This window comes from Campylobacter sp. RM5063 (genome assembly GCF_024723655.1).
Classification (GTDB): Bacteria; Campylobacterota; Campylobacteria; order Campylobacterales; family Campylobacteraceae; genus Campylobacter_D; species Campylobacter_D lari_D.
In genome coordinates this window covers 1-43,460 of the sequence record NZ_JANQDA010000015.1, presented here as the reverse complement: position 1 = coordinate 43,460, position 43,460 = coordinate 1, and the positions used below count along the sequence as shown (strand labels likewise).

The 43,460-nt window shown below is 29.2% G+C and carries 39 protein-coding genes; 29 read left to right on the top strand and 10 right to left on the bottom strand.

The genetic code is table 11. The annotated features are described in order from the left end of the window. The 4 genes from CAMP5063_RS06175 to pckA form a co-directional block, all read left to right on the top strand. The coding region (locus CAMP5063_RS06175) for a sodium-dependent transporter (protein WP_337195001.1) at nt 1-759 on the top strand (759 nt) is incomplete at its 5' end. Nucleotides 760-768: 9 nt separating this feature from the next. Beyond that, nucleotides 769-2,103 (top strand): sodium-dependent transporter, encoded by a 1,335-nt coding sequence (locus CAMP5063_RS06170; RefSeq protein WP_133319885.1) that lies wholly within the window; start codon nt 769-771, stop codon nt 2,101-2,103. A 58-nt stretch (nt 2,104-2,161) separates the two neighbouring features. Continuing rightward, nucleotides 2,162-3,940, top strand: a complete 1,779-nt coding sequence (locus CAMP5063_RS06165; RefSeq protein ID WP_337195000.1) for a biotin/lipoyl-containing protein — start codon at nt 2,162-2,164, stop codon at nt 3,938-3,940. Between the two features lie 10 nt (nt 3,941-3,950). After that, on the top strand, nt 3,951-5,525 hold the full coding sequence (gene pckA / locus CAMP5063_RS06160) for a phosphoenolpyruvate carboxykinase (ATP) (protein ID WP_263737362.1): 1,575 nt from the start codon (nt 3,951-3,953) through the stop codon (nt 5,523-5,525). 17 nt (nt 5,526-5,542) lie between these two features. On the opposite strand, the gene CAMP5063_RS06155 is transcribed toward pckA, so the two are convergent. After that, entirely contained in the window at nt 5,543-5,908 is a 366-nt protein-coding gene (locus CAMP5063_RS06155; protein WP_337194999.1) for a histidine triad nucleotide-binding protein, read from the bottom strand. Between the two features lie 86 nt (nt 5,909-5,994). On the opposite strand from CAMP5063_RS06155, the gene pheS reads away from it, so the two are divergent. From pheS to efp, 8 genes are read left to right on the top strand one after another with little or no spacing between them, the layout of a single operon-like run. After that, the gene (gene pheS, locus CAMP5063_RS06150) at nt 5,995-6,987 is read left to right on the top strand and encodes a phenylalanine--tRNA ligase subunit alpha (RefSeq protein WP_087699975.1); all 993 of its coding nucleotides are present in this window, start codon (nt 5,995-5,997) and stop codon (nt 6,985-6,987) included. Beyond that, nucleotides 6,984-9,314: a phenylalanine--tRNA ligase subunit beta gene (pheT, locus tag CAMP5063_RS06145; RefSeq protein WP_337194998.1), complete on the top strand. Its 2,331-nt coding sequence runs from the start codon at nt 6,984-6,986 to the stop codon at nt 9,312-9,314. Before pheS ends, pheT begins: the two co-directional genes overlap by 4 nt. After that, entirely contained in the window at nt 9,311-10,597 is a 1,287-nt protein-coding gene (aroA, locus tag CAMP5063_RS06140; RefSeq protein WP_337194997.1) for a 3-phosphoshikimate 1-carboxyvinyltransferase, read from the top strand. The genes pheT and aroA overlap by 4 nt, the downstream gene beginning before the upstream one ends. Then, the gene (locus tag CAMP5063_RS06135; protein WP_133319891.1) at nt 10,587-11,423 is read left to right on the top strand and encodes a 4-hydroxy-3-methylbut-2-enyl diphosphate reductase; all 837 of its coding nucleotides are present in this window, start codon (nt 10,587-10,589) and stop codon (nt 11,421-11,423) included. The genes aroA and CAMP5063_RS06135 overlap by 11 nt, the downstream gene beginning before the upstream one ends. 55 nt (nt 11,424-11,478) lie before the next feature. Then, entirely contained in the window at nt 11,479-13,146 is a 1,668-nt protein-coding gene (locus CAMP5063_RS06130) for a 30S ribosomal protein S1 (RefSeq protein WP_263665445.1), read from the top strand. 6 nt (nt 13,147-13,152) lie between these two features. Then, nucleotides 13,153-13,632, top strand: a complete 480-nt coding sequence (locus CAMP5063_RS06125; RefSeq protein WP_133319893.1) for a hypothetical protein — start codon at nt 13,153-13,155, stop codon at nt 13,630-13,632. Further along, nucleotides 13,629-15,209, top strand: a complete 1,581-nt coding sequence (gene serA, locus CAMP5063_RS06120; protein ID WP_263659747.1) for a phosphoglycerate dehydrogenase — start codon at nt 13,629-13,631, stop codon at nt 15,207-15,209. The genes CAMP5063_RS06125 and serA overlap by 4 nt, the downstream gene beginning before the upstream one ends. Nucleotides 15,210-15,269: 60 nt before the next feature. Further along, the gene (efp, locus tag CAMP5063_RS06115) at nt 15,270-15,839 is read left to right on the top strand and encodes an elongation factor P (protein ID WP_039618934.1); all 570 of its coding nucleotides are present in this window, start codon (nt 15,270-15,272) and stop codon (nt 15,837-15,839) included. Nucleotides 15,840-15,856: 17 nt separating this feature from the next. On the opposite strand, the gene uvrB is transcribed toward efp, so the two are convergent. Further along, on the bottom strand, nt 15,857-17,830 hold the full coding sequence (gene uvrB / locus CAMP5063_RS06110; protein WP_133319895.1) for an excinuclease ABC subunit UvrB: 1,974 nt from the start codon (nt 17,828-17,830) through the stop codon (nt 15,857-15,859). Between the two features lie 154 nt (nt 17,831-17,984). Here uvrB and CAMP5063_RS06105 point away from each other — a divergent pair, with 154 nt between their 5' ends. The 4 genes from CAMP5063_RS06105 to CAMP5063_RS06090 are packed head-to-tail and all read left to right on the top strand — an operon-like array spanning nt 17,985 to nt 20,756. After that, the gene (locus tag CAMP5063_RS06105; RefSeq protein WP_012661890.1) at nt 17,985-18,218 is read left to right on the top strand and encodes a hypothetical protein; all 234 of its coding nucleotides are present in this window, start codon (nt 17,985-17,987) and stop codon (nt 18,216-18,218) included. After that, nucleotides 18,205-18,444 carry a hypothetical protein gene (locus CAMP5063_RS06100; protein ID WP_133319896.1) on the top strand — a complete coding sequence of 80 codons (240 nt, stop codon included), beginning with the start codon at nt 18,205-18,207 and terminating at the stop codon, nt 18,442-18,444. Before CAMP5063_RS06105 ends, CAMP5063_RS06100 begins: the two co-directional genes overlap by 14 nt. After that, nucleotides 18,445-18,915 (top strand): type II secretion system protein, encoded by a 471-nt coding sequence (locus tag CAMP5063_RS06095; RefSeq protein WP_263669941.1) that lies wholly within the window; start codon nt 18,445-18,447, stop codon nt 18,913-18,915. Further along, the gene (locus tag CAMP5063_RS06090; protein ID WP_264283924.1) at nt 18,912-20,756 is read left to right on the top strand and encodes a primosomal protein N'; all 1,845 of its coding nucleotides are present in this window, start codon (nt 18,912-18,914) and stop codon (nt 20,754-20,756) included. Before CAMP5063_RS06095 ends, CAMP5063_RS06090 begins: the two co-directional genes overlap by 4 nt. Here CAMP5063_RS06090 and CAMP5063_RS06085 read toward each other — a convergent pair. Beyond that, nucleotides 20,749-22,041, bottom strand: coding sequence for a DUF2972 domain-containing protein (locus tag CAMP5063_RS06085; protein ID WP_337194996.1), 1,293 nt, complete (start codon nt 22,039-22,041; stop codon nt 20,749-20,751). The two genes, CAMP5063_RS06090 and CAMP5063_RS06085, sit on opposite strands and share 8 nt — an antisense overlap. A gap of 67 nt (nt 22,042-22,108) precedes the next feature. On the opposite strand from CAMP5063_RS06085, the gene ispG reads away from it, so the two are divergent. Continuing rightward, nucleotides 22,109-23,173 (top strand): flavodoxin-dependent (E)-4-hydroxy-3-methylbut-2-enyl-diphosphate synthase, encoded by a 1,065-nt coding sequence (ispG, locus tag CAMP5063_RS06080; protein ID WP_442863212.1) that lies wholly within the window; start codon nt 22,109-22,111, stop codon nt 23,171-23,173. Here the strand turns inward: ispG and CAMP5063_RS06075 are convergent. The 5 genes from CAMP5063_RS06075 to CAMP5063_RS06055 form a co-directional block, all read right to left on the bottom strand. Next, entirely contained in the window at nt 23,170-24,534 is a 1,365-nt protein-coding gene (locus CAMP5063_RS06075; protein WP_337194995.1) for a nicotinate phosphoribosyltransferase, read from the bottom strand. The two genes, ispG and CAMP5063_RS06075, sit on opposite strands and share 4 nt — an antisense overlap. Nucleotides 24,535-24,555: 21 nt before the next feature. Beyond that, entirely contained in the window at nt 24,556-25,662 is a 1,107-nt protein-coding gene (gene ftsZ / locus CAMP5063_RS06070) for a cell division protein FtsZ (RefSeq protein WP_039626779.1), read from the bottom strand. Between the two features lie 11 nt (nt 25,663-25,673). Next, the gene (gene ftsA / locus CAMP5063_RS06065) at nt 25,674-27,053 is read right to left on the bottom strand and encodes a cell division protein FtsA (protein WP_220566695.1); all 1,380 of its coding nucleotides are present in this window, start codon (nt 27,051-27,053) and stop codon (nt 25,674-25,676) included. Then, on the bottom strand, nt 27,050-28,528 hold the full coding sequence (locus CAMP5063_RS06060; protein WP_263669947.1) for a peptidylprolyl isomerase: 1,479 nt from the start codon (nt 28,526-28,528) through the stop codon (nt 27,050-27,052). The genes ftsA and CAMP5063_RS06060 overlap by 4 nt, the downstream gene beginning before the upstream one ends. Nucleotides 28,529-28,609: 81 nt before the next feature. Next, entirely contained in the window at nt 28,610-29,188 is a 579-nt protein-coding gene (locus CAMP5063_RS06055; RefSeq protein WP_263659740.1) for a class II aldolase and adducin N-terminal domain-containing protein, read from the bottom strand. Nucleotides 29,189-29,248: 60 nt separating this feature from the next. On the opposite strand from CAMP5063_RS06055, the gene rsmH reads away from it, so the two are divergent. Beyond that, nucleotides 29,249-30,166, top strand: coding sequence for a 16S rRNA (cytosine(1402)-N(4))-methyltransferase RsmH (gene rsmH, locus CAMP5063_RS06050; protein ID WP_133319904.1), 918 nt, complete (start codon nt 29,249-29,251; stop codon nt 30,164-30,166). Between the two features lie 3 nt (nt 30,167-30,169). Further along, a complete protein-coding gene (locus CAMP5063_RS06045) occupies nt 30,170-31,093 on the top strand; it encodes a hypothetical protein (protein ID WP_337194994.1) in 924 nt (307 codons plus the stop codon). Here CAMP5063_RS06045 and CAMP5063_RS06040 read toward each other — a convergent pair. Continuing rightward, entirely contained in the window at nt 31,090-31,581 is a 492-nt protein-coding gene (locus tag CAMP5063_RS06040) for a hypothetical protein (protein ID WP_133319905.1), read from the bottom strand. The two genes, CAMP5063_RS06045 and CAMP5063_RS06040, sit on opposite strands and share 4 nt — an antisense overlap. A gap of 131 nt (nt 31,582-31,712) precedes the next feature. On the opposite strand from CAMP5063_RS06040, the gene CAMP5063_RS06035 reads away from it, so the two are divergent. Together CAMP5063_RS06035 and CAMP5063_RS06030 are read left to right on the top strand one after the other, a co-directional pair. Continuing rightward, a complete protein-coding gene (locus CAMP5063_RS06035) occupies nt 31,713-32,690 on the top strand; it encodes a glycosyl transferase family 90 (protein ID WP_337194993.1) in 978 nt (325 codons plus the stop codon). Between the two features lie 11 nt (nt 32,691-32,701). Further along, nucleotides 32,702-33,559, top strand: coding sequence for a D-amino acid aminotransferase (locus tag CAMP5063_RS06030; protein WP_263671185.1), 858 nt, complete (start codon nt 32,702-32,704; stop codon nt 33,557-33,559). Here CAMP5063_RS06030 and CAMP5063_RS06025 read toward each other — a convergent pair. Then, nucleotides 33,556-34,932: a cation:dicarboxylate symporter family transporter gene (locus tag CAMP5063_RS06025; RefSeq protein WP_337194992.1), complete on the bottom strand. Its 1,377-nt coding sequence runs from the start codon at nt 34,930-34,932 to the stop codon at nt 33,556-33,558. The genes CAMP5063_RS06030 and CAMP5063_RS06025 overlap by 4 nt on opposite strands. 285 nt (nt 34,933-35,217) lie before the next feature. Here CAMP5063_RS06025 and CAMP5063_RS06020 point away from each other — a divergent pair, with 285 nt between their 5' ends. The 8 genes from CAMP5063_RS06020 (at nt 35,218) to CAMP5063_RS05985 (ending at nt 43,268) form a co-directional block, all read left to right on the top strand. Further along, complete coding sequence (locus CAMP5063_RS06020) at nt 35,218-37,269, top strand: FTR1 family iron permease (RefSeq protein ID WP_263672900.1); 2,052 nt, start codon at nt 35,218-35,220, stop codon at nt 37,267-37,269. After that, the gene (locus CAMP5063_RS06015; protein WP_012661874.1) at nt 37,266-37,787 is read left to right on the top strand and encodes a ferrirhodotorulic acid transporter, periplasmic binding protein; all 522 of its coding nucleotides are present in this window, start codon (nt 37,266-37,268) and stop codon (nt 37,785-37,787) included. Before CAMP5063_RS06020 ends, CAMP5063_RS06015 begins: the two co-directional genes overlap by 4 nt. Before the next feature lie 77 nt (nt 37,788-37,864). Further along, entirely contained in the window at nt 37,865-39,286 is a 1,422-nt protein-coding gene (locus CAMP5063_RS06010; protein ID WP_133319909.1) for a Fe-S-containing protein, read from the top strand. Next, nucleotides 39,276-40,568 (top strand): ABC transporter permease, encoded by a 1,293-nt coding sequence (locus tag CAMP5063_RS06005; RefSeq protein ID WP_133319910.1) that lies wholly within the window; start codon nt 39,276-39,278, stop codon nt 40,566-40,568. The genes CAMP5063_RS06010 and CAMP5063_RS06005 overlap by 11 nt, the downstream gene beginning before the upstream one ends. Next, entirely contained in the window at nt 40,558-41,673 is a 1,116-nt protein-coding gene (locus CAMP5063_RS06000; RefSeq protein ID WP_263665458.1) for an ABC transporter permease, read from the top strand. Before CAMP5063_RS06005 ends, CAMP5063_RS06000 begins: the two co-directional genes overlap by 11 nt. Beyond that, nucleotides 41,673-42,329 (top strand): ABC transporter ATP-binding protein, encoded by a 657-nt coding sequence (locus tag CAMP5063_RS05995; RefSeq protein WP_012661870.1) that lies wholly within the window; start codon nt 41,673-41,675, stop codon nt 42,327-42,329. Before CAMP5063_RS06000 ends, CAMP5063_RS05995 begins: the two co-directional genes overlap by 1 nt. Next, nucleotides 42,319-42,810 (top strand): TlpA family protein disulfide reductase, encoded by a 492-nt coding sequence (locus CAMP5063_RS05990; protein WP_263669958.1) that lies wholly within the window; start codon nt 42,319-42,321, stop codon nt 42,808-42,810. The genes CAMP5063_RS05995 and CAMP5063_RS05990 overlap by 11 nt, the downstream gene beginning before the upstream one ends. After that, nucleotides 42,771-43,268: a TlpA family protein disulfide reductase gene (locus CAMP5063_RS05985; protein ID WP_337194991.1), complete on the top strand. Its 498-nt coding sequence runs from the start codon at nt 42,771-42,773 to the stop codon at nt 43,266-43,268. Before CAMP5063_RS05990 ends, CAMP5063_RS05985 begins: the two co-directional genes overlap by 40 nt. The last annotated feature ends 192 nt before the right edge of the window (nt 43,269-43,460 follow it).

Sequence of the window (43,460 nt, the reverse complement as noted above, 5' to 3'; positions counted from 1 at the left end):
AAAGCAAGTGAGTTTTTATTTGTACCTGATTTTTCAAAATTAAGTGTTAATTCTATATTAGATGCACTAGGGCTTGCATTTTTTAGTATGTCTTTAGGTGTATGTGTGATTTTAACTTATGCAGCAAGTTTACCTGATAAAACAAATTTTATAAGTAGTGCTTTAAATATTATCATTATTAATACTATCATTGGTTTGATGATGGGACTTATTGTATTTACTTTTATATTTGAATTCGGAGCTGATCCTACTCAACAAGGTCCAGGACTTATATTTATATCATTAACAACGCTTTTTGCAAAGTTAGGATTTTTGGGAAATGTTTTAGCCATAGCCTTTTTTATAGCTTTATTTTTTGCAGGGATTACTTCGGCTATTTCTATGATAGAACCTTTTACTTTTTATCTTATAAATCGTTATCAAATTTCAAGAAAAAAAGCTTTGGTTTTTGTGGGTATGATTGTTTATTTTCTTGGAAGTTTATCTATACTTTCTTTTTATCATGTAAGCGCGCCAAGTTTAAATTTCTTTGGGAAAAGTTTTTTTGATATTTTAGACTTTTTCATACAAAATTTGCTAATGCCAATTTCTGCTTTAATTACAGCATTTTTTGTGGGTTTTGTGCTTAAAAAAGAAGCTTTACAAACTTTATTTTACCCATTTATGCGTGGGATATATTTTGAAATTTGGTATATCTTTTTAAGATACATTTCTCCATTAGCGGTTATTTTAATTATGGCTAGACAGCTTTTTTTCTAAGGTATTAAAATGAATGATAAATTTTCTAAAATAGGTTTTGTATTAGCAGTAGCAGGTGGAGCTATAGGGCTTGGAAATGCTTGGAAATTTCCAACCTTAGTAGGCCAAAATGGTGGTTTTGCTTTTGTACTTTTGTATTTACTTTTGACTATTAGTATAGGATTTTGTGTATTTTTGGCTGAAATTGCTATGGGAAGATTAAGTCAGAGTGATCCTGTAAATGCTTATAAAAGCTTAGCAACTAAATATGCTCAAAAATGGAAATTTGCTGGATTTTTTATGCTCGGTGGAATTTTTGTATTATCTTTTTATCTTGTTATTATGGGTTGGGTTTTAAAATATATGATAACTTCGATTTATTATCTACCTAGTAATACTCAAGAAGCAGGAGCTTTATTTGGAAATTTAATACAAAATAGTATTTTAGAAAGTAGTTTGTATTTTTTAATTGCTTTTTTTCTTACCTTGTTTGTTGTTTCAAGAGGGGTTAAAAGCGGTATAGAAAAACTTAATGTTTGGATTATGCCAAGTTTGTTTATTATGCTTGTTTTAATGCTAGTATATTGTTTTTTTCAAGATGGTTTTAAGGAAGCTTTTGTTTATTTGTTTTATCCTGATTTTACCAAGCTTAGTTTAAACTCTGTTTTAACAGCTTTAGGTCTTGCTTTTTTTACTTTATGTTTAGGTATAGGTTGTATTACCACTTATGCAGCCTCTTTAAAAGACGATACAAATTTAATTACAAGTTCGGCCATAATTGTGCTTTTAAATATCAGTATAGGTTTGATGATGGGGCTTATTGTATTTACTTTTATATTTAAATTTAATGCTAATCCTGCAGAAGGAGCTGGGCTTGTATTTATATCTTTAACAACTTTATTTTCTAATTTAGGTGCTATCTTTGGACATTTTTTAGCTTTTTATTTTTTCTTAGCTTTATTTTTTGCAGGGATTACTTCAGCAGTTTCTATGATAGAACCTTTTACTTTTTATCTTGTAAATGAATATAAAATTTCAAGAAAAAAAGCTTTGGTTTTTATAGGCTTTGTAGTCTTTCTTTTGGGAATGAGTTGTATTTTATCTTTTAGTGCTAATTATGGGGCTAGCTTTAGTTTTTTTGGTTTAAGTTTTTTTGATATTTTAGATAAATTAACTTCTAATTTTATGCTCCCACTTGGAGCTATTGCAAGTGCTATTTTCGTAGGATTTTTTGTGGAAAAAATAAAAATTTACAATTTATTTTCTAAGTTTATGAGTAGAAGTATTTTTGAAGTATGGTATTTTTTACTTAGATTTGTTGCACCTATTGCGATTATTATCATTATGTTAAATCAAATTTTATAAATTTATTTTTTAAGAAAGTAGAGTTATAATTGCAAAGATGTAAAAATAAGGAAAAATTATGGCTAAAAAGTTAATTGATGTGATGGATACCACATTTAGGGATGGTTTTCAATCTGTTTATGGTGCTAGAGTTTTAATGAATGATTTTTTTCCTGCCCTAGAAGCAGCTAAAGAAGCAGATATTAAGCATTTTGAATTTGGTGGTGGAGCTAGATTCCAAAGTTTATTTTTTTATTTGAACGAAAATGCTTTTGAAATGATGGACAAATTTAGAGCCATCGTTGGAAAAGATGCAAATTTACAAACTCTTGCAAGAGGGGTTAATACCGTAGCACTTGATACAGGTAGTAAAGAAATTATCAATTTGCATGCAAAAATGTTTGCAAAACACGGCACAACTACAATAAGAAATTTTGATGCATTAAATGATGTAAATAATTTAAAATTTAGTGGAGAATGTATAGTTAAACATGGTTTAAAACATGAAATTACCATTACTTTAATGGATTTACCTCCAAAATGTAAAGGTGCGCATGATGTGCCATTTTATGAAAGAATTTTAAAAGAAATTCTACAAGCTCAAATTCCTTTTGATAGTATTTGTTTTAAAGATGCAAGCGGAACTTCAAATCCAAATAAAATTTATGAAGTTATTAAAATGGCTAGAAAAAACCTGCCTGAAAATATGCATATAAGATTACATACGCATGAAACCGCAGGGGTAAGCATAGCATGCTATTTAGCGGCTTTAGAAGCAGGTGTTGATGGTATAGATTTAGCTGCAGCTCCTGTTAGTGGTGGTACTTCTCAACCTGATATTTTAACAATGCTTCATGCTCTAAAAGGAGGCAATTTTGATCTTGGTTTAGATGAAGAAAAAATTTTAAAATACGAAGAAGTATTAAAAGATTGTTTAAAAGATTATTTTCTACCACCTGAAGCAACGGCGGTGAATCCTTTAATACCTTTTTCACCTATGCCAGGTGGAGCACTAACTGCTAATACGCAAATGATGAGAGATAATAATATTTTAGATAAATTTCCTCAAGTTATAAAAGCTATGCAAGAAGTAGTAGAAAAAGGTGGTTATGGTACTTCTGTTACTCCTGTATCGCAGTTTTATTTCCAGCAAGCTTTTAATAATGTAATGTTTGGTCCTTGGAAAAAAATTGCAGATGGATATGGAAAAATGGTTTTAGGATATTTTGGAAAAACTCCCGTTGCTCCAGATCCTGAAGTAATTAAGCTTGCAAGCGAGCAATTAAAATTAGAACCAACTACAAAATTAGCCACAGATATTGCTGATGCTGATGAGAGCAAAAGTATAGCTTATATTAAAAACTTATTAGAAAAAGAAAATTTAGAAACAAGTGAAGAAAATATTTTTATCGTTGCAGCTTGTAAAGAAAAAGGCATAGCTTTCTTAAAAGGCGAAGCTAAGGTTAATGTTAGAAAAAATAGCAAATTAAAATCAAGTCTTATCGATGAAAATCAATTTACCGTTTCAGTTAATGGTAACAAATACCATGTAGAAGTAAGTGCAGGTTTTGATAGAGATGTTAATGTTAAAAGTGCTGTAAAAGTAAGTGCAGATAATGCAAAAGTTGCAAAAACTCAATTAAGTGATAATGCTATTGTTGCAAGTATGAATGCAAATGTGTTTAAAATTTTAGTTAAAGAAAATGATAGTGTAAAGGCAGGTCAAGTTGTAGCTGTACTTGAAGCTATGAAAATGGAAATTGAGATTAGTGCAAGTAAAGATGGAGAAATTGCAGAACTTTTAGTAAATGCTGGTGAGAGCGTAAGTGAAGGTCAAGCTTTAATGACTTATAAATAAGGAGGTAAAGATGAAAGGTTTAGAAAATTTAGGCTTAGAAAATATCGGACAAGTTTTTCACAATCTTAGCTATGATGAGCTTTTAAAGCACGAAAAAAACAATAATGAAGGTGTATGTACTAAAAATGGTACCTTTAGTGTAGATACAGGGATTTTTACTGGAAGAAGTCCTAAAGATAAATATTTTGTAAAACAAGATCCTTCGCAAAAATACATTGCTTGGGGTAAGATTAATCAGCCTATTAGTGAGAAATTATTTGAAAAGCTTTTAGCAAAAGCTAAAAAACAACTTAGTAATAGTGATATTTATATCCAAGATGCATATTGTGGAGCTTCGTTAAAAAGTCGTAAAGCTGTGCGTTTTGTAACTCAAATTGCATGGCAAGCACATTTTGTAAAAAATATGTTTATTCGTCCAAAAGAAGAAGAACTTAGTGAGTTTAAACCTGATTTTGTGGTGTATAATGCTTGCAAATGTATTAATGAAGATTATAAAAAAGATGGTTTAAATTCAGAGGTTTTTGTCATTTTTAACATAGAAAAAAATATAGCAGTAATTGGTGGAACTTGGTATGGTGGAGAGATGAAAAAAGGAATTTTTTCTATGATGAATTATTGGCTTCCACTAGAAAATAAACTTTCTATGCATTGTAGTGCTAATGTTGGAGAAAAAGGTGATGTAGCGCTTTTCTTTGGGCTTAGTGGTACAGGTAAAACTACTCTTTCAACTGATCCAAAAAGAAAATTAATAGGCGATGATGAGCATGGTTGGGATGATGAGGGTGTGTTTAATTTTGAAGGAGGTTGTTATGCAAAATGCATTAACCTTGATCCTCAAAGTGAACCAGAAATTTATGGAGCTATAAAGCAAAATGCACTTTTAGAAAATGTAGTTTTAAAAGATGATTTAAGCGTTGATTTCAATGATGGTTCTAAAACTGAAAATACTAGAGTTTCTTATCCGATAGAGCATATTTTAAATCACGAGCCAAGCCTTAGTGCAGGTCATCCTAGTAATATCATTTTCCTTTCAGCGGATGCTTTTGGTGTTTTACCTCCGGTTAGTAAGCTCAGTAAAGAACAAGCAATGTATTATTTTCTAAGTGGTTATACTGCTAAAGTAGCAGGTACTGAAAGAGGCATTACCGAACCTGTTGCGACTTTTTCAGCTTGTTTTGGAGAAGTGTTTTTGCCATTACATCCAACTGTTTATGCAAAACTTTTGGGCGAAAAAATCATCAAGCATAATGTAAATGTTTATCTGGTAAATACCGGTTGGAGCGGTGGAGCTTATGGTGTAGGTACAAGAATGAGCATTAAAGCTACTAGAGCTTGCATTAATGCGATTTTAGATGGTAGCATACAAAATTGTGAGTTTGAAAACTATGATTTATTTAATCTTGCAGTTCCAAAAGAATTAGCGGGTGTAGAAAGTAAGTTGTTAAACCCTGTTAATACTTGGGAGGATAAAAAAGCTTATGAAGAAACTAAATTAAAGCTTGCAAAAATGTTTATAGAAAATTTCAAACGCTATGAAGATGTAAAAGAAGGAGCAGAATTTAAACTAGCTGGTCCTGCTATCTAAAAAGAGTTAAGCTCTTTTTAGAATAAAGATTGAGGATTGATTTGGGTTTCTTTATTTTTTGGAAGCTCAAATCCACCTAATATATGAAAATGTAAATGAAAAACTTCTTGTCCGCTATTTTTTCCACAATTTGTGATTAATCTATATCCACTTTTATCAAGTCCTAAAAGAGTAGCTAGTTCTTGGATAAATTGTGTCATTTCGCTCATTAATTCAGGTCTTAATTCTTGAAAGTTTTCAAAATGCTCTTTTGGAATGATTAAAATATGAATAGGTGCTTTAGGATTGATATCATGAAAAGCTAAAAATTTTTCACTTTCTAAAACTTTATTAGCAGGGATTTTTCCTTCTACGATTAGTTCAAATACGGTTTTTTCTCTCATTTAGTAATCCTTTTTTTTGTTATTTTTTGCTAATTTTAAATAATTTTACATTAGAATGTTTAAAAAAAATTTAGTTGGAGCTAAAATTGCAAGATATGATAGAAAAAATTGCTTCTGTAAATACTTTAGCAGAGCTTGAAAATATAAAAGTAAGTGTTTTAGGAAAAAAGGGTATTTTGACTTTAGAATTTGCAAAGTTAAAAGATTTACAAGGTGAAGAAAAAAAAGAATTTGCCAATGGTTTAAATAAAACAAGAGATGAATTTAATGAGGCTTATCAAATAAAATTAAAAGAATTAGAAGAAAAAGCTTTAAATGAAAAAATGAAACAAGATGTGCAAGATTTTAGCTTTTTTGATGAAACTTCAAATGCAGGTGCTTTGCACCCAATCATGCAAACTATGGATAAAATCATAGAATATTTTACAGCTTTAAATTTCAGTATAGAAAAAGGGCCTTTGATCGAGGATGATTTTCATAATTTTGAAGCATTAAATTTACCTCAAAATCATCCTGCAAGAGATATGCAAGATACTTTTTATTTTGAAGATAAAACCTTGCTTAGATCTCAAACTTCTCCAGTTCAAATTAGAACTATGCTATCTCAAAAACCACCTATTAGAATGATAGCACCAGGTGCAGTTTTTAGAAGAGATTTTGATATTACTCATACCCCTATGTTTCATCAAGTAGAAGGACTTGTGGTAGAAGAAGGTGATAAGGTAAATTTTGCAAATTTAAAAGATATGCTAGAGCATTTTTTAAAACATATGTTTGGCGATGTAAAAGTGCGTTTTAGACCAAGCTTTTTTCCTTTTACAGAGCCATCTGCTGAAGTAGATATTTCTTGTGTGTTTTGTAAAGGTTGTGGATGTAGGGTTTGTAAGCAAACAGGATGGCTTGAAGTTTTAGGATGTGGCGTTGTTGATCCTAATGTTTATAAATTTGTTGGTTATAAAAATGTAAGTGGCTATGCTTTTGGTTTGGGTGTGGAGCGTTTTGCTATGCTTTTACATAAAATTCCTGATTTGCGTTCTATGTTTGAAGGTGATTTAAGATTATTGGAGCAATTTAGATGATTATTAGTAGAAATTGGTTAAATGAATGGATTGATTTAAGTGAAATATCAACACAAACTATAGTAAATACTTTAAATTCCATAGGATTAGAGGTTGATAGTTTCAAAAGTGTTAAAGCTCCCCAAAAAGTTGTAATAGGTAAGGTTTTAGAAAAAGTTAAACATGAAAATTCAGATAAATTGAATATTTGTAAAGTAGATGTTGGGAATGAAATTTTACAAATTGTTTGCGGTGCAAAAAATGTTGATAAAGATCAATTTGTAGCCGTATCTTTAGTGGGTGCAGTGCTTCCTAGCGGACTTGAGATAAAACCTGCCAAACTTAGAGGGGTTGAATCTATGGGTATGATTTGCTCTTCTAGTGAGCTTGGTTTTGGAAAAAGTAATGAAGGCATTATGGTTTTAGATGAAAGTATGGGGGAATTAGTTCTAGGAAAAGCTCTTAATGAATATGATTTGTTTAATGATGAATTAATTGAAATAGAACTTACTCCAAATCGCGGGGATTGCTTGAGTTTATATGGTGTTGCTAGAGATTTAAGTGCAGCACTTGATTTAAATTTAAAAGAATTAAATCCTTTAAAAGAAGGTGAAAATAGCGTAGGTATAGGAAGAATACTAAGTGTTAAAAATCAAAGTGATGTTGAAGGATTTTTTGCTTATAAGGCACTAGAGATTAAAGAAGAATTTAAGTTAAATATCACGATACAAATTCGTCTTGCTTTGATTGAAGCATATAAAAATAACAACATAGAAAATCTTTTAACTTATGCAACTCATGCAAGTGGAGTGATTTTTTGTGCTTATGATTTTCATAAGCTTTGTCAAGATTGTCAAATTGATGAAAAGATTGTTTTAGAGATTAAAACTCAAGAGCATGGAGAGTATGGGGTTTATTATAAAGATGAGTTGATTGCTTTAGCAGGTATAGAGCAAGAAGATAAATTTAAAATTAATGATGAGAGTAAAATCATCATTATAGAAGCAAGCTATACTCATCCTCAAACTATAGCAAATGCAATAGCCTTTTATAAAAAGAAAAATGATACTATATATCGTTCTTTAAGAGGTAGTGAGCCTAAGCTTTCTTTGGGAATGGAGTATTTATTTAATGAGTGCTTAAAAATTAGTGCAATGAGTGTTTTTTCAGGAAGCCAACAAGTTTTTAAAGAAAATGAAGCAAATATTATTGGGATTTTTGGTACAGAGGTTGATAAAATCATTGGTATGCCTATAGATAAAAATAATTTAGTCAAAATTCTTAGAAAACTAGGCTTTGAAATAAGTGTGGTAAATGATGAACAATTTAATATTAAAATTCCACTTCACCGTAGTGATATAGTAAATATAGCTGATATTAGTGAAGAAATAGTAAGAATTATCGGTATTGATAATATCCCATCAAAAGCTTTAGAATTTAGAGAAAAAAATCGTTTAAATCAAGTATATTTTGATTATCAAGAGCTTAAAAATTTAAGATTAAAAGCAAGTAATAATGGATATTTTGAAAGTGTGCATTATGTTTTGGATAATGAAGAAGAATTAAGTCAGCTAGGATTTAAATGTATTAAAAACAAACTCATTAATCCTATTACTAACGAACTTAATACTTTAAGAAGTACTTTAATAAATCATCTTTTAAATGCAGTAAGCTTTAATCTAAGAAATTCAAAAAAGAAAATTAAACTTTTTGAGTGTGGTAGTGTTTTTGATGAGTTTTCAAATGAGCATGCTAAATTTGCAATGATCTTTAGTGGCTATAAAGAAGAAGCTAAAATCACAAATAAGGCCAAGCCTGTTTTAGTGGATTTTTATACCTTTTTAGCAGAATTAAAAAGCATTATAGGTGAGTTTAGTTTACAAAAATCAGAATATGCATTTTTAAGCCCATATGAACAAGCAAATGTATATAAAAATGGCAAGCGTATAGGTTTTGTAGGTAGAGTACATTTAAGTATAGAAAATGAAAGGGATTTGGTTAAAACTTATATTTGTGAGCTTGATTTGGAAGGCTTAAAACAAGACTTTAAAACCGCTAAAGCATATTCTAAATTTCCATCTATGAGCAGGGATTTAAGTATAGTAATACCTAAGGGTTTTGAATATGAAAAAATCAAACACACTATTGCTAAATTAAATATCGAAAGATTAGAAAGCTTTAGAGTGGTAGATTTATATACAGATGAAAATTTAGGCGATTTTTATAGCTTGACTATTAATTTGGTATTTAGAGATTTTGAAAAAACCTTAGAAGATAATATTATCCTTGAATATATTGATAAAATCATCAAAGCTTTAGATGATGAGCATGGTTTAAAACTTCGATGAAGATAAGTCCTATTGATTCTTTTAAAGTAGAGCTTGAAGATATAGCTTCTGATAAGTCTATATCTCATCGCTTTGCTATTTTTTCTTTGCTTACTCAAGGAACTTGTAAGATTAAAAATTATCTAAAAGCACAAGACACTTTACATACTTTAGCAATCATTCAAGCTTTAGGAGCTGAAGTTGAAGAAATTGATGGATTAATTTATATTAAAGCTCCAAAATATATAAAATCTCCAAATTGCGTTTTAGATTGTGGAAATTCAGGTACAGCTATGAGACTTTTAATAGGTTTTTTAAGTGCTATTGAAGATGAATTTTTTGTTCTTAGTGGAGATTGTTATTTAAATGCTAGGCCAATGAAGCGAGTGAGTGGGCCTTTGATGAGTTTAGGAGCTAAGATTTTTGGAAGAGCTAACGCAAATTTAGCGCCTATTTGCATACAAGGGGCTAAGTTAGATGGTTTTGACTTTAGTAGTAATATTGCTTCAGCTCAAGTAAAATCAGCTTTAATTTTAGCAGCTTTATTTGCCAAAAAAGAAAGTTATTTTAAAGAAGTTGAGCTTTCAAGAGATCATAGTGAGATTATGCTTAATAAAATGGGAGCTTGCATTGAGTATTTAAATGAGGATAAAACTTTTATCAAAATCAATCCTTTAAAAGAAAAATTAAAAGCATTTGAAGTATGTGTACCAAATGATCCATCATCAGCCTTTTACTTTGCCTTAGCTGCTTGTATTTTACCTCATTCAAAAGTAGTCTTAAAAAATGTTTTGTTAAATAAAACACGCATTGAAGCCTTTAAAATTTTAGAAAAAATGGGTGCAAAGATCACTTATAATATTACTAATGAAGATTTTGAAAGTATTGGAGAAATTTGTGTTGAAAGTACGCCTTTAAAGGCGGTAAATGTGAGTGAAAATATCGCATGGTTGATTGATGAAATTCCAGCTTTGGCTATAGCTTTTGCTTGTGCAAAAGGAAAAAGCATTATAAAAAATGCTAAAGAATTGCGCGTAAAAGAAAGTGATAGAATTAAATCAATTGTATTAAATTTGCAAAAATGTGGCATAAAAGTAAAAGAATTTGAAGATGGTTTTGAAGTAGAAGGTGGCGAAGTTAAAAATGCTAAAATAGAAAGCTTTGGAGATCATAGAATAGCGATGAGTTTTTTAATTTTAGGTTTAAGATGTGGAATAGAAATAGATGATAGCGAATGTATCAAAACTTCTTTTCCAAATTTTATTGAGATTTTAAAGCAAATAGGAGCTAAAATTGGAGATTGAATTAGCAAAAAGTTATGGATTTTGTTTTGGAGTAAAAAGAGCTATTAAAAAAGCCGAGCAGATTAAAGATGCAGCTACTATAGGACCTTTAATTCATAATAATGAAGAAATCACAAGACTTTGGAAAAATTATAATGTCAAAACATTAAATGATATTAATGAATTAAACGCAGAAAAAAAAGCCATCATTAGAACCCATGGTATTACAAAGCAAGATTTAGAAAAATTAAAACAAAAAGATATAGAAATTTTTGATGCAACTTGTCCTTTTGTGACTAAACCTCAAAAAATTTGTGAACAAATGAGCAATGAAGGTTATGAAGTTGTTATTTTTGGGGATGAAAATCATCCTGAAGTAAAAGGGGTTAGAAGTTATGTAAGTACTAAAGCTTATGTAGTGCTTGATGAAAAAGAATTGCTTGATATTAAATTGCCTTCTAAAATTGCAGTAGTATCACAAACTACAAAAAAGATAGAAAAATTTATGGAAATTGTAAATTTTTTAATGCTTAGGGTTAAGGAAGTGCGTGTTTTTAATACAATATGTGATGCGACTTTTAAAAATCAAGAAGCAATCAATGAACTTGCTAAAAAAAGTGATGTAATGATAATAGTTGGAGGGAAGAACTCAGCCAATACTAAACAGCTTTTTTTGATAGCAAAAAACTATTGTGAAGATAGTTATTTAATCGAAAATGAAAAAGAAATTCAGAAAGAATGGTTTAGCGGTAAAGAAAAATGTGGCATTAGTGCGGGTGCTTCTACACCTGATTGGGTGATTGATTTGGTTTTGGAAAAAATCAAAGAATACGCCAAAATTAACTAAGTTTAAAGAAAACAATATTATAATCAACAATTAAAATTTAAAACAAAGGACCACAATGAGCGAGGTGAACAAAAAAGTTCAAAACAGACTAGAGGATATTATCATAGAAGAAGATTTTGAGCAAATGCTTGAAGAATCTTTTAAGTCTGATGAGGAGGCAACTACACAGGGTATAATTGTCGCGATTAAAGGCGATGAGGTATTTGTAAATGTAGGACAAAAATCAGAAGGTATTTTAGTAGCAGAAGAAATTCAAAACGAAAAAGGCGAATTTATCTTCAAAGAAGGTGATACATTAGAAGTTGCTATAGTAGGTTCTCGCGGTGGCAGATCTTTACTTTCTCATAAAAAAGCTTTAAGAAAACAAAAAGTTAAAGAATTTATTAACAATTATAAAGATGATGAAACTATATTTGATGTAAAAATCATTGGTAAAAATAGAGGTGGCTTTGTAGCTGTGGATGAAAATGGAGTGGAGTTTTTCCTACCAAAATCACAAAGCAGTTTTAAAGATTCAAACAATATTATCAATAAAACTTTTAAAGTTAAAATTATAAAAATAGATAAAGAAGCTCAGAGTATAGTAGTTTCTAGAAAAAAAATAGTAGATGAGGAAAGAAAAAAACGCAAAGAAATTATTTCAAATGTATTAAATCAAGAAGAAATTATAGAAGGTGTTGTTAAAAAAATCACTACTTACGGTATGTTTGTTGATGTAGGCGGTGTTGATGGTTTAGTTCATTATAGCGAAATTTCTTATAAAGGACCAGTAAATCCTAGTTCATTGTATAATGAAGGTGATAAAGTTCCTGTAAAAGTGATTAAATATGATAAAGATAAAAAACATCTTTCTTTATCTATAAAACTTGCCATGCCTGATCCTTGGGATGAAATCAAAGATGGTTTAGAAGTTGGCGATACTATTAAAGTTACGGTTTCAAATATAGAACCATATGGTGCTTTTGTAGATTTAGGAAATGATATAGAAGGATTTTTACATATAAGTGAAATTTCTTGGGATAAAAATGCTAAAAATCCAAAAGATTATATTAACGAAGGTCAAGAGCTTGATGTGGAAGTGATTGAAATTAATGCTAAAGAAAGAAGACTTAGAGTTTCTTTAAAAAATTTATTAGCAAAACCTTTTGATGAGTTTTTAAAATCGTATAAAGTAGGTGATGTGCTAAAAGGCAGCGTTACTTCTGTGACTAATTTTGGTGCCTTTATAAAAATTGCTAATTTAGAAGGTTTATTACATAATGAAGATGCTTCTTGGAATAGAAGTGATAAATGTAAAGATATGTATAAAGTTGGTGATGTTGTAGAAGTTAAAATCATTAAACTAGATAAAGAAAATCAAAAAATTTCTTTAAGTACTAAAGAATTACAAAAAAGTCCTGTTCAAGTTTATGCTCAAAAACACCAAGTAAATGATGTTATATCTGGTAAAATTAGAGATATTAAAGATTTTGGAGTTTTTGTAGAGCTTGAAGAAGGCGTTGATGCGCTTATTCATAAAGAGGATTTAGGTAATATTGATTTTTCAAGTTTAAAAGTAGGTGATACAATAGAAGCTTTGATTGTTTTCATTGATGAAAAGAAAAATAGAATTCGTTTAAGCGTAAAAAGCCTTGCAAGAATGAAAGAAAGAGAAGCGTTAAATGAAATCAATGATAATGACAAAGTAACTTTAGGTGATATTATCAAAGATCAACTTTTATAATAAAAAATGAAAAAATATACCCTTTATGGTATTTTAGGTTTTTTAAGCCTAATTTTATTTATTGCTTTTATTTTTATGGTGAGATATGTAGATATTGGGAATTTACCTATCTCACAAAATGTTAAATATTCTTTTGATGAAATAAAAAAAGAGTTACCACAAACTTGGCAAGATAAACTTTCAAATATTAAAATCAATGATTTTTCTCCAGCAGCAAATGAATTTTATATGAGTTTTAATATGGATGATTCTGTAGTAAAGCCAAAACAAAAATTTTATATGCTCGATGTAAATAAAAATGATGTTTATTCTATGTTTTGTTTAAAGCAAACTCTGCATTCTTTTTTTATCAAATACACTTTAACACAGAGTAAAGATGAAGTGGCAATTTATTTAGATACAAATAATGAAAAAGTATTAAATACACTGATCGACAAATTAAAAATTTACAACATAAATGCAAAATTAAAGGAGGTTTGGTTATGAAAAAAATTATTGTATGTGATGCGATATTAGACAAAGGCGTAGAACTTTTAAGAAAAGCTGATGATGTTGAGCTTATCGAAGCAGCACATTTGCCTAAAGATGAACTTTTAACAAAATTAAATGATGTAGATGTTGCTATTACTAGAAGTTCAACGGATGTGGATTTGAAATTTATCAATGCATGTTCTAATTTAAAAGCTTTAGTTAGAGCAGGCGTTGGGGTTGATAATGTTGATATAGATGAATGCTCTAAAAAAGGCATTATAGTAATGAATGTACCAACGGCTAATACCATAGCAGCAGTTGAGCTTACTATGAATCATTTATTATGCTCTGCAAGATCTTTTGTAAATGCTCATAATTTTTTAAAAATACAAAGAAAATGGGAAAGAGAAAAGTGGTATGGTGTTGAACTTATGAATAAAACTTTAGGAGTTATAGGTTTTGGTAATATAGGTTCAAGAGTGGCTGTACGTGCAAAAGCTTTTGGTATGAAAGTTATAGCTTATGATCCTTATGTGGTAGCTTCTAAAATGACTGATTTGGGTATAGAGTGTGTGAATTCTTTAGATGTAATCTTAACTCAAAGTGATTTTATTACCATACATACGCCAAAAACAAAAGAAACAACAGATATGATTTCTTTTGAAGAAATTTCTAAAATGAAAGATGGGGTAAGATTGATAAATTGTGCCAGAGGTGGTCTTTATAATGAAGATGCATTGTGCGAGGGGTTAAAAAGTGGTAAAATAGCTTGGCTTGGTATCGATGTGTTTAATAAAGAACCAGCAACTAATCATCCATTTTTAGACTTTGAAAATGTTTCTGTTACTTCTCATCTTGGTGCAAACACTTTAGAAAGTCAAGAAAATATCGCTATCCAAGCATGCGAGCAAGCTTTAAATGCTGCAAGAGGAATTTCTTATCCTAATGCTTTAAATTTACCGATTAAAACTGAAGATTTACCAAGTTTTGTAGCACCTTATATTGAGCTTATTTCCAAAATGGGCTTTTTGGCTGCTCAGCTTGATAAAACTCCTATTAAGGCTATTAAACTTGAGAGCGAAGGACAAATTAGCGAGTATAATGAGTCTTTACTAACTTTTGCAACAGTGAGTGTTTTAAGAGGAATTTTAGGTGAGAATATTAATTATATTAACGCACATTTTGTAGCTAAAGATAAGGGCGTAGAACTTTCTTCTTGTATTCTACCAAGTAGTGGTTATAGTAATAAAATCACTATAAAAGTAATTACAGATAATTCTAACCTTTCTATCTCAGGGACTATTTTTGGTGAAAATGAACAAAGGATAGTAGAGTTAAATGGTTTTGATGTAGATTTTAAACCAAAAGGGAAAATGATAATTTTAAACAATAATGACATACCAGGAGTTATTGCTAATGTTAGCGGAATTTTAGCCAAAAATAATGTCAATATAGCTGATTTTAGACTTGGTAGAAATGGCTTTGGAAAAGCTTTGGCTGTAATTTTGCTTGATACAAAAATTTCAAAAGCTTTGCTTGAGGAATTAAGAGCTATTGATGCTTGTATTTTTGCAGAATATGCAGAAATTTAAGGCTTTTTATAAGCCTTAATTGTTACAATTATTTTTTAATTTTAAGATTAAGGAAAATATATGGCTTCTTATGGAATGGGAGATTTAAAAAAAGGTTTAAAAATAGAAATTGATGGTATTCCTTTTAAAATTGTAGAATATCAACATGTAAAACCAGGAAAAGGTCCTGCTTTTGTTCGTATTAAAATTAAATCTTTTATCGATGGTAAGGTTTTGGAAAAAACTTTCCATGCAGGGGATAAATGTGAATCTCCAAATTTAGAAGAAAAACAAATGCAATATCTATACGATGATGGTGAAAATTGTCAATTTATGGATACCCAAACTTATGAGCAAGTTGCAATTAGCGATGAAGATGTGGGTGAAGCTAAAAAATGGATGCTTGATGGAACCATGGTAGATGTTTTATTTCACAATGGAAAAGCAATTGGTGTGGAAGTACCTCAAGTAATGGAACTTAAAATTATTGAAACAGCGCCAAATTTCAAAGGTGATACTCAAGGCTCAAACAAAAAACCAGCTACTTTAGAAACAGGTGCAGTAGTGCAAATTCCTTTCCATGTATTAGAGGGGGAAGTAATCCGTGTTGATACTGTGCGTGGAGAGTATATAGAAAGAGCAAATAAATAATCCCTTATTTTAAGGGATTATAAAGTTCTTAATTTATTAATTTCATCTCTAAGCATTGCTGCTTTCTCAAACTCAAGATTTTTAGCTGCTTCTAGCATTTGTTTTCTTAATTCTTTTACTATTTTAGCGCGTTCTTTCGCAGGCATTTTTTCAAGTTCTTTGCCTTTACGATAAATTTCTCCTTGTTCAAGCTCATGTTTTAAACTTTCTTCTATGTTTCTTTTTACTGAGGTTGGTGTGATGTTGTGCTTTTTATTATAAGCTTCTTGTAGGGTTCTTCTTTCATTGGTAGTATCGATAGCTTCTTGCATAGATTTTGTGATTTTTTTAGCAAAAAGCAATACTTTTCCATTGACATTTCTAGCCGCGCGTCCCATCGTTTGAATGAGTGCAGTGGTGCTTCTTAAAAAGCCTTCCTTGTCTGCATCCATAATCGCTATAAGGGAAACTTCAGGTAAATCAAGTCCTTCTCTTAAAAGATTAATCCCGATTAAAATATCAAAAGCACCACTTCTTAAGCCACGGATGATTTCATTGCGCTCAATTGCATCAATTTCTGAGTGCATGTATTTTACTTTTAAGCCAAGTTCCAAGTAGTATTTACTAAGCTCTTCAGCCATTTTTTTAGTTAAAACGGTTATTAAAACTCTTTCATTACGCTCTATAACTTTTTTAGCTTCATCGTATAAAATTTCTACTTGATTTTCACTATCTTTGATTTCTATTTTAGGATCTAAAAGCCCTGTTGGACGCATGATTTGATAAAAAATATTTTCTTTGCTTAATTCTAGTTCTAAAGGTGCAGGTGTGGCTGAAACAAATAAAAATTTACAATTTTTATTAATAAATTCATCAAACATCAAAGGTCTATTATCTAAGGCACTTGGCAAGCGAAAACCATAATCAACCAAAGTTTGCTTTCTGCTTCTATCCCCTGCAAACATTCCGCGAAATTGTGGTAAAGATACATGAGATTCATCTACAATGACTAAAAAATCTTGATTTTTAATGGCAAAATAATCAAAAAGCGTATAAGGTGTATCGCCGCTCTTAAGCCCTGTTAAATGCAAGGCATAATTTTCAACTCCTTTGCACATGCCAGTACTTTGAAGCATTTCAAGGTCAAATTCTACCCTTTGTTTTAGTCTTTGTGCTTCTACGAGTTTATTTTCATTTTCAAAATAAGCAAGGCGTTTATTTAATTCAGCTTTTATACCTTTTATAGCCTCTTTAAGTCTAGCTTCACCTACGCTAAATTGACTAGTTGGATAAAGTATAAATTTTTTTAAGTCTTTACCTTTTTTATTTTCTAAGATATTATAATGATACATCGCCTCAAGTTCATCGCCAAAAAATTCAAGTCTAATAGCTTCATCCTCATAATAAGCTGGATATATATCTACTATATCTCCATTGACTCTAAAATCAGCTCTGTCAAAGAAATTATCATTGCGTTTATAACCCATATCTACAAGTTTTTTTAAAAGTTCTTTTTGATTTATTTGCATATTAAGCTCTAAAATCAAAACCATACCCACATACTCACTTGGATTTCCCAAACCATAATTTGCTGAAACACTAGCTATGCAAATAACATCATCATAACTTAAAAGCGAAGCACTTGCGCTTAGTCTTAATCTTTCTAAGTCTTCATTAGTAGAGCTGTCTTTTTCTATAAAAACATCGGTTCTTGGTATATAAGCCTCGGGTTGATAATAATCATAATAGCTTATAAAATACTCCACATGATTATTTGCAAAAAAGCCTTTAAATTCACTATAAAGTTGCGCGCATAAGCTTTTATTGTGGCTCATGATAAGAGTAGGCATATTTAAGTTTTTAATGATATTTGCCATAGTGAAAGTTTTTCCACTACCTGTAACACCTAGCAAGGTTTGGTATTTATTGCCTGCTTTAATGCTTTTTACTATACCATCAATAGCTTGCTTTTGATCAGGACTTGGCTTAAATTCGCTAGTAAGTTCAAACATAATTTTTCCTAACTTGTATTTTTACTAATTTTACACAAAATTTTTTCTAAAAATTTAAATTTTAAAACAAAAAGCTATGCAAAATTAAATTTTTTTTTGTTACAATATGTGTTTAAAATACTCTAAAATATAAAATCAATAAAGGCAAAAAATTATGTATGATGAAAGAATAATCAACACAATGACAGATAAAGTAAATGAGCTTTTGGCTAAATATAATGAAGTATGTGAAATAAATGAAAATTTAAGAAATGAATTAGTGAGCGTAAAAGCACAAAATGAAGCTAAAAACAATCAAATTGCGCGTTTGGAAGAAGAGCTTAAAAATAAAAATATTGAAAGTGAAGATGTGATCAAAAAAATAGAGGCAGTTCTTGGCAAACAATAATCAAAGAAAAGTTACAATCAATGTCTATGCGAAAGACTTTGTTGTAACATGCAGTAATGAATTTGCGAATCATCTTGAAGATGAAATTGCTTTAATTTCTGGAGGCACAGGTAAGATAGAACTTGCAAATTTCATTAATGCTTTTGTAAAACTTAGCTACGAAAACTATATCTTAAAAAAAGAACTCAACAAACTTATAAACACTATCGATGAAGAAATACAATAAATGCAAGTAAAAAAAGCTTTTACTTTAGTAGAGCTTATTTTTTGTATGATGATTATTGCTATTCTTAGCACAATTGCTTATCCGTATTTTTCTTTTGGAAAAAATGATGCTAAACTTATCCAAGCAAAAAGTGAGGTAGAGCTCATCAATGCTTCTTTGGCCTTACTCAAAAATCAGTTTTTATTTAAAGAAAGTAAGGATTTTCCAGCCATTTTAGATGAAGCTTTGATAAATAGTGAAAATCAAAAATTATTTTTTTGTGATAGTTTGCAAAATTACAAAAAAACAAATCATTGTACATATAGTGTATTAGATAAGCCAATTGTTTCAAGTAAAAAATCATGGATGAAAATAGCAAGTACTCAATATAGATTTTTTATAAATGCTAAAAATTACATAGATTTTTCTTATAATAGTGAAAAAGTTTTTTTAGAATGTGTGAGTTTAAATTGTAAGGATTATGGGTTTTGAATTTTTATCAACTTGCTATAAAAGGATATTATTTAGATACCTTAATTTATGAAAGTGAAGAAGAAATTGAAATTTTAGATGAAGTGATAGTTGATCTTGCAAGGAAAAAAAATCTCAAAGCTATAATTTTACAAAAATGTTCAAAGCCTGATTTTAAAACCCAAGCTATAAAAGAAAAAATAGGTTTTAAACTAACGCAATACCAATACGAACTTGCTCAATTTATTGCTTATTATTATGCTAGTAAAATAGCTTTTGTTTTGGGTATGTTTGAAAGCATTAAAGAGTATAAAAATGAAAAAATTCATATAGAAAAAGCACCTAGTTTAAGTAAAAACCAGCAAGAGGCTTTGGAATTTATAAAAACTAAACAAACTAGTTTATTATTTGGCGATACAGGAAGTGGTAAAACTGAAATTTATATTAGCTTGATAAAAGAATATCTAGAGCAAGGAAAGCAAGTTTTGCTTTTAATGCCAGAAATCGCTCTAACTCCGCAAATGCAAAAAAGATTAAAAGTGTATTTTGGTGAGCATTTTTTCTTGTGGCATTCTAAAATTACTAAGAAAAAAAAGCAAGAATACTTGCAAGATTTAACAAATTCAAAAGCTCTTTTGGTGGTGGGAGCTAGATCGGCTTTGTTTTTACCTTTTAAGAATTTGGGTTTGATTATTATTGATGAAGAGCATGATAATTCTTATAAAGCTTCTAATAATCCAAAAATCAATGCAAGAGATTTGGCTTTATTTGTAGCAAAAAAAATGCATATAAAAGTTCTTTTAGGTTCGGCTACTCCAAGTGTTGTAAGTTATTATAAACATCCTTGTTTTAGACTTAAAGGAACCTTTTTTGAAAGCAAAAAGCAGTTTTTATATGATGAGAGCGAGCTTAGCGTCTCGTCAAAATTACTTTTAGAATTAAAAATTAGCTTAAGAAATAAAAAGCAAGCTGTGGTATTTTTACCTACAAGGGCAAATTTTAGACAAATTTTATGTAAAGAATGTGCTAATACCATTAAATGCCCTTTTTGTTCTATTGCTTTGAGTTTGCACAAAAATAAAAATGCATTAAAATGTCATTATTGCAATTTTACTAAAGAAATCGATCAAACCTGCCCAACTTGCAATGGAGTTATGCTTGAAGCTAAAAAAATGGGCACAGCAGAGCTTTGCGAGCTTTTAGAAAGAGAATTAGCTGAGTTTAATCCTATCATAAAAAGATTTGATAGTGATGAGATTAGCAGTGTAAAAAAGCTTGATATGATTTTAAAAGATTTTAACCAAGAAAAAATTGATATTTTAGTAGGCACTTCTATGCTTGCTAAAGGACATGATTATCATAATGTGGATTTGAGTGTGATTTTGGGGCTTGATGAGTATTTATTTAGACCTAATTTTAAAGCTTTAGAAGAGACTTTGGCTCTTGCTATGCAAGTAGCAGGTCGTGCAGGTCGTAAGGGTGAGGGTAGGGTGCTTTTACAAACTAAGAATAGATCTTTTTTTGAAAAATATATACAAGATTATGATAGTTTTTTAAAAGATGAATTAAATTCTAGAAGTGAGCTTTACCCTCCATTTAAAAGACTTTTAAGGTTAATTATTGAAGATGAGGATAAAAACAAAGCTTTAAATTTATGTGAATTTATAGCTAATAAAGTTCAAGAATTAAAACAAGTGCAATTAGTAGGTCATGGTGCTTGTGGCATTGAAATGCTAAATAAAAAATGGCGTTTTTATGTATTATTGCGTGCTAATACTCATCAAGAACTTGTAAAATTTGAGCACTTTGCTTTAAATTTTAAAAATATTACTTGCGATATAGATCCGGTTGATTTTAGTTAAAGAATTTTTCAAATTCTTGGTAATATTTCCATGATTTCACAATATCAGGGCGGAAATTTTTAATATGTATTAGTTCTTTATCTAATATATCTTTGAGTTTTAGCCTTGCTGTTTTGTTTTTCTTGAGATAGTCTAATACTTCATCTTCTTTCATAAGATTTGTTTCTGTGTAGTCAACAATTTCTTTGATTGCATCTAAAAAATTGGATAAATATTGTTTGATTCTTGCATAATTTTTATGATTTAAAAATTTAGATATTTTATTTTTATCGATATAAATGCCAATGTTATTTTTAAGATCATTATTGCTAATGTAGGAAAAAATATTTATTTGTTCGTTGCTTATATGATATCTATTAATAATTAATTTTATTTCATAATCTACTTGAAAAATTAAAGGAAGTAAATATCTTATATAACCTCTAAATTCTTTTCTTTTAAAAAGATTTTCATCATTATGGGGGGGGGTAAAATCAAATTTATCTGCCAAGTTAATAAAAGTATTATAAGCTTTCTTTTCGTTTAAATCGCACATATCTATATAAGTAATATTGTTTGTGTTAATTTTATTAAGTAGAGTATGCATTATAAAAGTATTTTCTAGTAAATTTTCAAAATCATCTTTCATGTAAGTTTTGTTTGGTTTTAAAAAATTAATATATTCTTGGTAGTTAAAATTTAAGTTAAAATTCTGATTATAGTTTCTTTGAACTTTACTCCAATCTCTTCCATATGAATGTTTTAATAAGGATATGGGATCTCGTGTTTGAATTAGTATAGGTATATCATAACTAATTAAATTTAAATATTTATCCAAATCTAAAATATTTGTCTCGGATATATTAATAGCTGTTTGAGAGTATTGAAGAAGTGATTTAAAATTTAAATTATATCTGTAATATCCGTTGTTTGGAGATACCCAAGAAGCAGAGCAATAAACATTGCATGCTTCATTGAGTAGTGTTAAAAAAGCAGCAGCGCCAACACCATGAGGGGAAATATAGATAAATTTAGCATTTTCTAGAGGTATGTTTAGTTTCCAAGCAAGTTTTGCGCAATAATCACTAGGTTCTATATCGATATTTTTTGGATTTACTAATGGTGGATAAGTCTTATTTTCATATTGTTTAAAATCGTCACTATTAAGCCAAGCTGTAATATGATTTATATTATCTAGTATAAATTTTTGAAAAAAATAATCTTGATTGGTTTTGAGTGAATTTAATAAAAAATTTGCTTTTTTGCTATCTAAATGAGCTGATAAAAAATTAAGTAAATTTTCCATATTAAATCCTTGATATTTTTAGATTAAATTATTAAAATTATATAAAAATATTTTTAGAGTGATTTTAATGACAAGATATAAAACAAGACAAATAAAAGTAGGCGATATTTTAATAGGTGGTGATGCACCTATTTCTGTGCAATCCATGCTTTTTACTAAAACAAGAGATATTGAAGGTTGTTTAGAGCAACTTAATAGGCTTTATTTTGCCGGTGCAAATATAGTGCGTTTAGCTTGTTTGGACATGGCAGATGCAAGAGCTTTAAAAGAAATCAAAGCAAAAAGTCCCTTGCCTTTAATAGTGGATATACATTTTAATCATAAGCTAGCAGTTTTTTGTGCTGAATTTATCGATGGGGTGAGAATTAATCCGGGAAATATAGGCTCAAAAGAAAATATAAAAGAAGTGGTGCAAGCTTGTAAACAAAGAAAAATTCCTATTAGAATAGGGATAAATCATGGCTCTATAGAAAAGCAATTTAGCGATAAATATGGTTATAATATAGAGGCTATGCTTGAGAGCGCTTTATATAATATAAAATTACTAGAAGATTTAGACTTTTTTGACATTAAAATTTCTATGAAAACTTCAGATGTGCAAAATACCATAAAAGCTTATGAAGCTCTAAGACCACTTTGTGATTATCCGTTTCATTTAGGGGTTACTGAAGCAGGAACTAAATTTCATAGTACGGTTAAAAGTTCGATTGCTTTAGGAAATTTGCTTTTAAAAGGTATAGGCGATACAATGAGAGTTTCTATGACAGGGGAACTTGAAGAAGAGATTAAGGTAGCAAGGGCTATTTTGCAAGATAGTGGAGTGCAAAAGAGTGGAGTAAATATCATCTCATGCCCAACTTGTGGAAGAATTCAAAGCGATTTGATTAAAGCGATTAAGATAGTAGAAGAAAAAACTAAACATATAAAAGAACCATTAAATATAAGTGTTATGGGTTGTGTTGTAAATGCCTTGGGTGAGGCTAAGGGCGCTGATGTGGCTATTGCTTTTGGAAAAAATCAAGGTTTAGTTATAAGACATGGTGAAGTGGTAGCAAAATTAAAAGAAGATGAGCTTGTTGATAGATTTTTACTTGAAGTAGAAGATGAAGTAAAACTTAGAGAAAAAGATTAATTTTTTTCTAAGTAAGTTTTTTGCATATTTTGTAATTTTTTAGAAATTTTTACTTTATAAATACTTGGATTTTGAAGTTTTTTTAGTTTAAAATCCAAACTATCAACACTTTTTTTATGATACTCTTGAATATTTTTCAAGTTAGGAAGCCCATAGATTAATTTTCCATCTTTAAAAATAAGCTCATGTAAATTTTTATATGTATAACCTTGATAATTTTTGATACTCTCATCATGTGTATATAAAATATCAAAACTTGCTTTATTATTTTTATAATACCTTATGAGTTTTTTAAAATGTGGCAAGGTTGTTTTGCTTGAGCTTGCGCTGATTTTTATTTTAGGGATGATTTGATTGTTTTTTTCTAATGCAACAAGCTTATAAACAGCTCCAAAAATAGGCGAGCTTGCTGAAGTAATAAGCTTTTCTCCAATACCAAAAGCATCGATTGGAGCTTCGTTTTTTAGTAATTTTTCTATGATGAACTCATCTAAGGCATTACTAGCTATGATTTTGCATTTTGTTAAGCTAACAAGATCTAGTTTTTTTCTAATATATTTAGAGATTTTCAGCAAATCTCCTGAATCAATACGGATGGAATAATTTTGCATAGAATCTTGCGCATTTAACTCATTAAAAACTAAAATAGCATTTTCAATACCTTTTTTATAATCATATGTATCAATCAAAAGACTTATATTATCTTTATAAATTTGACAATATGCTCTAAAAGCACTTGGCTCATCATCAAACATTTGTACCCAAGCATGAGACATGGTTCCACTAATAGGAATATTAAATTTTTTCCCAGCTAAAGTACAAGCACTTGCATGAAAACCACCTATAAAAGCAGCTCTAGCACCATTTAAAGCTGCGCTTTCTCCATGGGCTCTGCGAGAGCCAAATTCTAAGAGTAATTTTTCTTTTGCAATTTGAGCAATTCTGCTAGCTTTAGTGGCAATTAGACATTGATGATTTAGGGTTAAAAGTATGAAAGTTTCTAATAATAAAGCTTCTATTATAGGTGCTTTGATGATCATTAAAGGTGTATTAGCAAAAATACATTCACCTTCTTTAACACTTAGTATATCTCCACTAAATTTTAAAGTTGAAAGGTAGTTTACAAAATCATCATCAAATTTTTTAGTATTTTTCAAAAAATCTATGTCATCTTTAGAGAAAGAAAAATGATTAATATGATTTATGATTTGTTCTAATCCACAAAAAATAGCATAAGAAGCACTATCAGGAGCTTTTCTAAAAAAAACTTCAAAATAAACAATCTGCTTATGCATATTTTGTTTAAAATAAGCATAAGCCATACTTAGTTCGTAAAAATCACATAATAATGAAGAATTCATATAAGGATTTTTACTTACAAATTAATCCATTTGACGACGCAAGAAAGCAGGAACATCAAGTTGAGAAATCACTTCCTCATCAAATCCACCGCTAGCTTTGCGCAAATTCATATAGCTATTTTTTTTACTTTCTTCTTGTTCTTTAGCACTTTCTATTTCAGCTTTATCTTCAAAACCTGTAGCAATGATAGTTACTTCAACACGATCGCCCATGCTTTCATCAGTAGTTGCACCAAAGATTACTTTTGCATTTTCATCTGCTATATCGCTAATGCTTTGAGTAGCTTGTGAAATTTCTATCAATGAGCATTCAGGTCCAATTTTATAATGGATAATCACGCCCTTAACGCCTTTCATGGTCATACCATCTAATAATGGAGATTCTATAGCACTTGATAATGCGTCCATGATAGCATTTTCACCTTCTCCATGACCCACACCCATTAAAGCTAAACCTCTATGGCTCATAACAGTTCTAACATCTGCAAAGTCAACATTGATATCGCCATCTTCTAAAAGAATAGACACCATACCTCTAACAGCTCTAGCTAAGATATCATCAACTAGTTTGAATGCTTCTTTTATACCTGCTTTTTTTGGAAGTATGCTAAGAAGTTTTTCATTTTGGATTACAATGATAGAATCACTTTCTTTTTTTAATTCAGCCAAGCCAGCTTCAGCTAATTTTTTTCTTTGTTTTCCTTCAAAAGCAAAAGGCATAGTTACAACTGAAACAGTTAATGCGCCTACTTCTTTAGCAGCTTGTGCTACAACAGGAGCTGCACCTGTACCAGTTCCACCACCAAGTCCTGCTGAAATGAATACTATATCACTTTGACTTAAAGCTGCTTTTACTTCTTCAAAGCTTTCTCTTGCACTTTCTGCTCCAATTTCTGGTTGCATGCCAGCACCTAAACCTTTAGTTTTTTTCTCACCTAGTTGAATTCTAGTTTTTGCTAAAGATTTTGCTATAGCTTGTGCATCAGTATTTGCTGAGATAAGATCAAGATCATGTAAACCCATATTTACCATATGATCTATCATATTACCGCCACCGCCACCGCAGCCTATGACTTTTATTTTTGCACCTTTTGCGTGTTGCATTTCTTCTACTAGATATTCGCTCATTGTATCTCCTATTAGAACTGGTTTATTAATTTATTCCAAAAATTATGCATAAAACTTGATTTTTTATCTTTTTTGGTTTCAACTTTTGTTAATTCTGTTTTTTCATCTTCAAAATCTCTCTGTTCTTGAAAAATTTCTTCAAAATTTTTATTTTCTTCTTCATGTTCTTCTATGGTGAGATTTTGTTTTATCTGTTTGTTGATAAATTCAGGCTCTCCTTTGTATCTTAGTTTTTCATTAGAATCTAATTCATAAGGAGTAAAATGTCCACCACCATATAAACAAAGACCTATAGCGCAGCTATTTTCTGCATCTTCAAAAATTTCTTTAAAGCCATCCATAGTATCTTTTTTTGCGGTCGCTATTCTAACAGCTTTATTATCAAAATAAGCTGAAGCAAGTTTGTCAAGTCCTGCAAATTTTGTCATTCCACCTGTTAATACTATGCCTGCTCCTGCTTGATTTGCACAAGCATTATCACTTAGCATTTTAGCTAAAATAATAATAGTTTCTTCAATTCTTGCATAAATAACATTAGATATAACTTCTACTGAAACTTCATTTTTTCTTTTTTCATCACCCATATATGGAATTTGTATAATTGAGTTTTCATTTTGTGCTAAAGATGCATAATTTAATTTTAGTTTTTCTGCTTCTTTTGGTGGGGTATGCAAAGCTATGGATAAATCATTAGTGATATTTACTGAACCAATTTGTAAGCATTCATTATATCGTATAGAATTACCCGCATGAATGACCATATCGCAAACCGCTCCACCCATATCGATTAAAATAGCACCTAGTTCTTTTTCACTATCATCAAAGCATGCGATAGAAGAAGCATATCCTGAAAGAACGATATTATCTACTCTAAGATCAGCAAGCTCAACTGCTTTTTTTAGATTTTTAATATGCACTTCTTGCGAGATTACAATATGTGTAGAAACTTCAAGACGATTTCCACTCATTCCCAAAGGATCTTCTACATGCTCAAGATCATTTACTTTAAAATTATAAGGCAATACATGAATGATTTCATATCCACTAGGTATATTTGCGGTATGTTTTGCTGTGCTTACTGCTCTGTGAATTTCTTTAATACCTATTTCATGATTTGGTATATTAACTACACCTATACTGTCTACACTTTTTGCATAAGCACCTGAAATAGATACAATTACTTTATCATAATGCACACCTGACATCATTTGTGCATCGGCTACTGCCTCTTCTATAGATTTTGAAGCAAGCTCTATATTGGTAATTGCTCCTTTTTTTATACCATTTGATTTTGATTTTCCAAAACCAATGATTTTAAGTCCTTCTTCACTTTTTTGTGCCAAAATAGCACAAGTTTGTATTGAGCCTAAATCAATTCCTAAAATATTCAATTTGTATTTCCTTTATAATAGCGTTGGATTGGATATAATTCTATAAGTTTTTTTAATAATTCTTCCTTAAGTAAAGCTTGTTTAGTTTGTTTGGCACTTTGTTCTATGATAAATTTATAAATTTCTTCTTTATCTTTGTTTTCTAGAGTTTGCTTTGTAATTTCATAAACTATTGCTTTATCATCAAATAAAACATAAGATTTAGCTTTATTTGAGTCAAATACATGCATTAAAAACTCACTAAATTCAGCATCATTTATCATTTCACCTACTTTTGCCCCTTTACTTGAGTCGCGACTATAAGTTCCTATATCTATGCCTTGGAAATTATTTAGGGCAAGCTTTGCTTTTTCTTCTAATAAAGTTTTAGTTTTTTCTCTGATGTAAAGTTTGCTCACTTCATTTTTGGCTTGCTCAAAAGTCATAGTCTGTATAGGATTTATTTTTATAAGTTTTGCAATCATATAGCCATTTTCAAATTTAAAAGGCTTAATAAAATCATTTTCTTTAGCTTTTTGTATGTTTTCTAAAGGGTAATAAATATCAGCATCGCTTATTGTGATGTTTTTGTCAAAACTAAGCTTGTTTTTTCTCAAAGCAACATAGCTTTCATTAGCTTTAAGTTTAAGCTTGGAAAGTTTTAAATCTTTTATAACTTTATCTTTGCTTTGTTCTAAGCTTAGAATTTTTCCTGCAAAATCTTTATAGCCATTTTTATTTTCTTCATAGTAAGCTTGAATTTCTTTATCAACAACTGTGATTGTATTAGGATCTAAAAAATAAGTTGTAAGCTCATAGCTTTTTTGTGTTTTATATAGGTTTTTGTTTTTTTCCCAAGTTTGTTTTAGTTCTTTTTCATCAATAGGAATATTTTTATTATCAAGTTTTATTATTTGAATTTTTAAATTATCTTGCATTAAAAAACTTGCACTAAACATATCAAGCTCATTTTGTTTGATTTGTAAATTTAAAATAGCATTGATTTTTTTAAGCAATAATTCATCATGGATAATTTTTTCATAAGCTTTTGGTGTATAGTTGTTTCTTGCAAGTAAATTATAATATAAATCTTTATCAAAAACACCTGAAGCATTATGAAAGATTTTTTGATGCGCTAAATCATAAGCAATTTCTTCTTCGCTTACATTTAAACCTAAAGTTTTAGCATAAGAAAGCAGAAGTTTTTCTTGTATAAGTTCATTGATAGCTTGAGTATCTAAGCCATCTTTTTGTGCTTGTTCTTGTGTATAATTGCCATTGTTTAATTGTGAGTAGTAGTTAAATAATTGAGAATATTTTAGATTAAATTCATCATAGCTTATTTTTTCATCGCCTACTTTTGCAACAGAATTTGATCTATCGGTGTTAAAATCATAACTTCCCCAGCCAACAAAACCTGCTCCAACAAAAGCAATAACACTAATCCAAATAGTAATAACTAAATATTTTTTATGATGCTGCATCCAAGTGAGCATTTTTACCCCAATCCATAATTAATTAAATTAAACCATAAATTATAGGTAATTTGTGATTAATAAAAAATTAATTTTATGATTTTATGATAAATTTGTCTCTGCTAAATGGATAATTTTACAAGAATTCTCGATTAAATCTATTATTTTTCCAAGTTCATAGCTTGTTCTTCCATAAGCAAATATTCCATATCCTTTCACAACGACAAAATTTTGTTTTTGTTCTAACATATAACGATAAATTTCAGTTTGCGATCTATCATCCCAATCCTCATAACTTTTAGGATTGTAAACTCGAATTTCTTCTAAAAAAATTTCTCCAAAATAATCTTGAGGTGTTATGAAATCATGATTTAAACTCATGGATAAGGTATAAGCTGGATAAGCAAAACATACGAATTTAGCTTCAGGTATATTTTCATATATGCTTTTATGTATTTCACTATCGCTGCTTGCTTCATCCCAGCTATAATCTTTTGCAAATTTTAAGATACTTAAATTTTTTTCATCTAATTGATTCAAAAAAGCATTGCTTTTGTTGATAATAAATGAGCCTTGGGAAAGTTTTGCTGAAACAGAACCATGGCAAATTCCAAAAAAATTTTTTTTAAACATTGATGAGGATAGAATTTGAATTTGGGAAATAATATTTTCTTTATTCATTAAAAACCTTGTTTTAAACTTAGCTAAGGTATTATACTAAAAAATATTAAAAGGTATATTTTGCAAAGTCCACATATTCCTGTTTTATTACAAGAAGTTTTAAATACTTTTGATGATTTTGATAGCGGAGATTTTTTAGATTGTACTTTGGGTTATGGAGGGCATTCTAAAGCATTATTGCAAGCTCATGAAAAATTAAGATTAATTGCTTGCGATAAAGATTTAGAGGCTTTAAGTTTTTCCAAAGAGTTTTTAAAAAATTTTCAAGATAGAATAAGTTTTAATCATATAGGTTTTAAAGATATTTTAACTCAAATTTCAACGCAAAACATAAGAGGAATTTTAGCTGATATTGGTGTATCTTCTTTGCAGCTTGATAAAAATGATAGGGGTTTTTCACTAAATTCTGATTTTTTAGATATGAGAATGGATCAAAATAATCCTTTAAGTGCTAAAGAAGTGGTAAATTCTTACAACAAGGAAGCTTTAGAACGAATTTTTAAAGACTATGGAGATCTGGCGCCAGTTGCTTCAATGCTTGCTCAAAAAATTATCAATGCAAGAAGTCAAAAAGAGATTACAAGTGCAAAAGAATTAAGTCAAATTATAGGAAATGCTAAGTTAAAAGGACGCAATGTATCTTTAGCCTTGCTCGTATTTCAAGCTTTGCGTATAGAAGTAAATAATGAACTTGGTGAGTTAAAATCCTTACTTGAAAATATAGAAAAAGCAAAATTAAAAGATTGTAAATTAGCTATTATTAGCTTTCATTCTTTAGAGGATAGAATAGTAAAAAATACTTTTAAAAGATGGGAAAAAGACTGCATTTGTGATGAAAGAGCTATAAAATGCGAATGCGGTAAAGGACATAGTCTTGGTAAAATTTTAAGTAAAAAAGCTATAAGTGCCTCCAAAGAAGAAATAAGCTATAATAGTAGATCAAGTTGTGCAAAAATGAGAATTTTTTATTTTAGGTAAATAATGATTGAAGATGATTTTTTAAAAGAAAAACAAAATATACGCGAAAAAATGTTGAAATATTCTAGGGCTATTAAAGAAGGTAGACCTTATGAAGAGTATGAGCACAATTTCAATGAAAGCGATCGCATATTAAAAAATAGAATACAGCGTAAAAAAAGACCTAAATTTACAGACTTTGATGAAGAATATAAAGAAAAACCTAAAAAACAATCCGCTATTTATTTAAAAGAAGATTTGATAAATGTTAAATTAGAAGAAAAAAAGCCTTTTAAATTACAACTCAATTTTTTCAAAAAGCAAAAAGAAAAATTTGATAAAAAAAATGATAAAAATCTTAAGCCATCTAAAAATGTTAAAACTTTGCAGGAAGTAAAAAAAGTAGAAAAAATACAACAAGAAAAAAAAGATTCTATTCAAATATCTAAAATTCTTACTCAAAGTAATGTCTTTGTTACTTCAAAATTTCAAGATTTAAAAGAAAAAAGAAAAGAAAAAGTCAAACTCAAACAAGAATTAAAAGAGCAAAAAAAAATCGAACAAGAAAAAATAAAAAAAGTTCAAGAAGAATTAAAAGAAAAAGAAAAATTAGCTAAGCAAGAGCAAAAAATTTTAGAAGAAAAGGTAAGGCTTGAAGAAAACCAAGAATATAATCAAGAAGATAAATACGAACTTTTAGATAGCATAGTAAGTGAGGAAAATAAAAATTTAACCCCTAAAAATTTATTATATGCAGGTTTGATGATAGCATTTGCTTTATTGATATTTTTCCCACAAATTTATATTAGAAATCAAATTTATTATGTAAGTAGAGAAATAGCGGATTTAAGATCGCAAGAATTAGTTTTAGATGAAGAAAACAAAGAGCTTCAAAGACAGCTTGAAGCATTGTATTTTCAAAATCAAGTTTTAGACTTTTTAGATTAATCTTGTGTTTGAATGATTTTTTCTAAAACATATTGTTCAAGTTGATTTTTTGGAATTTCTTCTTTAATGGCTTGATTATAAATATTTTCTGCTATTTTTGAATATTTTTCATAAGCAAAATATGGAAAATGTAAAGTCCAGGCTTTTTTCAATAATCTTTTGCTTATTACTTTTCTAGTATAAATTTTAAAAATATCATAGCCAACAAAAACACAAGCGGTAACAAAAATAGCACTCAAGATGCTAATATGAAAATCAATAATTGTTAAAAAATAATGGCTGATGATAAGCATAGGAACTAAAATGGCTATACAAAAAAGGGTATATATAAGATAAGAATTAAATACCTTAAATTTAAAATTTAATTTCGCAGGATCTATCATCATACCTTCATTTAACAAGGCATTTGCTTCTAATAAATCTTTTAAATTAACAGGTTGATTTGAAACTTTAAAAATAAAGTTTAAAATAAATTCTTGTATTTTCATTGTTTTACCTAGTAAGTATGTGATTTTTGTGATTTTAGCATTTTTGTTTTTAAATAAGATAAATTTTAAGTCTTGTAAATGAAATCTTGTGTTAAAATTTACATTATTTTTGCATATAAAGAAAGAAAAAGATGGCAGATTCTAGATTTATGATGAATGTAAAAGGCATAGCTAAAAGTTTTATACCTAGAAAAATTTATCAAAATCAATTACAAAATATTTTCAAAGAGCTTTTAAAATCAAAAAATATAGATAATATTATCACTCGCTTAAATTATTACAATTTGCAAAATGATTTTTTTGATATAAAAAATTTTCAAAATTATGAAAAAATAGGAAAATTTCCCTTTAAAAAAACTTCCTATGCTTATGATGCTTATGCAATTAGTAAATATTTTAATGATGATTTTTTATGGATTGAAGGTTTTGGAGATATTAGTTATAATCTTAAATATCCAAGCATAGCTAAATCAAGACCAGTTGAAAATGGCTTTAATAATATCATTTTAAAATTAGACAAAAACAGACATTTTGATTTTATACAAGATAAGAACCAATTTGAAGATAAAAAAGACTTACTCTTTTTTAGAGGTGCAATTTATCAACCTCATCGTATTAAATTTTTTGAAAAATATTTTGATAATCCTCGTTGCGATATTGCTCATGTTGGCGGTAGAAAAATTCAAGCCGAAAAATGGATTAAAAATTTAAATTTTAAAATTAGCAGAGCCTATCAAACCCAGTTTAAATTTTTACTTTCATTGGAAGGTAATGATGTAGCAAGCAACTTAAAGTGGGCGATGAAAACAAATTCTTTAGTTTTAGCCCCAAAAATGCGTTATGAAACTTGGTTTATGGAAGGAAAGTTAGTTCCAAATGAGCATTTTGCTTTGATTGATGATGATTATGAAAATGTAGAAGCTTTGCTTGATTATTATTTAGCTAATCCACATAGAGCAAAAGAAATCATACAAAATGCTCATGCTTATATAGAGCAATTTTTAGATGAAAAGATAGAATTTTATATAGGAATTTTAGTTTTAGCTAAGTATTTTTATTATTCTAATCAGCTTGATTTACCAAAAGATATTATTAATTTATTTGATTAAAAGGAGAGTTTATGCAAGAGATGGAAATAGTATTTTTAAATGATGAATTTATAAAAGCTAGCGAAGCTAAAGTGAGTATTTTTGATAGAGGTTTTATCTTTGGAGATGGAATTTATGAAGTAGTTCCTGTGGTAAATGCAAAAATAGCTGATAAAGAAGAATTTTGGGAGCGTTTTGAGCGTAGTTTAGCCCAAATTGATCTACAAATTCCTTATACAAAAGAAGAATTTGAAAATATTTTAAAACAATTAATCATTAAAAATTCTCTCAAAGAAGGCGGGCTTTATATGCAAATTACTAGAGGGGTTGCTAGTAGAAATTTTGCTCTTTTAAAGGGGTTAAAACCTACTATTATGGCCTTTGCTTTTGAATGCAAGGTGATTGAGCATGAGTTTGCTAAAAATGGGGTGAGTGTTATTTCAACAGCTGATTTAAGGTGGAAAAGAAGGGATATAAAATCAATTTCTTTATTAGCTCAATGTCTTGCAAAAGAAGAAGCTGTTAAAGCTAAGGTTTTTGAAGCTTTTATGGTAGAAAATGCTTTAGTAACGGAAGCTTCTAGTAGTTCAGCTTTTATTATAAAAGATAAAACTTTAATCACTAAGCCATTTTCTAATGAAATCTTACCAGGAATTCGCCGTAAAAATATCTTAAAATTTGCAAAAGAACTTGATCTTAAAGTAGATCAAAGAGCTTTTAGTATGAAAGAAGTGTATGAGGCTGATGAGGTGTTTATTTCTGCGGCTACTTTTTTGATTTTAGGTGTTATAAAAGCAGATAGTAAGGTAATTAATGATGGTAAGGTGGGCTTTTATACCCAAAAACTAAGAGAAAAATATGTAGAAAAAATTCAAAAAGAGGTTTTTTAATCAAAACCCGCATTAGTAAATTCTTTAGGATTATTAAGAGCGTAGCGGAATTTTTCCCAGTCTATTTGTTTATCCCAAATAGCTACGATTAAAGCTGCTACGCTATTACCACATAAATTTCCCACAGCACGAATTTCAGACATAAATTTATCCACGCCCAAAAGTATAGAAATGGCAGCCACAGGTAAAACCTCGCCCAAACTTGCTCCTAAGCCATTGTTAGCTTCTGCAATGTGCATATTAGATAAAGCCGCAAGTGTACTTCCTAGTATAATAAAACCTGATCCAGTCACACCAACAGCACCTTTTGAGGCTATCATAAGCACTATTAAAATGCTAATTTCATGAGTTAAAGAAAGTTCTACATTAAAAGCTTGAGCAAGGAAAATTAAACTCATAGCTAAATAAATATTAGTACAATCAAGATTAAAACTATATCCAGTTGGTAATACCAAGCCCACAGTGGCTTTTGAAATTCCTGCTTTTTCAAGTTTTCTCATAAGCGGAGCTAATGCTGATTCGCTAGAACTCGTGGCAAAAACTATTAAAACTTCTCTTGAGATAAAACGCATAAATTTAAAAATATTGACTTTAGCAATAAAACAAATAAGCCCTAAAACTCCAAAGATAAAAAGCAAAGAAGCAAGCAACATAACAATAAGTAAATAACCCAAATTTAATAAAGAATCAAGTCCATATTTTGCCACTAAAAAAGCCATTGCAGAAAAAGCAGCGATGGGAGAAAAATACATAATGATTTCTAAGATTTTAAAAACAAAACTTTGCATAATTTCTAAGGTTTTTTGTATAGCTTTTCTCTCATCAATTCTCATAAGTGAAATAATAAAAGCACAAGCTAGAGCTATAACTAAGATTTGCAAAGTTTTTCCCTCGCTAAAAGCAGCTATGATATCAGTAGGTATAGCGTCTTTTAAAATATGCAAAATTTCATTTTGCGCACTTATTTCTATATTTTTATTAACAAATTGAGCCACACTTTCTTGATCTAGAGTGCTTGGATCAAGGTTCATTCCTTTACCAGGTCCCATAATGTTTGCCATAAAAATGCCAATAGCTAAAGCAAAAGTGCTTACTATTTCAAAATAAAGCAAAGCTTTAGCTCCTATGCTTCCAACTTGTTTTAAGCTTTCAAGACTAATAACACCTAAAACAATAGTTAAAAATATAATAGGACCTATGAGAATTTTTAAAGCTTGTATAAAATAATCTACACCGATTTTACTAGCTAATGCAAATTCCTTATCTAATAAGCCAAGGCAAATGCCAGCTATAATTCCTATAATCACCCAAAAACCTAAATTTTTTAACATTTTTTTGAGCTTGCTTGGTTTTTCATGAGTAATAACTAGCATAAAAAACTCCTTGTAATTTTAAAAAACGATACATATTAGCAAAGAAAAACTTATTTTTATTGTTAAAATAAATAAAAAATAAATATAAAAGCTAAAAATAATAATTTTTTATCTTATTTTGTAGATAAAAGTAGCATTTTGTAGTATTTTTGTATGATTTATTATGAAATAAATAATGATAATGTTTATCTAAATTTAAGAAAGCTAGTACTATACTTGTGACTATGATTTTAAAAATGAATATCATTTCGGAGTAAAATAGTGTTTAAAAAAATAAGTTTATTAATGATTTTTTTATTTTGTTCTTTAACACTTGCTAGAGATATTGATTATCAAAAAGAAAGTCAAAATATTAAGCAAATTTTGAATGAAAGTATGGTGTTATATAAAGATAATAAAAATTTAGAAGCTAAGAAAAAAGCTGAAGATGCATATTTTCAGCATTTTGAAACCATGGAAGGCTCTATTGGTCGCAATGTCGGTAGAAAAGTCATTGTGATGGAGCGTAAATTTATTAATTTAAGAAAAATGTATAAAGATAAAGAAGATATTTCTAAGATAGAAGCTTTAATTAGTAGCTTGTATTTTGATTTAGATGAGGTCGTTCCTATATTAGAAAAAGGATTTCAATTAAAAGCCGAAGCTAGTGATATAAATTATGATAAAAAAGCAGCTGAAAGCTCATCTTTAAAAGCAGAAAAAGAGCGTCAAGCGCAAGCTGAAGCTATGTTTGCATCTTTACTTGGAGAGGATATTAAAGGACAAGCATCATCAAATTTGACTCAAAATTCAACTACTCAAGAGCAAAATATCCAAAAAGATGAAACATTATTAGCCTTACAAGAAGCTTCAGCTATGGATGCAAGATTGCAATTTTTAATGGATTCAATGATTTCAAAACTTGATCAAGCAGCATTGGCTTTTGTAAATAAAGATTACCAAAAAGCTAAAGATTTAATCCAATCAGCATTATTCGAAGATTATAGAAATTCAAAGGTAGAAGTTTTAGTAGCAAGATACACAAAAGCGGGTATGGATAAAAAAATTCAAACAAAACTTAGAACTATAATAAGAAAAATCAACAATAACACTTTGGATGAAAAAGCTATAAGAGATGAAATTTCAGACATATCAGATTTATTATATGAAGCATTCCTAGCTTTACCCAAAGAAGAATTAGCTTTACTTCAGGTTAAAGGCTTTGATGAAAGTGTTATGAGTACTAAAAACTATACTAAAGTATATGATGATATAAAAATTGCACTTAATAATATTTTACAAAATTATGATGGTTTTAATTTAAATAGCATAGATGCTTTACAAAATGTTTATTTGGATATTTTTGAAGCAAGTGGTATGGAAAGTAAAATTGGTGCTATTGATAGTGCTTTAAAATTAAAAATAGAAAGTTATTTTTCAAAAGGTGTTGCACTTATTAAAGCAAGTGCTTCTAAAGAAGAATTAAAACAGAATTTTGATGAGCTTGGTGCATTAATTGAAAATTCTTTGGATAAAATTCAAGAATCTTCACCTATGTCTTTATTTATATGGGCTTTGGGTATTATCTTAAGAGAAGGTTTAGAGGCTTTAATCATTGTTGTAGCCATAGTTTCATATTTAGTTCAAAGTGGCAATAAAAAGCGTTTAAGTATAGTATATTCAGCACTTTGGAGTGGAGTATTTTTAAGTTTTGTAACTGCATTTTTTATTTCATGGATTTTTAAAGAACAAGCAGGGCAAAGTAGAGAATTTTTAGAGGGCATTACTATGCTTGTGGCTGTTGCATTACTATTTTATGTCGGTTTTTGGCTTTTATCAAATGCGCAAAATAAAAAATGGGCAAATTATGTAAAAACTCAAGCAGTTGAAGCTATCTCAAATAATTCAGCAAAAACTTTATGGTTTAGTGTGTTTTTAGCTGTATACAGAGAAGGTGCTGAAACTATTCTTTTTTATCAAGCTTTATTATTTGATGCAAAAACAAGCACAGATTATAGTTTTATATTTATAGGATTAGCTAGTGGATTAATTATACTTATAATACTTTATTATTTATTAAAAGCTGGTGCTTTAAAAATACCAGTAAAACAATTTTTCTATATAACTTCATACATTATTTTTTATATGGTCTTTGTCTTTACAGGCAAAGGCATTGGTGAGCTCATAGAAGCCAAGGTTATTACACCAAGCTTACTTCCTTTTGATTTTGAAGGAATTTTATGGCTTGGAATTTATCCTTACTATGAGAGCATCATACCTCAGTTTATGGTTTTAATCTTACTCATTATGGGTATTTTTATAACAAAGCAAATTTCAAATAAAAGGGAAAAAATATGAAAAAAACTTTATTAAGTTTGGGTGCAGCAGCTAGTATTTTAGCTAGTTCAGTTTTTGCAGCAGAGGTGCCAATTGGCGATCCTTATGAGTTAAATGGTATGGAAATAGCAGCAGTTTATTTACAGCCAATCGAAATGGAGCCAAGAGGGATTGATCTTGCAGCAAGTTTAGCAGATATTCACCTTGAAGCAGATATTCATGCATTAAAGGGCAATAAAAATGGCTTTCCAGAAGGTTTTTGGATTCCTTATTTAACTATAGCTTATAAACTAACTAATCTTGACAATGGTAAAGTAAAAACAGGAACTCTTATGCCTATGGTAGCAGATGATGGCCCTCACTATGGTGCAAATTTAAAAATGGATACAGGCATAGGAAACTATGAGTTAGTATTTTTAATAGAAAGCCCAGAAAAACAAGGTTTTGGACGCCATGTTGATAAAGAAACGGGTGTTGGTAAATGGTTTGAGCCATTTTCAGTTAAATACAACTTTAAATACACAGGAAAACCTAAGTGATTTTTTCCCTAGCTTTTTGCTAGGGTTTATTTATAAAATTATTGATTTTATAAATAAATTCTATCAAAGAAGAGCCCATGTCGATTTATTTTGTACATTTTTTTGGAGTATTTTTTTCTTACGCACTTTTAAGTGCTTTATTTTTTTATAATCTAAAAAATTCTTTAGTGTTTAAACTTGCTTTTGTGGGTTTTGTTTTTTCTTATTTTGCTTTTTTTATTAGCGCTAAAACACTAAGTTATGATTTGTTGTATTTTTCTAATGATGTTTTATTTGTTTTATTGTTTTTAAGTGTTATCATTTTTTCTTTTATAAAAAATAATTTTTTAAAAGAAAAAATTCAAGCAATATTGCTTTTTTTATTATCTTTTGCTTTTGGTATAAAATACTTACATATTTCTATCGACTTTCCTATATTAAGCACTAATTTTTTAGATTCTTTAGCGATTAGTTCTTTTGGGCTTATTTTGCTTGCTTTTGTGATGTGTTTTGGGGTTTATCTTTTTACAAGATGGCTAAGGGAATTTAAATTTAAATTTTTAAATTTATTTTTACTCATTATCGTGATTTTTTATCTAAATGAAGCTTTAGCACAAATTTTATTGCACCTTATGAGAGAAGGTGTGATAGAAACAGAAAGTTTATATTTAAGCTATGTGGCAAAAAGTGTATATTATGCTAAATTCTATACATATATATGGTTTTTATTGCTAGGAATTTGTATAGTTTTAGCTTTAAAGCAAAGAGTGAGTGAAAACAGCAAGAAAAAAGATTTTGATATAGAATTTAGAAAAAATCAAGCAAAAAATTCAACTATAACTAATTTTAGTGCAAGTATTTTTAGTGCTATGATTTTAAGTCTTTGTATTTTTCTCTTTTATGACTTGCATGCTTCAAGACCAATCACCATAGACGAGCCAACCTATGTAGAGCCAAATGAAAATAATGAATTTGTTTTTGATGTGGCAATATTAAGAGATAATAACTTACATCGCTTTGCTTATATTAGCGATGAGGGTAAAGTGGTAAGATTTTTCTTAATTAACAAAAGAGAAGATAAAGACTCTCCAGTAGCAGTTTTTGATGCTTGTAGTATATGTGGAGATATGGGGTATGTTAAAAAAGGTGGAGAGTTAATTTGTATTTCATGTAATGTTAGAATTTTCTTACCAAGTGTAGGTAAGGCAGGTGGGTGTAATCCTATCCCTATGAAATATAAATTTGAAAATGGTAAAGTTATCATACCTTTTTCAGAAATTTTAGATGGGGTAAATTTTTTCACTCAAGTAGTAGAAAAGAAAGTTTATGATCCTATTGATCATACCGAGCTTATTAACTTAAAAGCACCAAGATCTTATGTTTATAAAGGAAGAACATATTTTTTTGCTAATGAAAAAAATTATGAAGAGTTTAAAAACGATCCTTTAAAATACATCGATATGAATAAATCTTCAAAATATAGAATTCATAATTTATTAGGAAATGACTATGCAAGTTAAGATTGTAAAAAACTCTATTTTTCAAAATAAAATCCAAAAATCTCTAGCCTTACTAACGATTTTTTTAGCTACTTTACTTATGGCTACTATGTTAAATCTTACTTTGGGTATAGGTAATGAAATTACAAAAGAATTAAGAAGTTATGGATCAAACATTTTAGTTTTACCTAAAGGTGCAAGTTTGAGTGTAGAAGTGGGTAATAAAATTTATGAGCCTTTGAAAAATCAAAATTTTTTAGAAGAAAACAAGCTCCATACTATAAAAGAAATTTTTTGGAGAAATAATATCAATGCCTTTGCGCCATTTTTAGATACTCAGGTAAAAATTCAAACTCCAAATGCAAATTATGAAAATATCTCTTTAGTGGGAACTTATTTTGATAAGGCTATAAAGATTCAAGATGATGATGATTTTTATGCAGGTATTAAAGAATTATACAAATATAGTCAAATCAAAGGAAATTACCCAAAAGATGATAGTTTAGATGAAATAATGCTAGGAATAGATTTAGCACAAAAGTATGATTTAAAAATAGATGATGAAATCACCCTTGTGCAAAATGATCAAATTTTTAAAGTAAAAATTGTTGGTATTATGGATTTAACTCAAGCTTTTTCAAATAAAATCATCACTTCTTTACTTTTAGCACAAAAGCTTTCTAAAAAAGAAGGTTTATTCTCAAAAGCAGAAGTTTCAGCTTTGACTATACCTGAAAATGATTTAGCACAAAAAGCAAGACGCGATGTAGATAGTCTTGATCAGCTTGAGTATGATCAGTGGTATTGCACTGCTTATGTAAGTTCTATTGCCTATCAAATTGCAGAAGATTTTAAAGGTGCAAGCACAAAAGTAGTGAGTGCTATTTCAGATGCAGAAAGTTTGATAGTATCTAAAATTCAATCTTTAATGGCAGTAGTTAGCATTATATGCTTAATCGTAGCTTCCATAGCCATATCATCTTTAATGAGTGCGGATATTTTTAGAAGAAAAAGTGAAATAGGGCTTTTAAAAGCTTTAGGTGCTAGCACTTTGCAAATTTATATGATTTTTGCGTTAGAAGGGGTTGTGGTAGCTTTAGTTGGGGCTGTTTTGGGCTTTGCTTTTGGTATAGGTATGTCAGAGATTATCGCCTTGAGTATATTTGAACATACCATTGAAATTTCCTGGATTATCCTACCAATTTGTTTATTTTTTGCAGTGCTTATAGTATTTTTAGGATGTTTGTTTTCTATCAAAGGAATTTCTAAACTTTCTACTTCAGAGGTTTTATATGGGAAATAATTTTTTTATGCAAGAGGTTTTTAAATCTCTTATTTTTTCTTATAAAAGAGTTTGTATTATTTTTATAGCTGTGTTTATGGGTGCTATGGTAAGTGCTTCGTTTTTTAATATTTATTTTGATATTGACACAAAATTGTCCAAAGAATTAAAAGCCTATGGAGCTAATTTTATCATCACGCCAAAAGATGATGAGTTTTTAAGCATGGATGAATTTAATCAAGCCAAAGAAAACTTGAAAGCAAAAGCTTTAACCCCATTTTTATATGGTTTTTATAATCTTGAAAGTTCAAGTGCGGTAGTTGTTGGGGTTGATTTTGCAAATTTAAAGCTTACCAAGCCTTTTATGGAGGTTTTAAAAGGAAGCTTTTCTTTGAGTGATTTTAGTGAAGATAGTGCCTTTGTGGGGGCTGATTTAGCTAAACAATTAGAGCTTAAAATAGGACAAGAATTGCAAATTTATAACCCAAGTATATCTAAAATAGTCAAAGTAAAAATCAAAGCTATTTTAAGAAGCAATGATGAGCAAGATGGGGTTTTAATCATCTCTTTAAAAAAAGCTCAAGAGTTAGCAGCTAAAGAAGTGATAAATTATGCTCAAGCTATTTTACTAGGTGATTATGAAAGCTTAGATCAAAAAGCAAAAGAACTTAGCAAGGCTAATGTAGAAGCCAAAGTCATAGCTTCAGTATCCATTAGTGAAGGTGTGATTTTAGAAAAGATCAAGGCTTTGATGGCTTTGATTAGTTTAACTATTTTGCTCATCAGTTCTTTGAGTGTAAATACCACTCTTAGCGCAGTGATTTTTTCAAGAAAAAAAGAAATAGCCTTGCACCTTGCACTAGGAGCTAAGCATAAAGAAGTTATTAAACTTTTTGGAGCTGAAGTGTTTATTTTAAGCTTGAGTGCGAGTTTGCTCGGCGCTTTTTGCGGATATTTTTTAGCAAATATTTTTGGATATTTGATTTTTAATGCAAGTATAGATTTTAGATTGTTTTCAGTGTTTTTTGCGGTGCTTGTTTCTTTAGTATTTGCATTTTTTGCAAGTATCTTACCGCTAAAAAAAGCTTTAAAAATCAATGTTTGTGAAAATTTAAAGGGTGAGTGATGAAAAATATTATAAAAATTTCAAATTTAAATCGTAATTTTAATGAAGTTAAAGCTTTGCAAAATATCAACCTAGAAGTAAAGCAAGGCGAATGGCTAGCCATTATGGGCCCATCAGGTTCAGGTAAATCAACACTTTTAAATATACTTTCTTTAATGGATACTCAAAGTAGTGGGGAGTATTTTTTAGATGATAAAGAAGTTGGAAATTTAAGTGAAGAAGAAAAAAGCGTAATTAGAAGAGAAAAAATAGGTTTGATTTTTCAACAATTTCATTTAATACCTTATTTAAATGCTTTAGAAAATGTTATGCTAGCTCAGTTTTATCACTCAAGTATAGAACAAAAAGACGCTATAATGGCACTAGAAAAAGTAGGGCTTTCACACAGACTTACGCATTTACCTAGCCAATTAAGTGGCGGGGAGCAACAAAGGCTATGTATAGCAAGAGCTTTAGTGAATGATCCTGAAATTTTATTAGCAGATGAGCCAACTGGAAATTTAGATGAGGCAAATGAAAAAAATATTCTAGAGCTTTTTTGTAAATTAAAACAAGATGGTAAAACCATAGTTTTAATCACTCACAATCCAGACTTAGCTACTTTTGCTGATAGAACTATCATTTTAAGCCATGGAGTGATGAAAAGTGAAAATTAAGAGTATAATTTTAGCTTGTTTATGTTTAGTTTTTTTAAGTGCATGTTTTGAAAACAACAATAAAAATGGCGGCAAAGTAGGCTTAAAAGCACCAGAAATCGCAGCTAAAAATTTAGAAGGTGAGAAAATCAAACTAGCTGATTTTGATAATCTCATTGTTTTAACCTTTGTAGAGCAAGGTTGTGCATCTTGTTTAAAAGACTTACCACTCTTGGAAAAACTAGCTAGCGAATACCCTAAAAAAATCACTATTTTAGCACTTGATTCTGTGGATAAGGGGAAAGATTTTGAAGAATTTGCTACAAAATATGATTATAAAAATATTATATTTTTGCAAGATGATTTAGATATATCATGGCAAAGATTTAACATTTTTGCAGTACCAACAACTTTTGTCATTAAAGATGGAGTTGTGCAAGATAAAATCATAGGAGAAAAACCATGGTCACAACTAAAAGCTTCTATTGCTTCTTGGCTTTAATAAGTGTTTTTTTCTTTAGCGCATGCTCAAATAATGAATTTCAAACCTTAAATTCAAGTCAAAACTATACTTTTAAATACGATGGTTTTGAAAAAACCTTAAAAACACAAAATGCAAATCAAGCTTATGCTTTATTTTTTTTCACGCAAGATTGTGGTGCGTGTAATGCGCAAATTCCTATGCTAAACGAGCTTTATAAAGAAAGAAACTTTCCTATTTTAGCAGTGTTAAATGGAGCTAAGTCAAAAGAAGAAGCTCAAAAAATTCTTTTGGAAAAAAAGTTAGATTTGCCACTTTTATATGAAGCTAAAGCAAGTTCATTTTTGTCTAAAGCTGTGGGTGGAATTTATGGTGTGCCTGTGATAGTTTTTTATGATGAAAAAGGCAAAATAAATGAAAAATTCATCGGACTTACTCCAAAAAGTGTTTTAGAAAATAAGATTAAATTTTTACAGTAATTTTTTTATTAAAAGTATTAATATTGTTGTATTTGCAGTATTTAAGATATTTTTTATCTTAAAATATTTTTAAGTAAAAATTTATAAATAAAATATTAATATTCCAAGTTCATTATCAAAATATTGTCAATGAATATTGTAAAACACACAAACAAATAATGAATCAATCAAATACATTAACTATTTTTGAAA

Coding starts and splice junctions, on each gene's coding strand:
- CAMP5063_RS06170 (WP_133319885.1), top strand. CDS start 769: ATGAATGATAAATTTTCTAAAATAGGTTTTGTATTAGCAGTAGCAGGT.
- CAMP5063_RS06165 (WP_337195000.1), top strand. CDS start 2,162: ATGGCTAAAAAGTTAATTGATGTGATGGATACCACATTTAGGGATGGT.
- pckA (WP_263737362.1), top strand. CDS start 3,951: ATGAAAGGTTTAGAAAATTTAGGCTTAGAAAATATCGGACAAGTTTTT.
- CAMP5063_RS06155 (WP_337194999.1), bottom strand. CDS start 5,908: ATGAGAGAAAAAACCGTATTTGAACTAATCGTAGAAGGAAAAATCCCT.
- pheT (WP_337194998.1), top strand. CDS start 6,984: ATGATTATTAGTAGAAATTGGTTAAATGAATGGATTGATTTAAGTGAA.
- aroA (WP_337194997.1), top strand. CDS start 9,311: ATGAAGATAAGTCCTATTGATTCTTTTAAAGTAGAGCTTGAAGATATA.
- CAMP5063_RS06130 (WP_263665445.1), top strand. CDS start 11,479: ATGAGCGAGGTGAACAAAAAAGTTCAAAACAGACTAGAGGATATTATC.
- CAMP5063_RS06125 (WP_133319893.1), top strand. CDS start 13,153: ATGAAAAAATATACCCTTTATGGTATTTTAGGTTTTTTAAGCCTAATT.
- serA (WP_263659747.1), top strand. CDS start 13,629: ATGAAAAAAATTATTGTATGTGATGCGATATTAGACAAAGGCGTAGAA.
- efp (WP_039618934.1), top strand. CDS start 15,270: ATGGCTTCTTATGGAATGGGAGATTTAAAAAAAGGTTTAAAAATAGAA.
- uvrB (WP_133319895.1), bottom strand. CDS start 17,830: ATGTTTGAACTTACTAGCGAATTTAAGCCAAGTCCTGATCAAAAGCAA.
- CAMP5063_RS06105 (WP_012661890.1), top strand. CDS start 17,985: ATGTATGATGAAAGAATAATCAACACAATGACAGATAAAGTAAATGAG.
- CAMP5063_RS06095 (WP_263669941.1), top strand. CDS start 18,445: ATGCAAGTAAAAAAAGCTTTTACTTTAGTAGAGCTTATTTTTTGTATG.
- CAMP5063_RS06085 (WP_337194996.1), bottom strand. CDS start 22,041: ATGGAAAATTTACTTAATTTTTTATCAGCTCATTTAGATAGCAAAAAA.
- ispG (WP_442863212.1), top strand. CDS start 22,109: ATGACAAGATATAAAACAAGACAAATAAAAGTAGGCGATATTTTAATA.
- CAMP5063_RS06075 (WP_337194995.1), bottom strand. CDS start 24,534: ATGAATTCTTCATTATTATGTGATTTTTACGAACTAAGTATGGCTTAT.
- ftsZ (WP_039626779.1), bottom strand. CDS start 25,662: ATGAGCGAATATCTAGTAGAAGAAATGCAACACGCAAAAGGTGCAAAA.
- CAMP5063_RS06060 (WP_263669947.1), bottom strand. CDS start 28,528: ATGCTCACTTGGATGCAGCATCATAAAAAATATTTAGTTATTACTATT.
- CAMP5063_RS06055 (WP_263659740.1), bottom strand. CDS start 29,188: ATGAATAAAGAAAATATTATTTCCCAAATTCAAATTCTATCCTCATCA.
- CAMP5063_RS06045 (WP_337194994.1), top strand. CDS start 30,170: ATGATTGAAGATGATTTTTTAAAAGAAAAACAAAATATACGCGAAAAA.
- CAMP5063_RS06040 (WP_133319905.1), bottom strand. CDS start 31,581: ATGAAAATACAAGAATTTATTTTAAACTTTATTTTTAAAGTTTCAAAT.
- CAMP5063_RS06035 (WP_337194993.1), top strand. CDS start 31,713: ATGGCAGATTCTAGATTTATGATGAATGTAAAAGGCATAGCTAAAAGT.
- CAMP5063_RS06030 (WP_263671185.1), top strand. CDS start 32,702: ATGCAAGAGATGGAAATAGTATTTTTAAATGATGAATTTATAAAAGCT.
- CAMP5063_RS06025 (WP_337194992.1), bottom strand. CDS start 34,932: ATGCTAGTTATTACTCATGAAAAACCAAGCAAGCTCAAAAAAATGTTA.
- CAMP5063_RS06020 (WP_263672900.1), top strand. CDS start 35,218: ATGATTTTTTTATTTTGTTCTTTAACACTTGCTAGAGATATTGATTAT.
- CAMP5063_RS06015 (WP_012661874.1), top strand. CDS start 37,266: ATGAAAAAAACTTTATTAAGTTTGGGTGCAGCAGCTAGTATTTTAGCT.
- CAMP5063_RS06010 (WP_133319909.1), top strand. CDS start 37,865: ATGTCGATTTATTTTGTACATTTTTTTGGAGTATTTTTTTCTTACGCA.
- CAMP5063_RS06005 (WP_133319910.1), top strand. CDS start 39,276: ATGCAAGTTAAGATTGTAAAAAACTCTATTTTTCAAAATAAAATCCAA.
- CAMP5063_RS06000 (WP_263665458.1), top strand. CDS start 40,558: ATGGGAAATAATTTTTTTATGCAAGAGGTTTTTAAATCTCTTATTTTT.
- CAMP5063_RS05995 (WP_012661870.1), top strand. CDS start 41,673: ATGAAAAATATTATAAAAATTTCAAATTTAAATCGTAATTTTAATGAA.
- CAMP5063_RS05985 (WP_337194991.1), top strand. CDS start 42,771: ATGGTCACAACTAAAAGCTTCTATTGCTTCTTGGCTTTAATAAGTGTT.